At 63.5% G+C, this 55,529-nt stretch carries 57 protein-coding genes (2 of these 57 cut by a window edge); 21 read left to right on the forward strand and 36 right to left on the reverse strand.

The genetic code is table 11. The features are described from left to right. On the reverse strand, positions 1–194 hold the 5' end (the start) of the coding sequence (mreC, locus tag NCS00_RS00800; protein WP_034470331.1) for a rod shape-determining protein MreC. It extends 925 nt beyond the left edge of the window; only the first 194 of its 1,119 coding nucleotides appear in the window; its start codon is at positions 192–194; its stop codon lies off the left edge, out of view. 185 nt (positions 195–379) lie between these two features. Beyond that, a complete protein-coding gene (locus tag NCS00_RS00805) occupies positions 380–1,423 on the reverse strand; it encodes a rod shape-determining protein (RefSeq protein WP_004189550.1) in 1,044 nt (347 codons plus the stop codon). A 376-nt stretch (positions 1,424–1,799) separates the two neighbouring features. Between NCS00_RS00805 and gatC the strand changes: the two genes are divergently transcribed. The 5 genes from gatC to NCS00_RS00830 all read left to right on the forward strand — a co-directional run bounded on the left by gatC (position 1,800) and on the right by NCS00_RS00830 (position 6,857). Beyond that, a complete protein-coding gene (gatC, locus tag NCS00_RS00810; protein ID WP_008352020.1) occupies positions 1,800–2,099 on the forward strand; it encodes an Asp-tRNA(Asn)/Glu-tRNA(Gln) amidotransferase subunit GatC in 300 nt (99 codons plus the stop codon). A 56-nt stretch (positions 2,100–2,155) separates the two neighbouring features. Next, positions 2,156–3,661 carry an Asp-tRNA(Asn)/Glu-tRNA(Gln) amidotransferase subunit GatA gene (gatA, locus tag NCS00_RS00815; RefSeq protein WP_250438801.1) on the forward strand — a complete coding sequence of 502 codons (1,506 nt, stop codon included), beginning with the start codon at positions 2,156–2,158 and terminating at the stop codon, positions 3,659–3,661. Positions 3,662–3,663: 2 nt separating this feature from the next. After that, a complete protein-coding gene (gatB, locus tag NCS00_RS00820; RefSeq protein ID WP_250438803.1) occupies positions 3,664–5,133 on the forward strand; it encodes an Asp-tRNA(Asn)/Glu-tRNA(Gln) amidotransferase subunit GatB in 1,470 nt (489 codons plus the stop codon). A 77-nt stretch (positions 5,134–5,210) separates the two neighbouring features. Beyond that, positions 5,211–6,050 carry a PPK2 family polyphosphate kinase gene (locus NCS00_RS00825; protein ID WP_175979711.1) on the forward strand — a complete coding sequence of 280 codons (840 nt, stop codon included), beginning with the start codon at positions 5,211–5,213 and terminating at the stop codon, positions 6,048–6,050. A gap of 21 nt (positions 6,051–6,071) precedes the next feature. Next, a complete protein-coding gene (locus tag NCS00_RS00830; RefSeq protein ID WP_008352012.1) occupies positions 6,072–6,857 on the forward strand; it encodes an exodeoxyribonuclease III in 786 nt (261 codons plus the stop codon). Position 6,858: 1 nt separating this feature from the next. Here the strand turns inward: NCS00_RS00830 and NCS00_RS00835 are convergent, their stop codons facing one another. Genes NCS00_RS00835 through metX form a run of 4 tightly spaced genes read right to left on the reverse strand, consistent with a single transcriptional unit; the run spans position 6,859 to position 10,852 of the window. Further along, entirely contained in the window at positions 6,859–7,773 is a 915-nt protein-coding gene (locus tag NCS00_RS00835; RefSeq protein ID WP_250435426.1) for a M48 family metallopeptidase, read from the reverse strand. Beyond that, a complete protein-coding gene (locus NCS00_RS00840) occupies positions 7,770–9,056 on the reverse strand; it encodes an AmpG family muropeptide MFS transporter (RefSeq protein WP_008352007.1) in 1,287 nt (428 codons plus the stop codon). Before NCS00_RS00840 ends, NCS00_RS00835 begins: the two co-directional genes overlap by 4 nt. A 45-nt stretch (positions 9,057–9,101) precedes the next feature. Next, positions 9,102–9,710, reverse strand: a complete 609-nt coding sequence (gene metW / locus NCS00_RS00845) for a methionine biosynthesis protein MetW (RefSeq protein WP_008352006.1) — start codon at positions 9,708–9,710, stop codon at positions 9,102–9,104. After that, positions 9,707–10,852, reverse strand: a complete 1,146-nt coding sequence (gene metX, locus NCS00_RS00850; RefSeq protein ID WP_008352005.1) for a homoserine O-succinyltransferase MetX — start codon at positions 10,850–10,852, stop codon at positions 9,707–9,709. Before metX ends, metW begins: the two co-directional genes overlap by 4 nt. A gap of 304 nt (positions 10,853–11,156) precedes the next feature. On the opposite strand from metX, the gene NCS00_RS00855 reads away from it, so the two are divergent. Together NCS00_RS00855 and NCS00_RS00860 are read left to right on the forward strand one after the other, a co-directional pair. Continuing rightward, positions 11,157–11,438 carry a type II toxin-antitoxin system Phd/YefM family antitoxin gene (locus NCS00_RS00855; RefSeq protein WP_034470337.1) on the forward strand — a complete coding sequence of 94 codons (282 nt, stop codon included), beginning with the start codon at positions 11,157–11,159 and terminating at the stop codon, positions 11,436–11,438. Then, positions 11,435–11,755 (forward strand): type II toxin-antitoxin system RelE/ParE family toxin, encoded by a 321-nt coding sequence (locus NCS00_RS00860; protein ID WP_008352003.1) that lies wholly within the window; start codon positions 11,435–11,437, stop codon positions 11,753–11,755. The genes NCS00_RS00855 and NCS00_RS00860 overlap by 4 nt, the downstream gene beginning before the upstream one ends. Here the strand turns inward: NCS00_RS00860 and NCS00_RS00865 are convergent. Both NCS00_RS00865 and argB read right to left on the reverse strand, forming a co-directional pair. Beyond that, positions 11,741–12,493 carry a pyrimidine 5'-nucleotidase gene (locus tag NCS00_RS00865; RefSeq protein WP_250438811.1) on the reverse strand — a complete coding sequence of 251 codons (753 nt, stop codon included), beginning with the start codon at positions 12,491–12,493 and terminating at the stop codon, positions 11,741–11,743. The two genes, NCS00_RS00860 and NCS00_RS00865, sit on opposite strands and share 15 nt — an antisense overlap. A 61-nt stretch (positions 12,494–12,554) precedes the next feature. Beyond that, the gene (gene argB, locus NCS00_RS00870; protein ID WP_008352001.1) at positions 12,555–13,454 is read right to left on the reverse strand and encodes an acetylglutamate kinase; all 900 of its coding nucleotides are present in this window, start codon (positions 13,452–13,454) and stop codon (positions 12,555–12,557) included. A gap of 144 nt (positions 13,455–13,598) precedes the next feature. On the opposite strand from argB, the gene NCS00_RS00875 reads away from it, so the two are divergent. From NCS00_RS00875 to NCS00_RS00895, 5 genes are all read left to right on the forward strand, one after another. Continuing rightward, positions 13,599–13,820: a cysteine-rich CWC family protein gene (locus tag NCS00_RS00875; RefSeq protein WP_008352000.1), complete on the forward strand. Its 222-nt coding sequence runs from the start codon at positions 13,599–13,601 to the stop codon at positions 13,818–13,820. 108 nt (positions 13,821–13,928) lie between these two features. After that, positions 13,929–15,227: an ATP-binding protein gene (locus NCS00_RS00880; protein WP_250438812.1), complete on the forward strand. Its 1,299-nt coding sequence runs from the start codon at positions 13,929–13,931 to the stop codon at positions 15,225–15,227. Between the two features lie 45 nt (positions 15,228–15,272). Continuing rightward, the gene (locus NCS00_RS00885) at positions 15,273–15,815 is read left to right on the forward strand and encodes a response regulator transcription factor (protein ID WP_008351997.1); all 543 of its coding nucleotides are present in this window, start codon (positions 15,273–15,275) and stop codon (positions 15,813–15,815) included. Between the two features lie 441 nt (positions 15,816–16,256). Beyond that, positions 16,257–17,834, forward strand: coding sequence for a methyl-accepting chemotaxis protein (locus NCS00_RS00890; protein ID WP_175979717.1), 1,578 nt, complete (start codon positions 16,257–16,259; stop codon positions 17,832–17,834). A gap of 145 nt (positions 17,835–17,979) precedes the next feature. After that, on the forward strand, positions 17,980–19,281 hold the full coding sequence (locus NCS00_RS00895) for a solute carrier family 23 protein (protein WP_250438814.1): 1,302 nt from the start codon (positions 17,980–17,982) through the stop codon (positions 19,279–19,281). 185 nt (positions 19,282–19,466) lie between these two features. Here NCS00_RS00895 and NCS00_RS00900 read toward each other — a convergent pair whose 3' ends face one another. From NCS00_RS00900 to NCS00_RS00910, 3 genes are all read right to left on the reverse strand, one after another. Next, positions 19,467–20,318, reverse strand: coding sequence for a KPHS_23130 family T6SS system protein (locus NCS00_RS00900; protein ID WP_502801569.1), 852 nt, complete (start codon positions 20,316–20,318; stop codon positions 19,467–19,469). Continuing rightward, positions 20,206–20,805, reverse strand: coding sequence for a contractile injection system protein, VgrG/Pvc8 family (locus tag NCS00_RS00905; protein ID WP_250438818.1), 600 nt, complete (start codon positions 20,803–20,805; stop codon positions 20,206–20,208). Before NCS00_RS00905 ends, NCS00_RS00900 begins: the two co-directional genes overlap by 113 nt. A 481-nt stretch (positions 20,806–21,286) precedes the next feature. Continuing rightward, on the reverse strand, positions 21,287–22,936 hold the full coding sequence (locus NCS00_RS00910) for a Na+/H+ antiporter (protein WP_250433399.1): 1,650 nt from the start codon (positions 22,934–22,936) through the stop codon (positions 21,287–21,289). 344 nt (positions 22,937–23,280) lie between these two features. Between NCS00_RS00910 and NCS00_RS00915 the strand changes: the two genes are divergently transcribed. After that, complete coding sequence (locus tag NCS00_RS00915; protein WP_008351986.1) at positions 23,281–24,597, forward strand: EAL domain-containing protein; 1,317 nt, start codon at positions 23,281–23,283, stop codon at positions 24,595–24,597. Here NCS00_RS00915 and NCS00_RS00920 read toward each other — a convergent pair whose 3' ends face one another. Continuing rightward, positions 24,598–28,164: an indolepyruvate ferredoxin oxidoreductase family protein gene (locus NCS00_RS00920; protein ID WP_250438820.1), complete on the reverse strand. Its 3,567-nt coding sequence runs from the start codon at positions 28,162–28,164 to the stop codon at positions 24,598–24,600. Between the two features lie 234 nt (positions 28,165–28,398). Here NCS00_RS00920 and NCS00_RS00925 point away from each other — a divergent pair, with 234 nt between their 5' ends. Continuing rightward, positions 28,399–29,049, forward strand: coding sequence for a glutathione S-transferase family protein (locus tag NCS00_RS00925; RefSeq protein WP_034470349.1), 651 nt, complete (start codon positions 28,399–28,401; stop codon positions 29,047–29,049). Here NCS00_RS00925 and NCS00_RS00930 read toward each other — a convergent pair. The 9 genes from NCS00_RS00930 to NCS00_RS00970 form a co-directional block, all read right to left on the reverse strand. After that, entirely contained in the window at positions 29,046–29,291 is a 246-nt protein-coding gene (locus NCS00_RS00930; protein ID WP_008351976.1) for a hypothetical protein, read from the reverse strand. The two genes, NCS00_RS00925 and NCS00_RS00930, sit on opposite strands and share 4 nt — an antisense overlap. 30 nt (positions 29,292–29,321) lie before the next feature. Beyond that, positions 29,322–29,543: a hypothetical protein gene (locus tag NCS00_RS00935; protein WP_008351974.1), complete on the reverse strand. Its 222-nt coding sequence runs from the start codon at positions 29,541–29,543 to the stop codon at positions 29,322–29,324. A gap of 65 nt (positions 29,544–29,608) precedes the next feature. Then, positions 29,609–30,520: a carbohydrate kinase family protein gene (locus tag NCS00_RS00940; protein ID WP_008351973.1), complete on the reverse strand. Its 912-nt coding sequence runs from the start codon at positions 30,518–30,520 to the stop codon at positions 29,609–29,611. A gap of 5 nt (positions 30,521–30,525) precedes the next feature. Beyond that, the gene (locus tag NCS00_RS00945) at positions 30,526–31,779 is read right to left on the reverse strand and encodes an AGE family epimerase/isomerase (RefSeq protein ID WP_034470352.1); all 1,254 of its coding nucleotides are present in this window, start codon (positions 31,777–31,779) and stop codon (positions 30,526–30,528) included. Then, positions 31,776–32,795: a LacI family DNA-binding transcriptional regulator gene (locus NCS00_RS00950; protein WP_008351968.1), complete on the reverse strand. Its 1,020-nt coding sequence runs from the start codon at positions 32,793–32,795 to the stop codon at positions 31,776–31,778. The genes NCS00_RS00945 and NCS00_RS00950 overlap by 4 nt, the downstream gene beginning before the upstream one ends. Positions 32,796–32,998: 203 nt before the next feature. Then, positions 32,999–33,610, reverse strand: a complete 612-nt coding sequence (locus tag NCS00_RS00955) for a class I SAM-dependent methyltransferase (protein ID WP_034470354.1) — start codon at positions 33,608–33,610, stop codon at positions 32,999–33,001. Next, a complete protein-coding gene (locus NCS00_RS00960) occupies positions 33,607–34,398 on the reverse strand; it encodes a PIG-L deacetylase family protein (RefSeq protein ID WP_250438822.1) in 792 nt (263 codons plus the stop codon). Before NCS00_RS00960 ends, NCS00_RS00955 begins: the two co-directional genes overlap by 4 nt. Then, a complete protein-coding gene (locus tag NCS00_RS00965; protein WP_034470360.1) occupies positions 34,386–35,423 on the reverse strand; it encodes an acyl-CoA dehydrogenase family protein in 1,038 nt (345 codons plus the stop codon). Before NCS00_RS00965 ends, NCS00_RS00960 begins: the two co-directional genes overlap by 13 nt. Before the next feature lie 320 nt (positions 35,424–35,743). Further along, complete coding sequence (locus tag NCS00_RS00970; protein WP_033536558.1) at positions 35,744–36,763, reverse strand: bile acid:sodium symporter family protein; 1,020 nt, start codon at positions 36,761–36,763, stop codon at positions 35,744–35,746. Between the two features lie 513 nt (positions 36,764–37,276). On the opposite strand from NCS00_RS00970, the gene NCS00_RS00975 reads away from it, so the two are divergent. Together NCS00_RS00975 and NCS00_RS00980 are read left to right on the forward strand one after the other, a co-directional pair. Beyond that, positions 37,277–37,645, forward strand: coding sequence for a hypothetical protein (locus NCS00_RS00975; RefSeq protein ID WP_034470363.1), 369 nt, complete (start codon positions 37,277–37,279; stop codon positions 37,643–37,645). A gap of 508 nt (positions 37,646–38,153) precedes the next feature. Beyond that, the gene (locus NCS00_RS00980; protein WP_034470364.1) at positions 38,154–39,263 is read left to right on the forward strand and encodes a porin; all 1,110 of its coding nucleotides are present in this window, start codon (positions 38,154–38,156) and stop codon (positions 39,261–39,263) included. A 68-nt stretch (positions 39,264–39,331) separates the two neighbouring features. On the opposite strand, the gene NCS00_RS00985 is transcribed toward NCS00_RS00980, so the two are convergent. Next, positions 39,332–40,294 (reverse strand): NAD(P)H-dependent flavin oxidoreductase, encoded by a 963-nt coding sequence (locus NCS00_RS00985; protein WP_008351955.1) that lies wholly within the window; start codon positions 40,292–40,294, stop codon positions 39,332–39,334. A 259-nt stretch (positions 40,295–40,553) separates the two neighbouring features. On the opposite strand from NCS00_RS00985, the gene NCS00_RS00990 reads away from it, so the two are divergent. Further along, positions 40,554–41,444 (forward strand): alpha/beta fold hydrolase, encoded by an 891-nt coding sequence (locus NCS00_RS00990; RefSeq protein ID WP_250438824.1) that lies wholly within the window; start codon positions 40,554–40,556, stop codon positions 41,442–41,444. Positions 41,445–41,621: 177 nt separating this feature from the next. Here NCS00_RS00990 and NCS00_RS00995 read toward each other — a convergent pair whose 3' ends face one another. From NCS00_RS00995 to NCS00_RS01055, 13 genes are all read right to left on the reverse strand, one after another. Further along, positions 41,622–42,533 (reverse strand): MBL fold metallo-hydrolase, encoded by a 912-nt coding sequence (locus tag NCS00_RS00995; RefSeq protein ID WP_034470370.1) that lies wholly within the window; start codon positions 42,531–42,533, stop codon positions 41,622–41,624. Further along, on the reverse strand, positions 42,530–43,087 hold the full coding sequence (locus NCS00_RS01000) for a DUF1289 domain-containing protein (protein ID WP_239294384.1): 558 nt from the start codon (positions 43,085–43,087) through the stop codon (positions 42,530–42,532). Before NCS00_RS01000 ends, NCS00_RS00995 begins: the two co-directional genes overlap by 4 nt. Positions 43,088–43,131: 44 nt before the next feature. Next, the gene (locus NCS00_RS01005; RefSeq protein WP_008351951.1) at positions 43,132–43,629 is read right to left on the reverse strand and encodes a YbaK/EbsC family protein; all 498 of its coding nucleotides are present in this window, start codon (positions 43,627–43,629) and stop codon (positions 43,132–43,134) included. Positions 43,630–43,645: 16 nt separating this feature from the next. Beyond that, on the reverse strand, positions 43,646–44,569 hold the full coding sequence (locus NCS00_RS01010; protein WP_008351950.1) for a hydroxymethylglutaryl-CoA lyase: 924 nt from the start codon (positions 44,567–44,569) through the stop codon (positions 43,646–43,648). A gap of 25 nt (positions 44,570–44,594) precedes the next feature. Next, positions 44,595–45,536: a 2-hydroxyacid dehydrogenase gene (locus NCS00_RS01015; RefSeq protein ID WP_008351949.1), complete on the reverse strand. Its 942-nt coding sequence runs from the start codon at positions 45,534–45,536 to the stop codon at positions 44,595–44,597. Positions 45,537–45,555: 19 nt separating this feature from the next. Next, entirely contained in the window at positions 45,556–46,599 is a 1,044-nt protein-coding gene (gene bioB, locus NCS00_RS01020) for a biotin synthase BioB (RefSeq protein WP_008351947.1), read from the reverse strand. Positions 46,600–46,603: 4 nt separating this feature from the next. Further along, entirely contained in the window at positions 46,604–47,305 is a 702-nt protein-coding gene (gene bioD, locus NCS00_RS01025; RefSeq protein WP_250438826.1) for a dethiobiotin synthase, read from the reverse strand. Then, on the reverse strand, positions 47,302–48,501 hold the full coding sequence (gene bioF / locus NCS00_RS01030) for an 8-amino-7-oxononanoate synthase (RefSeq protein ID WP_250438828.1): 1,200 nt from the start codon (positions 48,499–48,501) through the stop codon (positions 47,302–47,304). The genes bioD and bioF overlap by 4 nt, the downstream gene beginning before the upstream one ends. After that, positions 48,498–49,808 carry an adenosylmethionine--8-amino-7-oxononanoate transaminase gene (locus tag NCS00_RS01035; RefSeq protein WP_250438830.1) on the reverse strand — a complete coding sequence of 437 codons (1,311 nt, stop codon included), beginning with the start codon at positions 49,806–49,808 and terminating at the stop codon, positions 48,498–48,500. Before NCS00_RS01035 ends, bioF begins: the two co-directional genes overlap by 4 nt. Positions 49,809–50,091: 283 nt before the next feature. Beyond that, entirely contained in the window at positions 50,092–51,348 is a 1,257-nt protein-coding gene (locus tag NCS00_RS01040; RefSeq protein ID WP_250438844.1) for a dienelactone hydrolase family protein, read from the reverse strand. Between the two features lie 328 nt (positions 51,349–51,676). Continuing rightward, entirely contained in the window at positions 51,677–52,096 is a 420-nt protein-coding gene (locus tag NCS00_RS01045) for a YchJ family protein (protein WP_250438846.1), read from the reverse strand. After that, positions 52,093–52,701: a glutathione S-transferase family protein gene (locus NCS00_RS33455; RefSeq protein ID WP_008351936.1), complete on the reverse strand. Its 609-nt coding sequence runs from the start codon at positions 52,699–52,701 to the stop codon at positions 52,093–52,095. Before NCS00_RS33455 ends, NCS00_RS01045 begins: the two co-directional genes overlap by 4 nt. Before the next feature lie 13 nt (positions 52,702–52,714). Beyond that, complete coding sequence (locus tag NCS00_RS01055) at positions 52,715–53,392, reverse strand: SDR family oxidoreductase (protein ID WP_008351935.1); 678 nt, start codon at positions 53,390–53,392, stop codon at positions 52,715–52,717. A 118-nt stretch (positions 53,393–53,510) separates the two neighbouring features. On the opposite strand from NCS00_RS01055, the gene ubiM reads away from it, so the two are divergent. From ubiM to NCS00_RS33650, 4 genes are all read left to right on the forward strand, one after another. After that, positions 53,511–54,692 carry a 5-demethoxyubiquinol-8 5-hydroxylase UbiM gene (gene ubiM / locus NCS00_RS01060; protein WP_008351932.1) on the forward strand — a complete coding sequence of 394 codons (1,182 nt, stop codon included), beginning with the start codon at positions 53,511–53,513 and terminating at the stop codon, positions 54,690–54,692. A gap of 91 nt (positions 54,693–54,783) precedes the next feature. Beyond that, on the forward strand, positions 54,784–55,035 hold the full coding sequence (locus NCS00_RS01065) for a hypothetical protein (RefSeq protein WP_250438849.1): 252 nt from the start codon (positions 54,784–54,786) through the stop codon (positions 55,033–55,035). Then, positions 55,022–55,204: a PIN domain-containing protein gene (locus NCS00_RS33645; protein WP_502801566.1), complete on the forward strand. Its 183-nt coding sequence runs from the start codon at positions 55,022–55,024 to the stop codon at positions 55,202–55,204. Before NCS00_RS01065 ends, NCS00_RS33645 begins: the two co-directional genes overlap by 14 nt. A 21-nt stretch (positions 55,205–55,225) precedes the next feature. After that, a complete protein-coding gene (locus NCS00_RS33650; RefSeq protein WP_502801567.1) occupies positions 55,226–55,438 on the forward strand; it encodes a PIN domain-containing protein in 213 nt (70 codons plus the stop codon). Between the two features lie 42 nt (positions 55,439–55,480). Here NCS00_RS33650 and NCS00_RS01075 read toward each other — a convergent pair whose 3' ends face one another. Then, on the reverse strand, positions 55,481–55,529 hold the end of the coding sequence (locus NCS00_RS01075) for an acetyl-CoA C-acetyltransferase (protein ID WP_250438851.1). Its footprint extends 1,145 nt past the window's final position; only the last 49 of its 1,194 coding nucleotides appear in the window; the start codon falls outside the window, past its right edge — the gene reads right to left on this strand; the stop codon is at positions 55,481–55,483.

A 55,529-nucleotide genomic window follows, 5' to 3' on the forward strand; every position in this document is an offset into this window, starting at 1 on the left:
ATGAAGATGTCGCGCGGCACCAGCGCCGCGCGCTGCAATGGATACAGCCCGGCGCCGAGCATCCCGCGAACGATTTCCAGCGTGCTGAAGCGAGCGTCCGAGATGAGCAGCGCGATGGCGAGCACCACGAAGAAGATCAGGCGCGCGAGCGCGGAAGGGCCTTGCTTGAAAAGGGGCGGCGGACTGTATTCCATGGTCGGCGCCGAGGGCGTGAACGGATGGATCGATGCTGCAGGTCACTTCGCCGGCGGCGAAACCTGCCCTACGCTGTTCCGACAACGGCCCGGACAGAGGCCGGGCCGTGCGCGCGTCGCGTTACGCGGGTGCTTGCAAGCGTGCTTCGGCGTTGCGTCGATATCCGGACGCCCGAAGCAGCAGATCACTCGTACGAGAAGATGCTGCCGAGCTTGTCCATGCGCTCGAGCGCCATGCCCGAGCCACGCACCACGCAAGTCAGCGGATCTTCGGCGACGAGCACCGGCAGGCCGGTTTCTTCCGCGAGCAGGCGGTCGAGATCGCGCAGGAGCGCGCCGCCGCCCGTCAGCATCATGCCGCGCTCCGCGATGTCCGCGCCGAGTTCCGGCGGCGTCTGTTCGAGCGCGATCTTCACCGACGACACGATCTGGTTCAGCGGGTCGGTCAGCGCTTCGAGAATTTCATTGCTCGAAATGGTGAAGCTGCGCGGAATGCCTTCCGACAGATTGCGGCCCTTGACTTCCATTTCCTTCACTTCGGAGCCGGGGAACGCCGAGCCGATTTCCTTCTTGATGGCTTCGGCTGTTTGCTCGCCGATCAGCATGCCGTAGTTGCGGCGGATGTAGTTGACGATGGCCTCGTCGAACTTGTCGCCGCCGACGCGCACCGAGCCCTTGTACACGATGCCGCCCAGCGAGATGACGCCGACTTCCGTCGTGCCGCCGCCGATGTCGACGACCATCGAGCCCGTTGCTTCCGAAACCGGCAGGCCCGCGCCGATTGCCGCGGCCATCGGCTCTTCGATCAGATAGACCTGCGAGGCGCCCGCGCCGTGTGCCGCTTCCTTGATCGCGCGGCGCTCGACTTGAGTGGAGCCGCACGGCACGCAGATGATGATGCGCGGCGACGGCGAGAACATGCGGGATTCGTGAGCGGTCTTGATGAACTGCTTGATCATCTGCTCCGTGACGGTGAAGTCGGCGATCACGCCGTCCTTCATCGGGCGGATGGCCTCGATGTTGCCCGGCACTTTACCGAGCATCTGCTTGGCTTCCTTGCCGACCGCCTGAATGGTCTTCTTGCCGTTGGGGCCGCCTTCCTGGCGAATCGAAACGACCGAGGGTTCGTCGAGGACGATGCCCTTGCCGCGCATGTAGATCAGCGTGTTGGCGGTGCCGAGGTCAATCGCCAGGTCGTTGGAGAAATAGCTGCGCAAAAAACCGAACATTCAAAAATCCTGTCTCGCTGGGTGGCCGTTCGTCGCGAGGAGCGCCGGGGACGGCAGCGGAAAAAATAACGGTTTGCCGGGGCGGCGAACGCTCGCCGGGAAGGGCAAATCCGGGAAGAAATCTACTGCAGAACGGAACGCTGGACGCAAACGTTTCTCGGAATCCATCAAATGCGGGAGAAAGCCGCCGACAAGCCGTTCCAGAGGTGAGTCGAACGTGTAATGATACCTTATAATTTGTGGGTATCTATAGGAAAAGGATGGCAGTTTTTGCCATCGCCAGACCTGTTTCCGAGGGCTCCTTTCAAGATCGCAACTGGCTGCTGCAGCGAAAGTTTTCGAGATTGAGGCTGTCCACGCTTTCTCCGGTGAATCCATGTCTTTGACCCTGACCGACGTAAAACGCATCGCGCACCTCGCGCGGCTCGAATTGCCCGACCACGAAGCCGAGCCCACGCTCACGCGGCTCAACGATTTTTTCGGTCTCGTCGAGCAGATGCAGGCCGTCGACACGACCGGCATCGAACCGCTCGCGCACCCGATCGAGCAGATCGAGGAAGTCGCGCTGCGTCTGCGTGACGACGCTGTCTCAGAGCGTGTCGAACGCGAAGAGTTCCAGCGTTGCGCGCCCGCCGTGCAAGACGGACTCTATCTCGTGCCCAAAGTCATCGAATAAGCATCAAACATTCAGCGTCAGCGCGTGATTCACACCGCGCTCATCAGGAAACTGCAATGCATCAGAAAAGCTTGACCGAACTGCGCGCCGCGCTCGACTCGAAGGAAGTATCCGCGGTCGAACTGGCGCAGTCGTATCTGCGGCGCATCGAGGGCGCGAAGGAATTGAACGCGTTCATCGGCGTCGACGCCGCGCTCACGCTCGAACAGGCGAAAGCCGCCGACGCGCTCATCAGCGAAGGCCGCGTGGGCGCGCTCACCGGCTTGCCGATCGCGCACAAGGACGTCTTCGTCACGCGCGGCTGGACATCGACCGCCGGCTCGCACATGCTCGAAAACTATTCGAGTCCGTTCGATGCGACCGTCGTCGATCGCCTCGCGAACGCCGGTATGGTCACGCTCGGCAAGACCAACATGGACGAGTTCGCGATGGGCTCGTCCAACGAGAATTCGTACTTCGGCGCGGTGAAGAATCCGTGGGATATGAAGGCCGTGCCGGGCGGTTCGTCGGGCGGTTCGGCTGCTGCCGTGGCCGCGCGTCTCGCGCCCGCCGCGACCGGCACGGACACCGGCGGCTCCATCCGCCAGCCCGCTTCGTTCACCGGCATCACCGGCATCAAACCGACGTATGGCCGCGTTTCGCGTTATGGAATGATCGCGTTCGCGTCGTCGCTGGATCAGGGCGGCCCGATGGCGCAAACGGCGCACGACTGCGCGCTGCTGCTGAACGCGATGGGCGGCTTCGACGAGCGCGACTCCACGAGCCTTCAACGCGAGAACGAAGACTACACGCGCTATCTCGGCAAGACGTGGAACGGCAGCGATGATGCCGGCAAGCCGCTGAAGGGCTTGCGCATCGGCATGCCGAAGGAGTATTTCGGCGCGGGTCTCGCCGACGACGTGCGCGCGTCCATCGACGCCGCATTGAAGCAATACGAAGCGCTCGGCGCGACGCTCGTCGAAGTGTCGCTGCCGAAGACCGAGCTTTCGATTCCCGTGTACTACATCATCGCGCCGGCGGAGGCATCGTCGAATCTGTCGCGCTTCGATGGCGTGCGCTACGGGCATCGCGCGGCCGAGTACCGCGATCTGCTCGACATGTACAAGAAGTCGCGCGCGGAAGGCTTCGGGCCGGAAGTGAAGCGGCGGATTCTCGTCGGCACGTACGTGCTGTCGCACGGTTATTACGACGCGTACTACCTGCAGGCGCAGAAGATTCGCCGCATCATCGCGCGCGATTTCCAGGAAGCGTTCAAGCAGTGCGACGTCATCATGGGACCGGTCGCGCCGTCGGTCGCGTGGAATCTCGGCGAGAAGGCCGACGATCCCGTGCAGATGTATCTCGCCGATATCTACACGCTTTCCGTGAGCCTCGCGGGCCTGCCCGGCATGAGCGTGCCGTGCGGTTTCGGCGCGGGCGCGAATGCGAATCGGCCGGTCGGTCTGCAGATCATCGGCAACTATTTCAACGAAGCCCGGATGCTCCAGGTCGCCGACGCTTATCAGCGCGCGACCGACTGGCACCGCAAGGCACCTGCATCGGCATTGGCATCGGGAGTGTGAACATGCAGTGGGAAGTCGTCATCGGTCTGGAAACGCACGCGCAGCTTTCCACCGTCTCCAAGATTTTTTCCGGCGCGCCCACGCAGTTCGGCGCGAGCCCGAATTCGCAGGCGAGTCCCGTCGATCTCGCGTTGCCCGGCGTGTTGCCTGTGATGAACCGCGGCGCCGTCGAGCGCGCGATCCGCTTCGGTCTCGCGATCGGTTCGCACATCGCGCCGCGCAGCATCTTCGCGCGCAAGAACTACTTCTATCCGGATCTTCCGAAGGGCTATCAGATCAGCCAGTACGAGATTCCGGTCGTGCAGGGCGGGCAGATCACGATTCAGGTGCCGGCCAACGAGAAGGCGGGCAAGGAAGCGTACGAGAAGACCATCAACCTGACGCGCGCGCACCTCGAAGAGGACGCAGGCAAGTCGCTGCACGAAGACTTCGCGGGCATGACGGGCATCGACCTGAACCGCGCGGGCACGCCGCTGCTCGAAATCGTCACTGAGCCGGAAATGCGCAGCGCCGCGGAAGCGGTCGCGTATGCGAAGGCACTGCACGGTCTCGTCGTTTGGCTCGGCATCTGCGACGGCAACATGCAGGAAGGCTCGTTCCGTTGCGACGCGAACGTCTCGGTGCGCCCGGTCGGCCAGAAGGAATTCGGCACGCGCGCCGAGATCAAGAACTTGAACTCGTTCCGCTTTCTCGAAGAAGCGATCCAGTACGAAGTGCGCCGTCAGATCGAGCTGATCGAAGACGGCGGCACGGTGGTTCAGGAAACGCGTCTTTATGACCCGGACAAGCGCGAAACGCGTTCGATGCGCAGCAAGGAAGACGCGCACGATTACCGCTATTTTCCCGATCCCGATCTGATGCCGCTCGTGATCGATGCATCGTGGATCGATCGCGTGAAGGGCGAGATGCCCGAGCTGCCGGCGGACATGCAGAAGCGTTTCGTCGACACGTACGGTTTGACGCCGTATGACGCGGGCGTGCTGACATCGTCGAAGGCGATGGCGTCCTACTTCGAAGCGCTCGTGCAGAAGGCGGGCGCGTCCCAGGCGAAGATCGCCGCGAACTGGATGATGGGCGACGTCTCCGCGCAACTGAATCGCGAATCGCTCGATATCAGCGAATCGCCGGTATCGGCCGCGCAGCTCGCGCTCATCATTCAGCGCATCGCCGATGGCACCATCTCCAACAAGATCGCGAAGGACATTTTCCAGACGATCTGGGAAGAGAAGGCGACCGACGAGGCCGCCGCGGATCGCATCATCGACGCGAAGGGTTTGAAGCAGATTTCCGACACCGGCGCGCTCGAAGCGATCATCGACGAGGTGCTTGCGGCAAACCAGAAGTCCGTCGAGGAATTCCGCGCGGGCAAGGAGAAGGCGTTCAACGCGCTGATCGGCCAGGCGATGAAGGCGACCAAGGGCAAGGCGAATCCGCAGCAGGTGAACGAGCTTTTGAAGAAGAAGCTCGGCTGATTGTTTCGGTGCGTGAAAGACAGGGCCGTTGCCGGTTAAGCTAGGCGACGGCCTTTCTTTTTGGTGATCACAAAAATATGGCAAAAAAACCCGAACTCGACGACTTCCGTGTGCCTTTCTTCGACGCCGGCAAGAAGCGCAAGCCATTCGACCTGAGCGCGATCGATCCGTCCGCGAAGCCGTTTTCCAGCGGCACGAAGGACATCGACCGCGAGCGTCTCACGGCGATCGGCGTGCAGCTCGACGATCTTCAGGAGAAACTGCACGCGCAGCGCCGCCGGCGCGTGCTGCTCGTGCTGCAGGGCATGGACACGAGCGGCAAAGACGGCACGGTGCGCGCGGTGTTTCACGATGTCGATCCGCTCGGCTTGCGCATCGTGCCGTTTCGCGCGCCGTCCGAGCGCGAGGCCGCGCACGATTTTCTGTGGCGCGTGCACGCGCAGGCGCCGATGGCCGGCGAATTCGCGATCTTCAACCGCAGTCACTACGAAGACGTGCTCGTGCCGCGCGTGCTGAAGTCGATCGATGCCGACGAATGCGAACGGCGTTATCGGCATATTCGCGAATTCGAGGCGCTGCTCGCTGACAGCGGCACCACCATCGTCAAATGCTTCCTGCACATTTCGAAGGACGAGCAGCGCGAGCGACTGCAGGCGCGCATCGACGATCCGACGAAACACTGGAAGTTCGACGTCTCCGATCTCGAAGCGCGCAAGCAATGGGACGACTATCAGGCCGCATACGCCGACGCGCTCGCGGCGACATCGACGGATTACGCGCCTTGGTACATCATTCCGGGCAATTCGAAGACGCATCGCAACGTGATGGTCGCAGAGCTGCTGTTGCGCACGATGCAGGACATGAAGCTCGAATTCCCGCCGGCGAAAGAATCGCTGAAGGGCGTGAAGGTCGAATAATCAAGATCAAAAAGGAAGAACATGTTTCGCGTGATAACCGCCAATCTCAACGGCATCCGTTCGGCCGCCAAGAAAGGTTTCTTCGACTGGTTCGGAGAGCAGAAATCCGACGTCGTGTGCGTTCAGGAAATCAAATGCTCGCAGGACGATCTGACGCCGGAATTTCTCGCGCCGCACGGTTTCCAGGGCTATTTCCAGCACGCGGTGAAGAAGGGCTACAGCGGCGCCGGTCTGTACACGCGCCACGAACCGGATGACGTGATCATCGGCTTCGGTTCGGAAGAGTTCGATCCGGAAGGGCGCTATGTCGAAGCGCGTTTCGGCAAGTTGTCGGTCGTTTCGGTGTATGTGCCGTCGGGTTCGAGCGGCGACGAGCGTCAGCAGGCGAAGTATCGCTTCATGGACGAGTTCATGCCGCATCTGGACGCGCTTTCGAAGGAGCGCGAAGTCATCCTGTGCGGCGATGTGAATATCGTGCACAAGGAAATCGACATCAAGAACTGGAAGAGCAACCAGAAGAATTCCGGTTGTTTGCCCGAAGAACGCGCGTGGCTCACGAAGCTTTTCGACGACGTCGGTTATGTCGATGTATTCCGCACGCTCGATCAGCGTCCCGAGCAATATACGTGGTGGAGCAATCGCGGCCAGGCGTATGCGAAGAACGTCGGGTGGCGTATCGATTATCAGATCGCGACGAAGGAAGTCGCCGCGACCGCGAAGAAGACGTCGATTTTCCGGGATATCAAGTTCAGCGACCACGCGCCGCTGACGATCGATTACGACTGGAAGATCGCGAAGAAGAAGTGAGCTAGCGCCCGCTCTTCTTGAACCGCCCCATCCCGGCGTAATTCGGCAACTGATCGATGGTCTTGCCGACCGCCTTCGCATAGAGCGGCATCATGTCCGGCATGCGTTTGAGCAGATCCTGCCGGCGATCCGGCCCGTACGGATGCAGCCAGATGAAGCCATCGTCCGCGCGGCGCGTGCCCGAATCGATCTTGTTCCACAACGTGACGGCCGCGCGCGGATCGTAGCCCGCGCGCGACGCGATCTCGCTGCCGATCACGTCGGCTTCGGTTTCGTCGGCGGGGGAATAGCGCATCGTCAGCAGTTCATCGCCGATATCGGGCTGCTGCGACGCGTAATTCGAAAAGCCGAAAAGCTGCGGCATGCCGTTCGACGAGAGCTGCGCCGCCTGCTGCCGCCCGAGCCGCTCGCGCGCATGCTCGCGCAACGCGTGCGCGATTTCATGGCCGATCATCATGCCGATCTCGTTGTCGTTCAGATGCAGCTTGTCGATCAGCCCGCTGTACACGACGATCTTCCCGCCCGGCAGGCAGACCATGCGCTCGTCGGCCGACTTGATGACGTTGATCTCCCACTTCCAGCTCTTCGCGCGATCGTTCCACTTGAGCGCGAACGGAATCTCGTGATTCGCGATATCGCGCACGCGTTTGACGAGCGGGTTGGTATCGGGGAGCAGCGTCTTGTTGCGCTCGGCATCGTGGATGACCTGAGCGTATTCGTCGGCGGCCTGCGCTTCGAGCGTCGCGGGCGCAATCAGGTTGCGAAACAGCGCCGTATTGCCGAAACGGATCTGGTTGTTCGGTGCGGAGTACGGCGGCGGCGTCTTTTGTTCGTCCTGGGCATGCGCGGACGAAGGGGCGAGCGACGCCCATGTCCATGCGCAAACCAAGGCGCGAAGCTTGAAAGAAACCGTCATCGTCGAATTCTCCAGGGCGCGATCTTGGGCAACAGTAACATGCCCGGAATGGACAGCGCGACGCAGATCATGAAGTACGGAAACCAGCCGGTTTCATTCACGATGTAGCCGCTGCCCGCCGCCGCGAAGGTGCGCGGCACGGCCGCGAGGCTCGTGAAGAGCGCGAATTGGGTCGCGGTGTAGCGCGGGTCGGTCGTGCTCGCGATATACGCCGTGAAGGTCGCGAGCGTGAGACCCGTCGCGAAGGTTTCGAAGCCGTACAGCACGCCGAGCGCGAACGGCGACGGCCCGATCTTCGCGAGCCATGCGAAGCCGAGCGTCGCGACGATCTGCAGAATGCCGAAGATCCACAAGCCGCGCGCAATGCCGATCTTCACGAGCGCGATGCCGCCGAGCAAGCCGCCCGCGATGCTCGCCCAGAACGCGACCGCTTTCGCGATCACGCCGATCTGCGCGAGCGAGAATCCGACGTCGATGAAGAACTTCGTCGCGAGCGCGGTGGCCATCGTATCGCCGAGCTTGTACAGGAAGATGAAACTGAGCACGAGCAGCGCCGCGCGCCAGCCGTCACGCGTGACGAACTCGTGAAAGGGCTCGACGATCGCCTCGCGCAGATTTTTCGGCGGCGCGCCATGAATCTGCGGCTCCTTCACGACGAGCGTCATGATGAGCCCCGGCAGCATGAACGCGGCGGTGATCAGAAAGACGCTTTTCCACGGCAGGACGGTCGCGAGAATCAGCGACAGCGAACCGGGCACGAGTCCCGCGACCTTATATGCGTTGACGTGCACCGCGTTGCCGAGCCCTTGTTCGGTGTCGGCGAGGAGCTCGCGGCGATAGGCATCGATGACGATATCCTGACTCGCGCTGAAGAACGCGACGAGCGCGGCGATCGCGGCGACGGCCCAGAGATTCTGCTCAGGCGAGAAGAAGCCGAACGAGCCGATCGCGATCATCACGAGCACTTGCGTGACGAACATCCAGCCGCGCCGCCTGCCCGGACTCCAGCCGGGAAAGCGCGGAATGAAACGGTCCATCAGCGGCGACCAGACGAATTTCCACGTGTACGGAAGTCCGATCAGCGCGAAGAGACCGATCTCCTTGACGTTGATGTGCGCGGTCGTGAGCCACGCCTGCAACAGGCTATAAAGCGTGAAGAGCGGCAATCCGGACGTAAAGCCGAGAAAGACGCAAATGAGGATGCGCTTGTTGAGGAACGCGCGCCATCCGGGATGATCTTCGTGAGCAGTTAGAGCGGGCGCCTCGTGTGGCGTATCGGGCATGTCAGATTACGGGCAGTTGTCGATGCGGGAACCCGCCGGTCGATGTTACCGGCGCTTCACGCGATAGACCGCAAGACTACCACGCCAGTTCGCGCCCCAACGGACCGACTGCCCGCCGTGCAGCACCACGCGATCCAGAATCTCGATGCCCACTTCCGGCGCGAGCGCCTCGAAGTCCTTGATCGTGAGCACGCGCACGTTCGGCGTGTTGTGCCATTGATAAGGCAGCGATTTCGACACCGGCATGCGTCCCTGAATCACCGAAAGCCGATGCTGCCAGTAACCGAAATTCGGAAACGACACAATGCATTCGCGTCCGACGCGCACCGTTTCGCGCAGGATCGCGGCGGTCTGATGGATCGTCTGCAGCGTCTGCGAGAGGATCGCGAAGTCGAAGCTGTCGTCTTCGAAGAGACGCAAGCCGTCTTCGAGATTCTGCTGGATCACGTTCACGCCTTTTTGCGCGCACGCGAGCACGCCGGCATCGTTGATTTCGATGCCGTAGCCCTTCACTTCCAGTTCTTCACCGAGCAGCGACAGCAGCGAACCGTCGCCGCAGCCGAGATCGAGCACCGTCGAGCGCGGTTCGACCCAGCGGGCGATCGCGCGAAAGTCCGAGCGCAGCGCGAGGGAATCGAGAGTGTGCTGGTTCATGCGCCGATCTCCGTGGCAATGCGTTCGTAGTAGGCGCGCATCAGATTGTGATAGCGCGCGTCGTCGAGCAGGAAGGCGTCGTGGCCGTGCGGCGCGTCGATTTCCGCGTAGCTCACCGTGCGCTTGTTGTCGAGCAGCGCCTTCACGATCTCGCGCGAGCGCGCCGGCGCGAAACGCCAGTCGGTCGTAAAGCTGGTGATGAGATATTTCGCCGATGTATTGGCAAGCGCTTTCGTTAGATCGCCGTCGAAGGCTTTCGCGGGATCGAAATAATCGAGCGCGCGCGTGATGAGCAGATACGTGTTCGCATCGAAGTATTCGGCGAACTTGTCGGCCTGATAGCGCAGATACGACTCCACTTCGAATTCGACATCGAAATTGAAGTTGTACGCGTCGAGCGCGCCTTCGGCACGGCGCAGCGCGCGGCCGAATTTCACGGCCATGTCGTCGTCCGACAGATACGTGATGTGGCCGATCATCCGCGCGACGCGCAAGCCGCGGCGCGGCTTCACGCCGTGCGCGTAGTAATCGCCGCCGTGGAAATCGGGGTCCGAGAGGATCGCGGAGCGCGCCGTCTCGTTGAACGCGATGTTCTGTGCGGACAGCTTCGGCGTCGACGCCACCACGATGCAATGCGCGAGCCGCTCCGGATACATCATGCTCCACGCGAGCGCCTGCATGCCGCCCAAGCTGCCGCCCATCACGGCCGCGAAGCGCTCGATACCGAAGCGGTCCGCGAGACGCGCCTGCGCGTTCACCCAGTCCTCGACGGTGACGACCGGAAAGCTCGCGCCATACGGTTTTCCGGTTGCGCCGTCGATGCTCATCGGTCCGGTCGAGCCGAAACACGAGCCGAGATTGTTCACGCCGATGACGAAGAAGCGGTTCGTGTCGAGCGGCTTGCCGGGGCCGACCATGTTGTCCCACCAGCCGACGTTCTTCGGGTTATCGGCGTGAATGCCGGCGACGTGATGCGACGCGTTCAGCGCATGGCACACGAGCACGGCGTTCGAGCGCGCGGCGTTCAGTTCGCCATAGGTTTCGACGACGAGTTCGTAGTCGCCGAGCGACGAGCCGTTCTGCATCCGCAGCGGCTCGGTGAAGCGCATTGTTTGGGGAGTGACGATGCCGATCGATTCCATTCATTCCGCCTTTGACCTGGCGGCTAAACGGTGTCGGCGATGCGCTGCCTGAGAAATCGAGCGCGGCTGACGACCTCTTTAGCCGCATTTATAGTGAACCCCGCGAAAGATCACTGAGGTTCGCGCGCCCGCAATCGAGTCAGCAAATCGGCGCACTGTTCATGTTCGAGAAAATCTCGTTAGCGGGGAAGTATAGCGGAAAACGTCATAACGCCGTCAATAATGCCGCCATCTGCCGCGCCTTGGATGCGGCCCGCTTTAGCGTCTATATTGTCTAATCGCCTCGTCGTCCCGAGGAAAGGACATGAAACCGAGCCGGGTCAGACCGCTCAGTCACCTGAAGAGCCGCGCGGCCGAGATGATCCGCAATATCGTCGAGAGCCGCGAGCCGATGCTCATCACGCAGAACGGTGAAGGCAGGGTCGTCGTGCAGGATGTGCAGTCCTATGAAGACCTGCATCAGACGCTTGCCTTGCTGAAGATTCTCGCGATGGGACAGAAGACCATCGAAGCCGGCCACTGCGTGAGCGCCGGCGATGTCTTCGCCGAGATCGAGCGCATGGACCGCGAGGAAGGCTTCAAATGAAGACCGTTTTCCTGGATCCGGTGCGTCGGGATCTGCAGGATTTCCGGCGCTATGTCATCAACAAGTTCGGCGGCACGGCGTGGGCCGCTACGCGCAACAAGTTCGCGGAAACCATTGCCGAGATCGAAGCCGCGCCGCGCAACGGCTCGACGCCGCCCGAGCTCGTCGACTTTCGCATGTCGGGCTATTACGAAGTGCCGAGCGGCACGAACCGCATCATCTACAAGGTCGATGGCGACACGATTTACGTGCATCTCGTCGTCGATGCACGCTCGGACCTCGAAGACATACTCGCGCGCCGCTTATTTCGGATGTAGCGGCAATCGGCGCGATTGCGTCAGCGCGCGCAGCGAGCGCACCGTGCGATCCACATAGTGCGGCCGCCCGGAACCGGGCTTGCGAATCGACAGCCCGCCGTTCGACGTTTTCGCGACCGGCAGATGTCCGACGATCCACACGGTGCGAATCCCGAGCCGCCGATACGACTTCAGATGCCCGCGCGTGTCCTCGACGAGAATCGCGTCCTCGAGACGCACGTGCGCGCGGCGCATCGCGTGGCGGAGCATCGGCGCATCGGGCTTGGCGCGCCAATGGTGGCCGCTGCGCATGTCTTCGATGGCAATCACGCGCTCGAACAGCTTCGCGATGCCCAGTTCCGCGAGCACCGTGCGCGCGTAGAGCGTCGGCGCGTTGGTGAGCACGATCTTGCGTCCGGGCAGCGCGCGCAGCATGCGCGTGAGGCCGCGTTCGGCGCGCAGCATCGACGCAAGATCGGGAAACGTGTGCACCTCGTGCAGGAAGTCGGCGGCATCGACGCCGTGATGTCGCACGAGCCCGAGCAGCGTCGCGCCGTAACGCACGGTATAGCCGACGCGCAGCCGGTTCGCCTCGTCGATGTCGACGTTCAGGCGATCCATGATGTACTGCGTCATGCCGCGATTGATCGCCGGAAACACCGCGTGCGACGCGTGATGCAGCGTGTTGTCGAGATCGAAGAGCCAGACGGGGCCGCGCGTCTTGACGCGGCGTCGGCGGGAAAGGCGTTGCGCGGTCATCGTGCGCCGTTATCGTAAGAACGCCCGCGCGAAGGCGGGCGTCTTTAGCAAGGGAACGAGCTCAATGCGAGCGGATCATCGTGCCGAACGGCTGCTCGGTCAGGATTTCGAGCAGCACCGAATGTTCGATGCGGCCATCGATGATGTGCACCGAGCGCACGCCGCTCTTCGCGGCATCCAGCGCGGACGAAATCTTCGGCAGCATGCCGCCGGAGATGGTGCCGTCGGCGAACAGGGCGTCGATCTCGCGCGCGGAAAGATCGGTGAGCAGATTGCCTTCCTTGTCCATCACGCCGGGGATGTTCGTCATCATGACGAGCTTCTCCGCGTTCAGGACGACGGCGAGCTTGCCCGCGACGAGGTCCGCGTTGATGTTGTACGAGAGGCCGTCTTCGCCGAAGCCGATCGGTGAAATGACCGGGATGAACGCGTCGTCCTGCAGCGCCTTGACGACCGCCGGATTGATCGCCTCGACCTCGCCGACCTGACCGATGTCGATGAACTGGCCCGGATTGTCGCGGTCCGGCATCATCAGCTTGCGCGCGTGGATCAGGCCGCCGTCCTTGCCGGTCAGACCGACCGCGTGGCCGCCGAAGTGATTGATCAGCGTGACGATATCCTGCTGCACTTCGCCGCCGAGCACCCACTCGACGACTTCCATCGTCTCTTCGTCGGTGACGCGCATGCCTTGAATGAAGGTGCCCTGCTTGCCGATCTTCTTCAGCGCCTGATCGATCTGAGGGCCACCGCCATGCACGATCACCGGATTGATGCCGACGAGCTTCAGCAGAATGACGTCGCGCGCGAAGCCCTGCTTCAGGCGCTCTTCGGTCATGGCATTGCCGCCGTATTTGATCACGACCGTCTTGCCGTGATACTGACGGATGTAGGGCAGCGCCTCGGCCAGGATTTCAGCCTTCAGGGTCGGCGCGATTTGCGTGAGGTCGGGTAGCTCGGACATGGCGGCAAATGAGGCGAGGAGCGTTTAAACACGCCGAATTGTACAGGACCGACGCTCCGCGGCAGGACGAATTGCCGCGGTCGCGCCACGTTTTCCGGCGGGCGTTCCGGCGTGCGATCATCGTTTCGGCAGATTGATGACAAGATGATGAACCCATCCACGGAAACGAACGAACGCGAAGCGCCGGGCGCGCAGGTTTGCGAACGCTGCGGCGCGACGTTTCGCTGCGGCGCGCTCGCGGGCGATGCGTCCTGCTGGTGCGCGTCGCTGCCCGCGTTGCCGCTGGATCGATTGCGGCCCGGCATTCGTTGTCTGTGTCCCGCGTGTCTCACAACGGAAGCCGGGCGCGGCACGACTTCCAGTTAGCAGAGCGCGTGCCGAGGTGCGACAAATCGCGCCAGATGTCGCAGCAGGCGGGATGCAAACGGGATAATGTCGCACGGAGCGCGCACGCGCTAACACGCACTCAATCAGATGCATCGCATAACCAACACCGGACGGGTCAATCTCGGTCATCTTTTCTGGCTTCGCTCGCTCGCGATCATCGGCCAGCTGACGACCATCGCCGTCGTCCAGATATTCTTCGGCGCGAAGCTTCCGCTGCCCGCGATGCTGCTCGTCATCGCGCTCGAAATGGTCTTCAACGGCCTCACGTGGATGCGCGTCGCGCGGGCGCGTCCGGAAACCAATCTCGAACTGTTCGGGCAGATGCTCGTCGACCTCGGCGCGCTGTCGGCGCTGCTGTTCCTGTCCGGCGGCGCGACCAATCCGTTCGTCACGCTTTATCTGCCGTCGCTCGCGATCGCCGCCGCCGTCCTGCCGTGGACGATGATGACCTGCCTCGCGCTCTTCGCCGTCACCTGTTACGCGCTGCTTAGTTACAACTATGTGCCGCTCAACATCGAGAATCCGGCCAATCTGTTTGATTATTTCCGCACGGGCCTGTGGGTCAACTTCATGGTGAGCGTCGTGCTGATCGGCTGGTTCGTCGCGCGCATGTCGCGGGCGCTGCGCGTGCGCGACGCCGCGCTTGCCGACGCGCAGCAGCGTCATCTTCGCGATGAGCGGGCCGTCGCGCTCGGCGTGCAGGCGGCGACCGTCGCGCACGAAATGGGCACGCCGCTTTCGACCATCGCGATGCTGTCGGAGGAATTGCGCGATTCCGCCGCGCACGACAAGAACCTCGCACCCTACGCGGCCGATTTCGAATTGCTCGAACAGCAGATGGCTTTGTGCACGTCCGCGCTCGCGCGCCTGCGCAGCCGCGCGACCGGGCCGTCGAGCCGCCAGGCGCTCGACGAGTGGCTGTCGAGTTTCATCGAGCAATGGCGTCTGCGGCATCCGCAGGTGAAATTCGCGCAAATCGACCGGACGCCCGCGGATGCATCGATCGACGATGCCGTCGCCGTCGGACAGATTTTGACGATCCTGCTCGACAACGCCGCGCGCGCGAGCAGCGAATCGGTGACGCTGCAGGCGTCGGCGGAAACCGTCGACGAACTGGATTACGTGCGCTTCGACGTGTGCGACCGCGGTCCGGGCATTCCCGCCGCGCTGCGCGGCACGCTGGGCGCCGGACCGGTCGACAGCACGCAGGGCGGACACGGCGTCGGGTTATATCTGGCGTTCGCGGCGGCGGCGCGGCTCGCAGGTTCGATCGAACTGATCGACGGCAATCCGCGCGGCACGTGCGCCGTGTTGCGCCTGCCGAATCGCGGCGCGGTGGCGGCGCCCGCGCAGACGGCAAGAACTGAACGAAGCGGCGCGGCCTGAACTCGAACTCAGGCGCACGCGAGCGGCATTTTGGAGAAGAAACACATGAGCGATACCAACTTCCTGATCATCGACGACGATGAAGTCTTTGCCGGCATTCTCGCCCGCGGCCTGACACGGCGCGGTTTCACGCCGCATCAGGCACACAATGCGGACGAAGCGCTGAAGCTCGCCAACCAGCACAAATTCGGCATGATCACCGTCGATCTTCACTTGGGCAACGATTCCGGCCTGCGCCTCGTTGCGCCGCTGCGCGACCTGCAACCGGACGCGCGCATTCTCGTGCTGACCGGCTACGCGAGCATCGCGACGGCCGTGCAGGCGGTGAAGGACGGCGCGGACAACTATCTCGCGAAACCGGCGAACGTCGAATCGATTCTTTCCGCGCTGCACGAGCAGGCGAGCGAGCAGACGGCCGAAGAGGCGATCGAGAACCCGACGCTGCTTTCGGTCGCGCGGCTCGAATGGGAGCACATCCAGCGCGCGCTGGCGGAGAACAACGGCAATATTTCCGCGACGGCGCGCGCGCTCAACATGCATCGGCGCACGCTGCAGCGCAAATTGGCGAAGAAACCGGTGCGGCAGTAAGGCGGATGACGCCCGAGGAACTCGGGCGTCGGTTCGATATCGATGCGTTCGAAAATCGCATCGACGAAAACGGGCGCCCAAAAAAAGAACCGCCCAAGCCGGGTGCCAAGGGCGGAAATCGGAGAGTTGCAACGACATGCGCGTACATGGAACACGCATGGACAAAGCATACGTTGCAGCGTTGGGCGCCCAAATCAGAAAATTCCCAATTAGGAATTTGCTTAGGTTGTCTGCTACTTAGCAGCAATTTGCGGATTTCTTTCGGACGAGCTTTCGCGGTTCTTTCGTCCTTGTTTCAGCGTCCATTTCGCCGGCGTTATCTCCTTCATACGCGCTCAAGAATTTTGCAGCGAGCGCCGTAAAGCCACTCTGTGCGCGAACCGAAGTTTGCGCCGCGCCGTCCGCGGGCGTCGTCCGCGGGGCGTGAAAGAGGAGACTTCGATGAAATGGTTTGACCGCCTGTCCGTGCTCAGCAAGCTTTTGCTGTCTTTCGCGGTCGTGATTCTGTTCACTGCGTGCGTGGGCGCCACCGGCGTGGTTTCGCTCGCGAAGATGAACTTCCTGATCGAGGAAATCGGCGACCGTCACATGGACGGCCTCTATTGGGTCGAGGAAATCAACAAGCACAAGCTCAACACGGACCTCGCCGCCGCCAACCTCACTTTCGCCGACGATGCCGGCAAGGAAAAGCTGAAGGAAGGCATGGCCGGATCGCTCGACAGCATGCACCGCGCGTTCGAGCGCATGCGCCCGACGATGCGCTCGGCAGAAAGCCTCGCGCTCTACGATGCGGCCAGCAAGTCCGTCGCCGCGTGGGAAGACATCGTGCTGATGCAGATGGGTAAGAAAGCGATGCCCGTCGACGTCGATCAGATGGGCCTCATCGCGCGCGCGATCGCCGCGAGCGAGAAGGCGCGCGAATCGCTTGAGCGTCTCGCCGACTTCAAGCGCAAGCGCGCGACCGAGGCGCGCAGCAGCGCGGCATCGGAGTATGAAACGATGCGCGTCGTGATGCTCGCGCTCGTGTTCGGCGCGATGGTCGCGGGCGCGTTGCTCGCGGTGCTGATCGGGCGGCGTCTGTCGGCGCAACTCGGCGGCGAGCCGGCGTACGCGGCGGATATCGCCGACCGCATCGCGCGCGGCGATCTGGCGACGCGCGTCGCCACGCGTCCCGGCGACGACAGCAGCATGCTCGCGAGCCTCGGCAACATGAGCGCGAAGCTCGCGGACATCGTCGGCGGGATTCGGCATTCGAGCGATTCGATCCTGTACGCATCGCGCGAAATCGCGCAGGGCAACACCGATCTGTCGCAGCGCACGGAAGAGCAGGCGGCATCGCTGGAAGAGACGGCGTCGAGCATGGAGCAGCTCACGCAGACCGTGAAACAGAATGCGAGCAATGCGGACGAGGCGAGCGGACTCGCGCGCGGCGCGTCGGATGTATCGGCGCGCGGCAGCGAGCTCGTGGGCGAGGTCGTCGACAACATGCGCGAACTGGCGTCGGGCTCGAAGCGCATGACGGACATCATCGCGGTGATCGAAGGCATCGCGTTCCAGACGAACATACTCGCGCTGAACGCGGCCGTGGAAGCGGCGCGCGCCGGCGAGGAAGGGCGCGGCTTCGCGGTGGTCGCGGGCGAAGTGCGCTCGCTCGCGCAGCGGAGCGCGACGTCGGCGAAGGAAATCAAGGAGCTGATCGAAGCGTCGACGGCGCGCGTGGACAGCGGCGCGGCGCTCGCCGAGCGTGCCGGCGCGACGATGGCCGAAGTCACGCAGGCCGTGCAGCGCGTGACGGACATCATGGCGCAGATTTCGTCGGCATCGCATGAGCAGAGCGCGGGCATCGAGCAGGTGAATCGCGCGGTCGCGCAGATGGACGAGGTGACGCAGCAGAACGCGGCGCTCGTTGAACAGGCCGCCGCCGCGGCGGGCGCGATGGCCGATCAGGCCGAGCAATTGAAGAGCGCGGTCGCGGTTTTCGAGCTGGAGCGCGACGTCTCCGGCGCGGGAAAAGTGTGACGCGTCGCGGGCATGCGACGGCCAAACGGTCGTAATATCGGCTCGCTTGCCACCCGAGAGCCCGCTCCGTACACTCGCGCCTGATTTTTTCAGATCGAGCGCGCCGCACGGAGCGGCGCCTCACCGCCGCCAAGGAGCCCCGCCGATGTCCGATTCCTATTTCCCGCGCTGGCCGGTCCAGCCGGACGCCCAGGAGGGTCGCGTCGTCGGGCCCGACCAGCGCCTCGCCTGGCCGCAGATGATCGCGATGGGCGTTCAGCACGTCGTCGCGATGTTCGGCTCGACCGTGCTCGCGCCGCTCTTGATGGGCTTCGATCCCAATCTGTGCATCTTCATGTCGGGCATCGGCACGTTGCTGTTTTTCGTGCTGGTCGGCGGGCGCGTGCCGAGTTATCTCGGTTCGAGCTTCGCGTTCATCGGTCTCGTGATCGCGGTGACGGGATACAGCGGTCACGGCCCGAACCTGAACATATCGGTGGCGCTCGGCGGGATCATTGCGTGCGGCGTGGCTTACACGATCATCGGATTGATCGTTGCGGCGGTCGGCACGAAGTGGATCGAAGCGCTGATGCCGCCGGTCGTGACGGGCGCGATCGTCTGCGTGATCGGGCTGAATCTCGCGCCGATCGCGGTGAAAGGCGTGATGGGCAGCAGCTTCGAATCGTGGATGGCGCTCGTCACCGTGCTGTGCGTGGGGGGCGTCGCGGTGTTCGCGCGCGGGATGGCGCAGCGGCTGCTGATCCTGATCGGTCTCGCGATCGCGTACATCATTTATGCGGCGCTCACGAACGGGATGGGCATGGGCAAGCCGATCGACTTTTCGATCGTCGCGAACGCTGCGTGGTTCGGCATGCCGCACTTCACCGCGCCTGTCTTCGAAGGCCCGGCGATGACGCTGATCGCGCCGGTCGCGATCATTCTGGTTGCGGAGAATCTCGGGCACATCAAGGCTGTCGGCGCGATGACGGGCAAGAGCCTCGATAAGTACATCGGGCGCGCGTTCATCGGCGACGGGCTGGCGACGATTGCATCGGGCTTTGCCGGGGGCACCGGTGTGACGACGTATGCCGAGAACATCGGCGTGATGGCCGTCACGAAGATCTATTCGACGCTCGTGTTCGTGATCGCGGCGCTGTTCGCGATCGTGCTCGGGTTTTCGCCGAAGTTCGGCGCGCTGATTCAGACGATTCCGGGGCCGGTGCTCGGCGGTGTGTCGATCGTCGTGTTCGGGCTTATCGCGGTGACGGGCGCGCGCATTTGGGTCGTCAACAAGGTGAATTTTTCGGATAACCGGAATCTGATCGTTGCGGCGGTGACGCTCGTGCTCGGGACCGGGGATTTCACGCTGAAGCTCGGTGGGTTCGCTCTCGGTGGCATCGGGACGGCTACGTTCGGCGCTATCATCTTTTATGCGCTGTTGCGGCGGCGGGGGGCGGGGGTGGTTTGAGGGTTTTTGCCGCTCGGTTTCAATTTCTTGGGTTTGAGGACATTGCGCTCGTACGGGGCGGCATCGGTGGATGACGTCCCTCAAACCGCGCAAGCGCGTCCGTCGCAGACGCGCTGGCTCAGCGATCGACGCGCCACAGCGCGCGTCGCCACCTCAGCCGATCCATCCGCTCTTCCTGATCGATTTCATCCCCCCGAACGCGCTCGCTCGTAGAACTCCTGAGTCACTGCGCGCCGCTTGAAGATCTGCGCAGCGGGCTGAATTATCAACAGAAAGACTAGCCCCGCGACCGCGATACTCCAAAACCAGCCAGGGCCGAACTCGCCCGCTTCGCCCAGGATCAGCAGCAACACGGTCAGGCAAACGAAGCCGTATGAAGTCGACATTTGAATCAGGCTCAGGTTCGGCTCGACGGCGCGCGCGATCGGTGCATAGTCCTTGCCGATCAAATTCAGCCGGACACCCTCGGCGGCAGGCGTGACTACGACCTGCGGACCCTGCCCGTACTGCATCAATTCAGCCGCGAGTGCTTGCATCAGCAGCGGGCTGGCCGGTCCCGGAAGGCCGATTGCATGATCGAGGTCGAGCAAGGTCAATTCCGGCTCGCTGTCCTTCACCGCTGCGCGCATCACGTGGCCGTCGGGTTTGGACAGACCGCTCATCCACATGTGCTTCAGGCGCTTGACCGGTGTCGGCTCGGCAGTGACAAGCGTCTTGATGGCGTCAGGTATGTCGTCTGTTGTCGTGGGCATCGAGCGAAAGAGCCGCGCCTTGGGCTTGAGCTTCTTCTCGCGAAGCAGATTCCATGAAGCGAACAGCAGCGCGACGGCCGCTTCCGTGCAAGGTGCCGCGCCTTCCTCCTGAAGCTGACACGCGAGCAGAAGGCACAGGTCCGGCGTTCTCTTGCGCCGGTCATGGTCGTAGTCATAGCGGACGGACTTCCTCGCAGACGAACCAGATGCCGGTGCGTTCGCACAAGCGCTTGAGAAACGCCAGATCAGACTCTTGCCACTGCGTGACGATGCGCCGCTTTCGATACGTCCGATACAGCTTCATGTCCACGCGCGCCCAAATCTTGTTGAAGCCGTGGTCCTGCAAGAGTTGATGAATGATCTCAGGCTCGCTCTTGTCGAAGAAGAAGCGAACTTTCGGCGTGTTTCGCAGAAGCGCGAGCCGCGATTCCAATACGACTTCGTAGACGCTTTGGTTCTTCGAGGTCGAAAGTTTGGAGAAGCCCGTCACGACGCCGTATTTGTGACGTGGCGGTTCGGGTCTGAGTCGTCGCGGCGGCTGAATAAGCAACGAGCCGCGCTTGCCAAGATATTCACGCTGAGACAAATCGTGCGAGGTATGCGTGAACTGGATTGTGTAGCGGCTCTCGCGTCCGATCGCTTCTTCGCCCTCGATACTGAAAACATCGGCAGTGGCCGAACTCGGTACACTGCGCATCTCCAGAAAATAAGGCTGATGCTGTCCTTGAAAGGCATGGTCACGCCTTTCAAAGTATTCGTCGCTTCGATTCAAGTATTCCTCCTTCGTGGCTGAACGCACGTAACCGGCATAAAAAAAACCGCCGTTGGCGAGTCAGAAGCAGTGCTTAACTTCGGAGCGTCGTTGATCCAGACGATGACGTACGCGAGAAGCCGCGCTTTCCTAGTCCGAAGTTGCCATTGTTTCCGATCAGACTCGTTAGCCCTACGAAGGGTAGCGCAAGCCGCTTGATATGTGTGTCAATTCTTGACGCACCGCCCTTGTGAAGATCAATCTCCCGCGCCGGACGAGAGAATCAGATTGTTCTTGCGCGCTCAGGCGAGGCGAGACAGTCGCAAAGGGAAAGCGTAACTCGCTTTAGCGTCTCGCGCGTTGCGAACTTTTTACTCAGCGTTAGTCGTATCTATTCGGGAATTCGCATGGCCCATGTAAGGAAGATAAAAAAATTCCTGCTTTGCGCCGCACAGAAACGAGGCCAATAAAAATCAAGATCGCGACAAGAAGCCCCAAACCCCTACGCCCCCGCCCCCCGCTTCCGATTCACAATAGCAGTCTCCGAAAGATCCACCTCCCGCATCAGCTTATTGAGCGTTTCATCGTTGATATGCTGCAACGAGCGCAGCTTCAGCAATTCCGCTCGCTCGGCCCGCAACGCCGCCATCTTCAACCGCGTCTCCACCATTTCGCTCTTCTTCGCGGCCTTGCGCGACGCTTCTTCATCGCCGAGCGATTCCAGCCGTCTGCGATACATGCTCATCACGCGCGCGGTCGAATCGGCGCAACGCGCGGACGCGGCTTCGTCCATCTGTTCGATGAGCTCATCATGCGTATCGTCGATCGCGCGAATCGCGGCCTGCGCCGCGCGACGACGCGCCATGCGCTCCTCCACCGCATGCGGATTCTTCTCGCGCTCGATGCCGCGCAGCATCAGCGGCAAGCCGACGACGGCGATCAGGAGCGACGCCAGAATCACCGCCGACGCGATGAAAATCGCCAGATCGCGCCCGGCGAGCGTCACGGGCAGCGACAGCACGCCCGCCAGCGTCACGGCACCGCGCACGCCGCCGATCGTCGTCAGCGCCAGCGTGCGAAAACCGGGCGCGGCGCTGTCGAGGCCCTGCTTCGCCGTACGGCGCGCGGCGACCCAGCGCAGCGAATACACCCACACGAAACGCAACGCATAAAGCGCGATCAGCGTCGCGAACACATAGCCGATCAACAGCCCCACCTGCGCGTTGCCGTCGTGATGCGCCTCGATCAGCGCCTGCCCGATGATGTGCGGAAACTGCAGCCCGAGCAGGATGAACACCATGCCGTTGAAGACGAATTCGATCATCGTCCAGGTGCTCGTCATGCGCACGCGCACCGCGCTCGGAATGCCTTCGCGCAAGCTCTGAATGTTCATCATCATGCCCGCCGACACCGCCGCCAGAATGCCCGAGCAGCCAACGTGCTCGGCCATCACGTACGACGCGAACGGAATCAGGATCGTGAGGATGACGCCCGCGGCGGGATCGTCGTCGTCGGAGAATTTCAGCAGGCGCGACGGAATCTCGGTGACGGCCCAACTGATCGCCGCGCCGATCGCCAACCCGCCCGCCGCGATGATGAAAAAGCTGACCGTCGCGTCGCGCAGCGAGAACACGCCCGTCAGCGCGGCCGCGATCGCGAACTTGAGCGCGACGAGGCCCGACGCATCGTTCATCAGCGCCTCGCCTTCGAGAACGTGCATCAGGTTCGCGGGAATCCGGTTGCGCCCGGCGATGCCCGTCAGCGCGACGGCATCGGTCGGCGAAAGCACGGCGGCGAGCGCGAACGCGATGGGCAGCGGCATCGACGGAATCATCGCGTGCAGGAAATAGCCGAGCACGCCGACGGTGATGAACACGAGCCCGAGCGCAAGCATCAGGATCGCGCGGCGCTGCATGTACAGCTCGCGCTTCGGTATGCGCCAGCCGTCCGCGAACAGCAGCGGCGGAATGAAGAGCAGCATGAAAAGTTCAGGATCGAACGTGACGTGCAGCGCGAATCCCGGCCACGCGAGGCACGCGCCGATCGCGATCTGGATGAGCGGCAGCGGCAGCTTGATCGGAAGCAGGCTCAGTCCGAATCCCGAAAGCGCGACAGCCAGCAGAAGAATGAGAACGGTAAAAACGATTTCCATGTGTGCGCTACTGCACCAGACGCACGAACGGCTGTGCGCGCGGCGTCTAGCATTGTTTCGATGAGCGCAAAGTTTAGCGTTTGCTCGCGATGCGGGCAGCGGACGCGCCGCCGGCTTCCGCACCGCGACGGTGCGCGTGCACCTGAAATCGCCTGCTGACGGTGCACGCGGGACGCAAAACACCGGCTGCGCGCAGCGCGCTCTGCGCATGGAGCTTGCTTTACCGAAAGCCACGGGACAGAGAGACTCCCGGCGAGATCACCGAGGGCAGTTCTTATGACAATGGTATGGGGCATCACGCAGCCGAGTGCGTTTCGCCACGGCGTTCAGGCGAGGGCATCCGCATGATGATCGCAAATCCCGAGAAGACGACGGTTTCCGCGCGCAGCTTCGAGCTAGGCGTGACATCGGGCTTCGATCGCTATTCGGTCGAACACGGCGAGTTGACGTTATCGAGCGTCTTTCAGCCGGTGTTCAGTCTGTCGCACATGCGCGCCGTCGGATACGAGGGCTTGCTGCGCGCGCACGATGCGCTCGATCGCCCGGTGTCGCCGCTCGATGTGTTCGGGCAGGCATCGCGCGTCGGCGAGGCGTTGCAGATCGACCGGCTCGCGCAGGCGCTGCATCTGGAAAACTTCAGGATGCTCGGCGCGAAGGACGAATGGCTCTTTCTCAACGTGCATCCGGGCGCGCTGACCGAGCCGTATCACGCCGCCGCGCTGCTCGCGAATCTGAAGCGCCTGAATCTGGAGCCACGCCGCGTCGTGCTGGAAGTGCTCGAGCAAAGCGCCGAGGATATCGAGCGGCTCGCGCTCGCGGTGCAGCAGTTCCGCGACCACGGCTTTCTCATCGCGCTCGACGATTTCGGCGCGGGGCATACGAACATCGAACGGATCTGGCAGCTCGATCCGGACATCGTCAAACTCGATCGCGTCATGCTTTCGCACGCCGGCCACAACGTTCACGCGCCGCTGTCCGCTCGCTCGCTCAAGCAGCGGCAGAACATGGAGGCGGTGCTGTCGGGCATCGTGTCGTTGCTGCATCAGGCGGGCAAGCTCGTGCTGATCGAAGGCGTCGAGACCGAGCACGAGGCGCAACTCGCGCTCGCGAGCGGCGCGGATTTCGTGCAGGGCTTTTTCTTCGCGCGGCCGCATCCGGGTCTCGCGGACAGCGCGCACGCGCAAAACGTGATCGGCGAGCTGACCGAGCGTTACCGACTGCAGACCGAAGCGCGCGAACGGCGCGTCGCGACGAGGCTTCAGCCGTATATCCGCGCGTTCGAGCGCGCGGCCGAGCGGCTCGCGGCGGGGGAGCCGCTCGAAGAAGTGTGCTGGAATTTCCTCGCGCTCGATAACGCCGCGCGCTGTTTTCTGCTCGATCAGAACGGCAAGCAGGCCGGCCGCAACGTCGTGCTGCGCGCCGACCGCGCCGCGCACGAAGCGCGCTTTCTGCCGCTCATCGATGCGCAGGGCGCGAACTGGCTGCGCCGTCCGTACTTCCGCGCGGCCCTCGGCGATCCCGAGCGCGTGCACGTGACGAAGCCGTATCTGTCGATCAACGAAGCGATGCCCTGCGTCACGCTCTCCGTGGAGACGCGCGCGCAGGGCAAGCGCTGCGTGCTGTGCGGCGATATCGACTGGCTGCCCGACGATATCGACTGATTACTTCGCCACGACGACCGGAATCCCCTTCAGCGATGCCGCGCCCTTCACCGAATCGATGGAGGCGCGCACCGCGTCGCCCGTCGCCGCTTCGATGCCGATGCGCGCCGCGATGTCGCGTTCGCTGCGCTTGACCATCGCGACGTTCGCGAGCTTGACGTGTCCGTAGCCGCGCACTTTCTCGAACAGCGCGGCGAGCGCTTGCACGTCCTTCGCGTTGTCGGCGTTCAGGCGGGACAAGGCGCGCGTCATGGTGATCTCGAAGTCGTCGGCGAGCTGACGCTCCATGCGGCGTTCGAGCGTCCGTCCGAAGACGTCGAGCGCGGTGCCTCGCAGCGCGCGAAACTTCGCGAGACCGCCGAGCACCGGCCACATCCACTGGCCGAACACTTTCTTCTTCGGCGCGCCGTGTGACAGAACCGGCGGCGCGAAGTTGAACTTCACCGCGTAATCCGAGCCTGCCGTGCCTTCGAACTGCGCGCCGAGCGCGGTGCGGAACGCCGGGTCCGCGTGCAGGCGCGCGACTTCGTATTCGTCCTTCACGGCGAGCAGCTTGTAGAACGAAATCGCGATGGCGCGCTTCACGTCCTCATTCGCCGATGCCTTCGCGAGCAGCGACCGATAGCGCCCGACGAACTTCTTGCCGCCATACGCGAGCAAGCGCGCTTCGCGATCGCCGATGAGTTCCGCGAGCGGCATATCCGCCATGACGATGCGCTTCGGCTGGGTCGATGCGGTCAGCGATTCGAGCGCTTCCATGTCGTGCGCGGCGAGACGGCCGATCGAAAACGCCAGCTTGTTCGCCGCGACCGCGACGTTGTTCAGTTCGAGCGCGCGCATCAACGCTGCGAGCGACAGCGGCACGAGGCCGAGCTGCCACGCGAAGCCGAGCATCAGAATGTTCGCGCCGATGGTGTCGCCGAGAAAACGCTGGGCGAGCGCTTGCGCGTCGCAACTGCGCATCGCGTCGTGCGCGGCGGGGCCGGCGGCGTGACGCATCTTGTCGAGCAGCGCATCCGCGTGAAGATTCGCTTCGGGGTTCTGCACGAAGCTCGCGTTCGGAATCGCGTGCGTGTTCACGACGATCTTCGTGCGATCGTGCCGCACCGTCTGCAGCGCTTCCGGGCTCGCGCCGACGACCATGTCGCACGCGAGCAGCAAGTCGGCCTGTTGCGTGTCGATGCGTACCTGATTGAGCAGCGCATCGGTCGCGGCGAAGCGCACGAACGACAGCACCGAGCCGCCTTTCTGCGCGAAGCCCATGAAATCGAGCACCGACGCGCTCTTGCCTTCGAGATGCGCCGCCATGCTGATGAGCGCGCCGACCGTCACGACGCCCGTGCCGCCGACGCCCGTCACGAGGATGTCGTACGGCGCGTTATCGAGCTGGCCTTGCGGCAGCGGCAAGGCATCGACGCGGCGCGCGAGTTCGGCGGGATCGAACGCGTGGCCTTCGGCCTTCTTGAGCTTCGCGCCTTCGACCGTGACAAAGCTCGGGCAGAAGCCGTTCACGCACGAATAATCCTTGTTGCACGACGACTGATCGATGCGGCGCTTGCGTCCCAGTTCTGTTTCCACAGGCTCGACCGACAGGCAATTCGATTGCACGCCGCAATCGCCGCAGCCTTCGCAGACGGCTTCGTTGATGAAAAGCCGCTTGTCCGGATCGGGAAACTCGCCTTTCTTGCGGCGGCGGCGCTTTTCGGCGGCGCACGTCTGATCGTAGATGAGCACGGTGACGCCCGGCGTGTCGCGCAGACGGCGCTGCACGTCGTCGAGCTCGCCGCGATGATGAAACGTCGTGCCGCGCGGAAACTGATCTTCGTGACCAATGTATTTCTCCGGCTCGTCGCTGACGACGACGAGCAGCGCGATGCCTTCGGCTTCGACCTGACGCGCGATCTGCGGCACGGAAATGCTGCCGTCGACGGGCTGGCCGCCCGTCATCGCGACGGCGTCGTTATACAGAATCTTGTACGTGATGTTCGCCTTCGCCGCCACGGCCTGACGAATCGCGAGAATGCCGGAATGAAAGTACGTGCCGTCGCCGAGATTCTGAAAGACGTGCGGCGTTTTCGTGAACATCGAGTGCGACGCCCAGTCGACGCCTTCGCCGCCCATCTGGATGAGACCGGTCGTGTCGCGCTCCATCCACGACGCCATGAAGTGACAGCCGATGCCCGCCTGCGCGACCGAGCCTTCCGGCACTTTCGTCGAGGTGTTGTGCGGGCAGCCCGAGCAGAAATAGGGCGTGCGCTTCACGGCATCGGCGACATTCGACAGGATTTGCGGCGCGACCAGATCGACCACTTTGTCGCGGCGATCGAGCGCCGGCTTGTGACGCGCGAGCCAGTCGGCGAACACCGGCAACACGCGCGACGGACGCAATTCGCCGAGCGCGGAAAGCAGTTGCGCGCCGTCGCGAGCGTTCTTGCCGATGACGATCGGCCGCGCGCCGTCGACGCGGTTATACAGATGATCCTTGATCTGCTGCTCGATGACCGGGCCCTTCTCCTCGATGACGAGCACTTCGCTCAGACCTTCGACGAAGGTCTCGAGCCGCGTCGTTTCGAGCGGATATGACAGCCCGACCTTGTAGATCCGCACGCCCGCGCGGTCGAGATCGTCGACGGTGAGATCGAGGCGGCGCAGCGCTTCCATCAGATCGAGATGCGCCTTGCCGCACGTCACGATGCCGACGTTCGCACGCGGGCTCGGCGCGATCCACTTGTCGATGCTGTTCGTGCGCGCGAAGTGGCGCACGGCCTCGATCTTCGCCGCGAGACGCGCTTCGATCGTGAGGCTCGGCAGATCGGGCCAGCGGTTGTGCAGGCCGCCCGCCGGCGGCGTGAAATCTTGCGGCGCTTGCCAGTCGAGCCTGAGCGCATCGAGATCGACGGTCGAGCCGGATTCGACCGTCTCCGAAATCGCCTTGAAGCCGATCCACGCGCCCGAAAAGCGCGACAGCGCCCAGCCGTAGATGCCGAACTCCAGCATGTCAGCGACGTTCGACGGATTCACCACCGGCATGTGCCAGGAGATCATCGTCTGATCGCTCTGATGCGGCATCGACGACGACACGCAGCCGTGGTCATCGCCCGCGACGACGAGCACGCCGCCGTGCGGCGACGAGCCGTACGCGTTGCCGTGCTTGAGCGCATCGCCTGCTCGATCGACGCCCGGGCCTTTGCCGTACCACATCGCGAACACGCCATCGACGGTGCGTTCCGCGTCCGATTCCACGCGCTGCGTGCCGAGCACGGCCGTGCCGCCGAGTTCCTCGTTGATCGCGGGCAAGAAGCGCACATCGTGCGACGCGAGCAGTTTCTTCGCTTTCCACAATTGCTGATCGACCATGCCGAGCGGCGAGCCGCGATATCCGCTGATGAAGCCAGCGGTGTTCAGGCCGGCGGCGCGGTCGAGTTCGCGCTGCATCAAAACCAGACGCACGAGCGCCTGCGTGCCGGTGAGGAAGATCCGGCCTTTCGTGGCGGAGAGGTTGTCGCCGAGTTGATAGTCCGACAGCGCGGGAGGAAAAAAGGCATCGGCGGGGACGCGCGCGTTCATGAGATCTCCGTGTCTTGTAGGTATGCGAGGCAATGCGACATTCTTTGCCGACAAAGGCGGAATGTTTTTGCTTACTCGCAGCGAATACCGTCGCGCCGAGAAACATCGGGCTGATTTTCGAGATACGCGAGAGAAATTTCCTCGATCTGTCCGTGCTTCGCGTAAACCCGGATCGGGCGTCGGCGCGCGAAAGGGCTAACCTGAATGCCTCGACAGCCAACCCGATTGCAGCCGATGAAGCTCTTTTACTGGCCGAAGACGCGCGCCTTTCGCGCGCTGTGGATGCTCGAAGAAATGCGCGTGCCGTATCAACTGGAGTTCGTGAACATCCGAGCCGGCGCGCAGAACGATCCGAACTTCTGCCGCGTCAATCCGATGTCGAAGCTGCCCGCGCTGGAAGACGGCAGCGTGCGCGTGGCCGAATCGGGCGCGGTGCTGCTGTATCTGGCGGATCGCTATCCGGAAACGACGCTCGGCGTGCCGCTGCACGATCCGTCGCGCGGGCGCTTTCTGCAGTGGATGTTTTTCACCGGTTCGTGTCTCGAACCCGCGATGGCCGAACGCGTGACCGGCGCGCAAGGCAACACGGTGAGTTTCGGATGGGGCGATCTCGCGCGCGTCGAGCACGCGATCGAAAACGCGCTGGAAGAGGGGCCGTGGCTGCTCGGCGAGCAATTCACCGCCGCGGACATTCTCGCGGCGAGCACGCTGCAGATCGCGTTCAGGGCGAAGCTGATCGAGCCGCAGGGCGTGCTTTTCGATTACGTCGAACGCGCGCTCGGGCGCGAGGGCTACGAGCGCGCGTCAGCGATCGATCATCGCGAGGCCGAGCGGCTGGCGCTGAACAGCCACGCGGGCGTCGTGCATTCGTCGAGCGAGAGTTAGGGAAACGCGCGCGGCTTGGGAATGCCCGCGCCGGCTTCGATATCCGACACCGCGCGCCGATGCGCCAGCTCGACGGCTTCGGCGCGATCGGCGAGACCGTCGTCGCCGCCGACGGTCGTCCACGTCTGCACCGCCTTGTCGTGATGACGGATCTCGTACTCCGCGTCCCAGCGCGAGCCCTGCAGCTCGACCGGCCTCACGTGGATGGCGTAGACGCCATAAAGGAAGATCTGCTCCGGCATGTTGTCCTCCGATGCGGCCATGCAGCGTGGCTACAACTCGATTTCCCCGAGGATGCGGTGCGCGAGCGCGCGCGCTTCGTTGAGCGCTTCTTCTTCGTTGCCCGACGCGGCTTCCACTTCGTAGAGCGTCGCTTCGGTATCTTCGCCGTCGTCGCGTGCGAGCGAGACGAGGCCCTGGTACTGACCGCCGTCGATGGCGCGCACGCCGATCGTCGCGGTGTAGATGCCTTTCGTGTAGGTGGTGTCTTCCATGATGGATTCGCCTCCAGGCAAGGACGAATCCATGCTAGCACGCTGATATGTAACGCGTGCGACGCTTATTTCAGCAACGCCTCGACCTCATCCAGCGACGGCGAATGCGCGCCCGAATGACGGCACGCCGCCGCGCCCGCCGCGAGCGCGAACTTCAGATGTTCGGGCCATTCGCCGTGACGCGCCATCAAGCTATAGAGCAATCCGCCGATGGACGCATCGCCCGCGCCGACCGTATCGGCCACTTCGACGCTCGGCGGACGCGCGCTGTACTGCTCGTCGCCGGCATAGAGCGTGGCTTCCGACGAGCCGCGCGTGACGAGCACGGTGGCTTGGCGGTTCATCGCGCGGATTTTCGCGAGCGCGTCGGCTTCGGGCATGCCTTTGAACAGCATGTGCAGATCTTCGTCGGACACCTTGATGAGATCGGCGAGGCCCGCCATGTTGCGCAGGATCGGCTCGTAGCCGTGCTCCATCAAATTGCGATAGTTCGGATCGAAGCTGATCTTCACGCCGTGTTCGCGCAACTGACGGGCGAGCGCGGCAAGCGTCGCGCCGAGCGGCTGACGCACGAGGCTGATGCAGCCGAAATGCGCCCACTTCACGCGCTCCATCCAGCCTTGCGGCAGCCGCGACGGATCGAACGCGAGATCAGCGCCGTTCTCGCCCATGAAGTAGTACGTGGGCGGCTGCGTCTTGTGGACGATCGCGAGCAAGGGCGGACGCTCGACGCGCTGCATGAAGCGCATGTCGAGGCCCGAAGCGACGCTCGCGTCCCACAGATCGTCGGAGAAATTGTCCGTGCCGAGCGAGCCGGCGCAGGCCGTCGGCAGGCCGAGCCGCGCGACCGCGCGCGCGACGTTCCAGCCCGCGCCGCCCGGACGCGAAAGCCAGCTCGACACGTCCGTGCGGATCATGTCGGTGAGGATGTCGCCCGCGGAAACGAATTGCGGAAAAGTGGTTTGCTCGCTTGCCATGCTTGTCACCGTTGAGTCGAAGTCGGGGCCAGCGCGTTCAGCACTTCGTAGCACGCGCCCATCGTGTGATAGTCGGTCTTGCCGGCGGGACTTTTCTCGTCGCCGTACTTGCGGTTGTCGCACGTCAGAATGCGATACCACGCGCCGTATTCGTGATCGACGAAGTGCTCCCAGCTATAGCGCCAGAGTTCGTCATAGCAATCCCAGAAACGCTCGCGTCCCGTGCGCGCGCCGAGCAGCGCCGCCGCCGCGAAGCCTTCGGCCTGCACCCAGAAATACTTGTCGTGGTCGCAGATGGTGTCGTCCGGGCCGAAGCCGTAGTAGAGGCCGCCGTGACGGCTGTCCCACGCGCGGTTGAAGCCGGCGTCGAACAGTTCGACGGCGCGCGCCGAGAGCCACGGCAGCGCGCGATGCCGCTCCAGAATCAGCAGCAGCTTCGCCCATTCGATCTGATGACCCGGCTGAAAACCCCACGGACGGAAGATGTTCGAACTGTCCGATTCGTTGTAATGCCAGTCGACCGACCAGTCGCGATGAAAATGCTCCCACACCATGCCGTGCGACAGCTTCGCCTGCCGCAGCGTGATGTTGCCCGCGATCTTTTCCGCGCGATCCAGATAGATGACGTGACCCGTCGCCTCGTAAGCCGCGAGCAGCGCCTCGGTCGCGTGCATGTTCGCGTTCTGCCCGCGATAGTCCGAAAGCCGCCAGTCGGGCGTGGCTTCGTCGGCGTAGAGGCCGGCGTCGGCGTCCCAGAAACGCTTTTCCATCAGCGCGAAGGTTTCGTCGATCATCGGCCTGGCTTCGTCGATGCCCGCCATCGCCGCGTGCGCGCATGCGAGCAGCACGAACGCCGTGCCGTAGCAGTGGCGCGTGCCGTCGAGCGTGCGCTTCTGGCCGTCGTGCCACTCGATTTCCCAGTCGTAACCTTCGTTCGCGGCGTCCCAGTGGGCGTCGCGCAGGAATCTGAACGCGTGATGCGCGTCGTCCCGATAGCGCGCGTCGCCGAAGTGGCGGAAGGCCATCGCGTAGTTGAAGACGAAGCGCGTGCTGCTGACGAGATGGCGCGTCGTGCGGTTATAGACGCTGCCGTCGTCCTTGAAGAAATGAAAGAAACCGCCGGACGGATCGCGCGCGTTCGGCGCGTAGAACGCGAGCGTGTCGCGTACGTGGGAGAGCAGGAAGTCGCGGCTGCGGAAATCGATCGCGCGTTCTGCTGGCGCCGGTTCCGCGAGGGCAGGTGAGGCGGTCATGTTCATGGCGTGCTGATGTCCTGTTTCGTGCCCGAGCTCGCGCGAGGAACGAAATTGACGGCGACGAGCGTGTCGGCCTGGCTCGGCGGGCTCGATTGATCTTCCAACAGCAATTCGACACCGCGGCGCCCGAGCGCTTCCTTGTCGACGGTCACGGTCGAGAGCGGCGGCGTGCTTTGGGCGGCGGCCGGAATGTCGTCGAAACCGACGAACGCGATGTCGTCCGGCACGCGCAAGCCGTGCGCGAGACAGACGCGCATCGCGGCGAGGGCCGCTGCATCGTTATAGGCGAAAACGGCGTCGGGCAGGGGACCGGATTGCGCGCGGGCTTCCGCGATGAGGCGTTCCATCGCGTCGGCGGCGGCCTGATCGGCGGTCAGGCCCGGCTGCGTCATGACCTCGAGCGTCGGATCGAAAAGCTGGCCGGCATCGAAATATGCTTTCCGATAGCCGAGCGCGCGTTGCGCGATGCTGTAATGCGCGAGCGATCCGCCGATGAACGCGATGCGCCGCCGCCCTTGCGCGAACAGATGCTGCATCGCGAGCGACGCGCCGGTCACATTGTCGATGTTGACGGAGCGGAATCCCGGCGCGCGCAGGTCGATCAGCACGGTGGGCCGCGCGAGCGAATGCAGATGCGCGAGCAGTTCCGGCTCGACGAAACCCGCGACCGCGATAGCGTCCGGCGCGTGCAGGCGCATCTGCTGCGCGAGATCGTGCGTCGGACCGGCCGTGAGCACGGATGGCACGAGCCGCCGCTCGCGGCACGCTTCCTCGAAACCGTTCAGCACATGGGAAAAGAAAGGGCTGACGGCGAAATTGTTGTGCTGCCGATGCAGCAGAAAGGTCACGCGACGAATGCGCGTGCGCAACTGAGCCGAATCGTAGCCGAGTTGCTGCGCCACTTCGACGACGCGCACGCGCGTCGCCTCGGACAAGCCTGGTTGATTCTTGAGCGCGCGCGAAACCGTCCCGATCGAGACGCTTGCCGCGCGCGCGACATCGCGAATGGTGGTGGCCATCGTGGTGTTCTCTGTCTCCGCTTTTCTCGGCTGTTTTCCGCTCAGGCGCGATGTTGCGCGCGCTCGGCCGGTTCACTTGTTCGAGGCGATTGTATAGTAAAAAGTCTCGAACCTACCGTATGCGAAGATTGGAGAAAACCAGTAGGCCGTTGTTATATATGCGATTCCTTGCGAGTTATTTGTTTAGTAAAAATACGGAAACATTACGCCGCGGCTTCGCGGTCGTGAACCGAGCGCTTGTCGGGCGTCCATACGTCGAGGATCAGATCGTCGTCCCAATAGTGGCTTAGCAGCGGCAGACTCATGCGGCCGCGCAGCTTTGCGTGGACTTCGTCGCCGTTCTGAAGCCAGCCTTCGATCGGCCGACGCCAGTGACACGCGACGACCGCGCCGTCATGCGACAAGCTTTGGTGTATATGCTCGACGATGTGCCATAGCTGCGGCTCGTCGAGGTAATAGCCGATCTCGCTGATCACGACGAGATCGAACTTGCCGGTGGGCCAGCAGTCGGGCAGCAGCATCTGCCGGACATCGACGTTCCGATATTCCGCGACGCGTTGCCGCGTGAGCGCGACGGCGTCCTCGGCGATGTCGGTTGCGATCAGCTCGTCGCAGCGTGGCGCGAGCAGCGCCGTCAGTTCGCCGTTGCCGCAGCCTGGCTCGAATGCGCGCGCATAGCGTTCGTGCGGAAGCGAGGCGAGCAGGAGCGCGCGTTTGCGCCGTTCATACCATCGATGCCTGATTTTCCAGGGATCGTCGTTATCTCGATAAAGAGTATCGAAGTACTGCTTAGTATTGTTGTTGGTGTTGTTCATATGAGTACGACTTCGAAAGGCCGTGTAAGCCTTGCCAGCACATGCTCGGGCAGCACTGGCACTTGTCCGGTGGTGGCGTCGGGGTCGAGCTGGCTCCGAAAAGCCTGCACGGCCCGGAGCTTCCGGGCATGCGTGGCGCCGTCGAGCACGATGCGGCGAGCACGGCTCCATGGCACGCGCGTATCGTCCGGCGACGCCCAGTGCCAGGTCCAGAGCGGCACCTCCACACAAGGCAGATCGAGCGCTTGTGCCGCGGACTGAACGGCGCGCCCGGCCGCCTCGTGGTCGGGGTGACCATCATAGCGCCATGTCGTGAAAACTATGTCGCCCGGTTGAAGGTACTCCGACAGGCATCCTGACAAACTCGATTCGATCTGGTCAGGATCGCCGTCCTGGAGCCCGAGCCGGACTACCTGGACCTGACGCAGATGCAGCCGTTGCAGCGCAGCCCTCGTTTCCTGCGGACGTACGCGTGCAAGACGTTCCGGCGGCCATTCGGATGACTTCGGGTGACTTGCCGTGCCGTCCGTTGCGGCGATGATGAGAATGTGCCGGCTGATCTCCGACAGTCGAGCGAGCAGGCCGCCGGTGCCGAGGATTTCATCGTCGGGGTGTGGCGCAACGACGACGGCCCGGCTGCCGAGCGGCACCAGTTCCGCCGGATCGACTTCGGGCAGCGCATTCAGACGCGCCCATCCCTGCCATGCGGCTTCGGGCGTGCCTTCGCCGCGTATGGCGCGGTCAGTGGCCGTTTCGTCGGTAGGCGCTTGCGTGGTCACACTTGCCATGAAATCCCTTCCTCCTCTATGACGTGCTCCGCGAGCGATGCTTCGTCACGCTCGGCGTGGCTTTGTCGAACGAAAACCGGCAGATCGGCCATCAACTGCGCGAAGTGCGCGTCGCGGCACAGCGGGCCGGCGCCCAGCGCGCGGCCCGCGCGCTCCACGACCAGCGTTGCCACATGTTCGGCCGCGAGGCGCGCACGCATCGTCGGCACCATGGCGTCGGCCTGCGGCTCGCGGTCGATGAACGCCGCCGTCTCGCGCAGCAACGCGGCCGTCGCGGATAGCGCCGTATCGATCGCACCGAGATGCGCGAGCTTGTGCGGCCCCGCGCGATGCTTTGTATCGCGCGCGACGAACGCTGCAATGCCCGATGCCGCGCCGAACCAGCACGCGGCAATGCCCGCGCCGCCCTGCCAGAAACCAGGGCGCTCGAGATAACCACGCGGCGGACCGACCAACTGCGCGCGTACTCGCTCGAAGCGCACGTCGACGCTCGCGCTCGCCTCCATGCCGACCGCTTGCCAGCCGGAACCGGTGACTTTCACGCCGTTCTGCCGCAGATCGACGGCGGCGAGAACCGGTTCGTCGCGCTCGTTCCACGCGGTTACGAGCGCATGCGTGACCGATGCCGCTCCGGAGCACCATGCCTTCGTGCCGTCCAGCGCGACGATCTGTGAGCCGGCGTCACCCAGCGCCAACAAGCGCGCACTCGGCGGTTCGGCTGCCCAGACGGCCCACGCGCTGCCGTCGTCGGGTGGCGGGCCGCCCAGTTCGGCGAGGATGGCGAGCGCGTCCGTGTGGCCTTCGTAGAGCTTGACCAAAGAGAGGTCGAAGGCTGCGACCGCGCCCAACGCGCGCCAGCGCTCAGCCGTGTTTCCCCGGCCCGGCAAGGGAAGGCGATCGAGACCCGCGCCGGTCAGCGCATGAAGCGCGCGGCCTGTTTCTTCGGCGTTGCCGCGTTGAAACGGCAACTTGCCGAGAAAGTCGCGCAAGGCGGAGGCCGTCGCATGCTGTTCGACGCAGTTCATCGGTCCATCCGCTGTTTAAGTTTGATGCGTTGTGTCCACATGGCGCGCCGTGTCCGTTTCTGCCCGGTTTGAACAAGAGTGTGGCAAGGGACATGCCCGAGCACCATTCAGCCGAAAGACGTAGGCCAAAGTGCCGGACGCGCGGCAACGCGTTCCGACGAATCGATGTGAAAAGTCAGGCTTTCTGGCTTATGCCGCTTGGCTGAATGGTCGCTTGAGCGTGGCCGGGTTCAAATGACGCAAAAGGCCGCACGCGGCGGCCTTCTGGAAGGGGATCGAATATGGCGAACCAGCGGGCGCCGTTCGCGGACGGGCGTGAATCAGCGGCGGGCGGGCGCTCCGACGGCCTTGTTCTCGCGCGCGGCTTCGGGCGCAGTTTTGCGTGCGCCCCAGCGCTGCGCGAGCACCGCGCACACCATCAATTGAATCTGGTGGAAAAGCATGAGCGGAAGCACGACCGCACCGACCGCGTGCGACGCGAAAATCACCTTCGCCATCGGAATGCCGGAGGCGAGACTCTTCTTCGAACCGCAGAAGATGATCGTGATCTGGTCGGCGCGCGAGAAGCCGAGGCGCTTGGCCGTGAACGCCGTGATGAACAGCGCCGCCGCCAGCAACAGGATATTGACCGCGAGCAGCCCCGCGAGCGTCCCGAGCGAAATCGAATGCCAGATGCCTTCGTTCACGGCTTCGCTGAACGCGACGTACACGACGAGCAGAATCGAGCCCTGATCGACGAACTTGAGCATCGCGCGATGCCTGTCGATCCACTTGCCGATGGCCGGCCGCAGCAATTGCCCGGCAATGAACGGCACGAGCAGTTGCAGCGTGATGTTGCCGACGGTGTGCCACGGCGAGCCGGTCGTCGCGCCGTGATTGCTCACGACGATCCCGACGAGCGCCGGCGTGATGAAAATGCCGAGCAGGCTCGACGCGGACGCGCTGCACACGGCGGCCGGCACGTTGCCCTTTGCCATCGACGTGAACGCAATCGACGACTGCACCGTGGACGGCAGCGTGCACAGAAACAGGATGCCGGTGTAGAGCGCCGGCGTCACGAGCGGCGTCAGCACCGGTTTGAGCGCGAGCCCGAGTAGTGGAAAGAGCGCGAAGGTGCTGAGCAGCACGACGAGATGCAGCCGCCAGTGCGTCGCGCCGGCGATGATCGCCTCGCGGGAAAGCTTCGCGCCATGCAGGAAGAACAAGAGGCCGATGGCGATATCGGTGATCCAGTTGAATGCGACCGCCGCGCCGCCGCGGCAGGGCAGAAAGCTCGCGACGATGACGGTGCCGACGAGCGCCAGCGTGAAGTTGTCGGGAAGAAGTTTGGGCCGTGCCATCAAAGAGTCTCGTACTTGGACACGCCGGCCGCTGGGCGGGGCGTTTTTTGCGTCAAGTCAGGAAAAACCATGATTTTCGCTCGCACCCGATTAAATTGGCAAATTCATTTACTGGATCGATTGATGACACGTCCACATGAAACGACCTGTGCACGAGGCAGGCCGAATGACCGCTACAGCAAAACTCGGGCCGCGCGCGAGCCAATTTCGCGGCTTTCAGATTCTTTTGTCCAGCACATTTGTTCTTCATATGTTTGGTCGTCCGAAATGCTAGGCGGCAGCGAAAAACTCTGACGTAACATGGTGTTACAACCATCGAGCGGGCCTAACACTTTTTGGCTCGACTGCTTTCGCGGCGCGAAATAAATTGTTGAATACACCGGTTGGCGGGTTTATGCATCGCTCGATGCAAGGCCCCGAATGTTCCGACTGCCGCCGGTTGTCCGCCTGAAGCGAAAGTCTCCGCTTTCCATTCACGGACGGAAATATCGGTCGGACGCAGGCTGTTTCGACATGGCGCTCACAGGCATTCGCAACACTACCCGGCTTTTCGCATCCGCAGCGCTTGGCGCGCTCGCGGTGGCGGGTTCGCTCGCGCTTGCCGGGCCGCGCGTCGAGTGGCTGCCGTCGACAGTCCTCACCGATTCCGGCGCCAGCAGGCAATCGCTGCATTACACGCCGGTCGCCGCCAAAGACGGCTTGACGCCCGTTAGCGCCGAAGTGCGTCCGGGCCCGCGGGGCGATCAAACGGTGCCGCTGCGTGGCGCGGGCTCGATTCGCGCCGACATCACGCGCTACAACGAAGAGCGCAGCCTGCCGCGCCCCCCCGGCCGTCCGGCCGACGACGGTCGCGCGCCGACGAACGCGAACTACCGCAACTGAACGCTCCGCAGTCTTCCTGAGCTGACCTCCGTTTCGCCGCGTTCACCGCGCGGAGCGCAAAACTGTTTGCGCGTCTAGCTTCGCTGTCACGATGACGTAATCTCGCCACAGTTGCGCATCGAATTTCCCCCAGACGTTCCGCTCTTTTTTCCGCGCAAGGACAATGCGGCCTGCGCGGGAAAATGTCCGAAATTCTTTATTTCAAACGCCTTTCGACGCTTGGAGAGGCGCGCCGGTACTCGCTGCGCATCTCGCCGGTTGTCGATCCGGCCATCGCGAGCCTGAGGCAAAGCGTCCCTTCCTGCGCGCAGGCGGGGCGGGAAGTATTCGAACCGCTATACCCGCAATAACCAAAAACATTTTTGACCGGAAAAATGGTCCGTAAAGATGGTGCCGCTCCACACGCGATGCCTCTTCGCCCACTAAACCGTTATGCCGGTCAGACGAGGCGAGCGCAACGCAACTCGCCCGCAAAGATTTCAATTTTCGACAAAGAACAGGAGAGTTCATGAAGTCAACCGTCAACCGTGCAATGACTACGGTGAAAACAACGGTCAAGGCCACCGCGGTCGCCGCAGCGATGTTCGGCCTCTTCGCCGCGGGCACGGCGCACGCGCAATCGAGCGTTTCGCTATATGGACAAGTCGACGAATGGGTCGGCGCGCAGAAATTTCCCGGCGGCGATCGCGCCTGGAACGTGAGCGGCGGCGGCATGTCGACGTCGTACTGGGGCTTGAAGGGCGCCGAGGATCTCGGCGGCGGCTACAAGGCCATCTTCACGTTGGAAAGCTTCTTCCGCGCGCAGAACGGTCAGTACGGACGCTTCCAGGGCGACACCTTCTTCGCGCGCAACTCATACGTCGGCATTCAAGGTCCGATCGGCACGTTCACCGCGGGCCGCCTGACGACGCAACTCTTCGTCTCGACGATCCTGTTCAACCCGTTCGTCGATTCGTACGTCTTCTCGCCGATGGTCTATCACGTGTTCCTCGGCGCGGGCACATTCCCGACGTACCGCACGGATCAGGGCGCGATCGGCGATTCGGGCTGGAACAACTCGGTCCAGTACACGTCGCCTGACTTCAACGGTCTGTCGGGCAGCGTGATGTACAGCTTCGGCAACACCGCCGGCGACGGCCGCTCGAAGAAGTACAGCGCGCAGTTCCTGTACTTCCACGGTCCGTTCGCGGCGACGGGCGTCTATCAGTACGTGAACTTCAACAACACCCCGGGCGATCTGACGTCGGTGGACGGCTTCGCTTCGCCGGGCTACAAGAGCCAGAGCGTCGGCCAGTTGGGCGCGTCGTACGACATGAAGTACGTCAAGTTCTTCGCGCAGTACATGTACACGAAGAACGACTACGAAGGCCCCGGCACGTTCCACGTCAACACCGGACAAGGCGGTGTGACGGTTCCGCTCGGCCCGGGCACGGTGATGGCGTCGTATGCGTACTCGCGCAGCAACGGCGGTCTCGATCAGACGCACAAGAGCTGGGCGCTCGGCTACGACTATCCGCTGTCGAAGCGCACCGACGTCTACGCCGCGTACCTGAACGACAAGTACACGGGTATGTCGACGGGCGATACCTTCGGCGTCGGTCTCCGCGCGAAGTTCTAAAGCGTTTCGCATCGAACGAAAACACCGCGCTCAAGGGCGCGGTGTTTTGCTTTCTACGGCACAAAAAATCAGCCGATCGCGAGGCGCGCCTTCGCGTCGTCGTATTCGCGCTTCAGACGCTCGACCAGTTCCGCGACGCTCGGCACGTCCTCCATCAGCCCGACGCCCTGGCCCGCGCCCCAGATTTCCTTCCACGCCTTCGCCTTGCTCGTGCCTTCGGCGAAGTTCATCGCGTTCTTGTCGGAGACGGGCAGCGCATCGGGATCGAGTCCCGCATTGACGATGCTCTCGCGGATGTAGTTGCCATGCACGCCCGTGAAGAGATTCGTGTAGATGATGTCGGCGGCGGTTGCATCGACGATCGCGCGCTTGTATTCCTCGAGCGCGTGCGCTTCCTTCGTCGCGATGAAGCGCGTGCCCATGTAGGCGAGGTCCGCGCCCATCGCTTGCGCCGCGAGGATCGAGCCGCCATTGGCGATCGCGCCCGACAGCACGATCGGGCCGTCGAACATGCGCCGCACTTCGCCGACGAGCGCGAACGGCGACGTCGTCCCCGCGTGACCGCCCGCGCCCGCCGCGACGAGAATGAGGCCGTCGACGCCCGCTTCGAGCGCTTTCTGCGCGTGCCGCAAGTTGATGACGTCGTGCAGCACGATGCCGCCGTACGAATGCACGGCGTCGATCATCTCCTTGACCGGCGCGCGCAGGCTCGTGATGAAGATCGGCACCTCATGCTCGACGCACACGCGCACGTCCTGTTCGAGCCGCGCATTCGACTGATGAACGATCTGATTGACCGCGATCGGCCCGATCACGGCATCGGGATTCGCGGCCTTGTGCGCGGCGAGCTCGCTTTGAATCTGCGTGAGCCATTCGTCGAGCAGTTCGGCGGGACGCGCGTTCAACGCCGGAAAAGAGCCGACGATGCCCGCCTTGCATTGCGCAAGCACGAGCTCGGGATAACTGACGATGAACATCGGCGAGCCGACGACGGGCAAGCTGAGGTGCTGCAAGATGGCGGGCAGAGCCATGGCACGAATCTCCTGAGTGTGTCCGAGCAGCGTTAAACCATTCTAGAGAACTGGCGCGCGATCCGGCACGCACGATCATTTTCCGGAAGGCACGCGTGGCCAGCGAACGATCGTTCGATTATATGCACGACATCGCCGCCGAAACATCCGCCATTTCCCGAAGAAGTATTCGATTTCGGCGTTTCCACGCTCGCCACGGCATCGGCGACTGCGCGAGCGCGCCTACAATGGTCCGCAACGCCACGAACAAGAAAACACAATGTCGTTCAAAGACTACGAGCCGTTTCGCGTCGATGCGGGCGGCGTCGAGATCGCCGGGATGAAAGGCGGCGACGGGCCGCCGCTCTTGCTCCTGCACGGACATCCGCAAACGCACGAGATCTGGCACAAGTGCGCCGGCGAGCTTGCGAAGCACTTCACGGTGATCGCCACCGATCTGCGCGGCTACGGCGCGTCGGGAAAGCCGGAAAGCGACACGCATCACACGCCGTATTCGAAGCGCGCGATGGCCGGCGATCAGGTCGCGGTCATGCGTCACTTCGGCTTCGAACAGTTTCTCGTCTGCGCGCACGATCGCGGCGCGCGGGTCGCGCATCGCATGGCGATGGATTTCCCCGACGCCGTCGATCGTCTGATGCTGCTCGACATCGCGCCGACGCTCGCGATGTACGACGCTACCGACCGCGAATTCGCGACTGCAAACTTCCACTGGTTCATGCTGATCCAGCCGTCGCCGCTGCCGGAATTGCTGATCGGCGGCAACCCGGACGCATATATCGATCGGCTATTGGGCAGTGGCCAAGCGGGATTTGCGCCCTTCGCGCCGCATGCGTTGCGGGCGTATCGCGACGCGTTTGCCGCGCCGGGTGCGATCTTCGCGACGTGCGAGGACTATCGCGCGTCGGCGGGCATCGACCTCGAACACGAACGCGCCGATCTCGAACGCGGCATGAAGATCGCCTGTCCGCTACGCGTGCTGTGGGGCGAGCAAGGCGTCATCGGACGGCGCTTCGACGCGCTCGACGAATGGCGGCGCGTCGCACGCGACGTGAGCGGCCGCGCGCTGCCGTGCGGGCACTACATTCCCGAGGAACAGCCCGACATGCTGCTCGCGGAAATGCTCGCGTTCTTCGAGGCAGATGCGCCCTGAAACCCGCGCCGGCATTGGGCTTTACGTGAATTCAGGTGTCGTTACAATTTTGTAGGGAAAGCACCGATGCACGTGAAATAGTGTCGCGATACGATACTTGGGACGTTGATCACGTCCATATGATTCTGCCGCTTGCCGTAGCTGACAAGCGGCTTTCTTTTTGTGCACTCGGGCGGTTCAGGCCACCGACACGGTTTCGCCGCTCACGTTCACCGAGCCGCCGCGCGCCAGTTCCCCGACGATTTTCTCGACGAGCGTATGACATTCGCCCGATGGCGCGAGCGCATCGGCGGCGGCGCGCATCGCGCGGGCGTCTTGCGTCATCGTGACGAGCGCATCGAGCGTCATCGTGCGCACTTCCATCAACTTGAAGACGATCAGCACCTTGAGCGCGTTCTTCGCGTTGCGCGCGGGATCGGCCTGCAAGTAATCGAGTCGCGACGAAGCGACCTCGAGCGCGCGCGCAACGTCCGTGAACGGCGCGCCGTGGCCGGGAATCACGATATCGACGTCGAGCGTCGATATGAGTTCGAGCACCGCGCGTTCTTCCGCGAAACCGCTGTCGCCTTCGAGTTCGGGAAAGATCACGCCGAAGCCGTTTTCCCACAACGCGTCCGCGCTGATGAGCACGCGCGTCTCGGGGCAATGGAGCATCAGCGAATGCGGATCGTGGCCCGGCGCGCCGAGCACGTTCCAGTCGAAGCCGCCGAGCGCGAGCGTCCCGCCGTGCGCGATCGTGCCCGTGAAATCGAAGCGATCGCAGCGCTGGCCGGTCGCGCGAAACGTGAGCGCGTCTTCGTCCCATGCGCGCACGGCGTGCGCTTCGCTTGCGGGAATCAGCGTGTCGCAGGCGTACGTGCGCTGGAGCAGCGCGTTGCCGCCGCAATGATCCGAATGCAGATGCGTGTTGACGATCAGATCGAGCTTGCGCGCGCCGAGCTTTTGTTTGACCAGCGCGAGCGTTTGCGGCGCGTGGGATACATAGCCCGTGTCGACGATCGCGGTGCCTTCGGCGCTTCTGAACAGCACGTTGTTCGACGAGAGCCAGCCGCGCTCGATGACCGTCATCGACTCCGGCAGCGTTCTCACGCGCGTGTCTCCAGCGGCATCACGACGATGGTCGCCGTCGCCTTCATCACCGTTTCGCCGAGCTGATTGCGCGCGTCGCCTTCCAGCTTCACGAGATCCCCGTTCAGACTCGCTTTCCACTTCGCTTCGGTCACGCGCCAGGACATCGCGAGCACGTCGTTCGCCTTCACCGCGCGCGTCAGCCTGATGCCGAATTCGAGTCCGAGCGGCTGCGCGTATTGCGAGAAGTGCGTGGCGAGCATCGCCATCAGATGCGCGGTCGGCTGCGTGCCCGATGCGATCAGCGCACCGAAACGGCTTGCGCGCGCGTAGGCGTCGTCGTGATGCAGCGGGTTGAGATCGTTGACGACCGTCGCGAAGTGCTTGATCGAATCGGGCGGCAGCGCGAGCGTCGCGTCGAACGATTCGCCGAGCGTCACCACGCGCGCGCCCTGACGACGGCTCTCGACGCGCGCGAGCACCGCGCGTTTCGCCTCATCGTCATGGGACGACCACGCGGCGATTTCGTCGATGTTGCGAAAGCAGCCGTCGCAGAAACCGGTCTCCGGATTCATGCGGCATACATCGACGCACGGCGACGCAACGTCCGTCACATTCGTCACGATTCCGCCGTCTCGCGCAACGCGACGTCCGCGACCGGCGCGCCCGTCAGCTCGATCAATTCCTGCGGCGACAGATTGAACACCGCGTGCGGATGCCCGGCCGCCGCCCACAGGCTGTCGAGCGCGAGCAGGTCTTCGTCGATGAGCGTGACCGGCGTGACCGCATGGCCGATCGGGCACACGCCGCCGATCGCGTAGCCGGTCTTCTCGCGCACGAACTTCGCGTCCGCGCGCGCCAGAGCGCCGACGCGCGCCGCGACCTTCGCTTCATCGACGCGATTCGCGCCGCTCGCGATCACGAGCACGGGCGCGTCGTCTTCCTTGCGGCGAAACAGAATCGACTTGGCGATCTGCGCGACCTCGCAGCCGAGGCCGGCCGCCGCTTCCGCCGATGTCTTGCCGGTTTCCGGCAGCATCACGACGTCATGCGGATGGCCGCGTTCCTTCAACAAAAGCGCGACGCGGCGCGCGGAATCGGGCAATTGATCGATCATCTTTGTCCTTTGTTGTTCAGACGCAGGCGGCGGCGCCGTCGCGTTTCTTCGTGAAGATCGCCTTTCCTGCACGCGACGAACTCGGCTTGCCGATCGCGCGCGAAATGAAATCGCCGATATCGACGAGCTGATCCAGATCGACGCCGGTCTCGATGCCGAGCCCGTTCATCAGATACACGACGTCTTCGGTCGCGACATTCCCGGTCGCGCCCTTCGCATATGGACAGCCGCCGAGCCCCGCCACCGACGCGTGGAAGATCTCGATGCCTTCGAGCAGCGCCGCATAAATGTTGCCGATGGCTTGCCCGTACGTGTCGTGGAAATGTCCGGAAAGGCGCTCGCGCGGAAACGCTTTCTGCGCTGCCGCGAGCACTTCGCGCGTGCGTTTGGGCGTGCCGACGCCGATGGTATCGGCGATATCGATCTCGTCGCAGCCGAGCGCTTTCATGCGTTCGACGACATCCACGACCGATTCGATGCTCACTTCGCCCTGATACGGACAGCCGAGCGCGCACGAGATGGATCCGCGCAGCCGCATGCCGGCGTCCTTCGCGGCTTTCGCGACCGGCTCGAAGCGCGCGATGCTCTCCGCGATGCTGCAATTGATGTTCTTCTGCGAGAACGCCTCGCTCGCCGCGCCGAAGATCACGATTTCATCGGCTTTGGCTTCGAGCGCGCCTTCGAAGCCGCGCATGTTCGGCGTGAGCACGGAGTAGATCGTGCCCGGACGGCGCTCGATGCCGGCCATGAGTGCGGCGGCGTCGGACATTTGCGGCACCCATTTCGGCGACACGAACGATGTCGATTCCACGTTCACGATGCCCGCCCGCGCGAGCCGGTTCACGAGCTCGATCTTGGTTTCGGTGGGCACGAATTCCTTTTCGTTCTGCAGGCCGTCGCGCGGCCCGACTTCGACGATTTTCACTTTTGACGGAATCATGTCTCTGTCTCCTTTCGATGTGGTCTCAGTACCCGCGCTTGAAATCGACGATGCCGCTGATCGGCTCGCCGCGCGCGAGCGCTTTGATCTTGCCGGCGATCTGCACGATGCTTTCCTCGCGCAGCGTTTCCGCCGAAATATGCGGCGTCACCGACACGCGCGGATGCGTCCAGAACGGATGTTCCTGCGGCAGCGGCTCGGTGTGGAAGACATCGAGCGTCGCGGCGGCGATCTGGCCGCTGTCGAGCGCGGCGATGAGATCGGCATCGACGAGATGCGGGCCGCGCGCCACGTTCACCAGATACGCGCCGCGCGCGAGCTTGCCGAACGTGCGCGCGTTCAGAATGCCTTCGGTGTCCGGCGTGTGCGGCAACAGATTGATGAGCACTTTTACGCCGTCGAGAAACGCGTCGAATTCGTCCGCGCCCGCGTGAACGTGGACGCCTTCGATCGTCTTCGGCGTGCGGCTGTATCCGCGCACGGGCACGCCGAGTTTCAGCAAACCCTTCGCGACTTCCGCGCCGAGCACGCCGAGCCCGAGCACGCCGACAGTGAACGATTCGCGCGCGTGCTGCGGCAGTTTTTCCCAGCGGCCTTCGCGTTGCAGCGCGTCGTATTCGTCGAAGCGGCGCAGGTAGCGCAGCACGCAGTACGTCGCGTATTCGACCATCTGCTGCGCCATGCCGGTGTCTTCGAGACGCACGAGCTTCGCGTTCGGCGGCAGCGTGCCGGGTTCGCGGCGCTCGACATCGAGAATCGCATCGACGCCCGCGCCGAGATTGAACACGGCCTGAAGATCGGGACGATTCGCGAAGAGCTCGCGCGGCGCGCGCCACACGATCGCGTAGTCGGCGCTCGCGGTGTCGCCCGGCTCCCATACGCGCAGGTCCGCATCGGGCAACTCGCGTTTCAGGCCGCCGAGCCACGCGTCGATATCGGCGCCCTTCTCGTAGAAGATGATTTTCATGGCCGCGTCCGTTTTCCGTTTAGTTCGCGTGCTTGTGTCCGCAACCGCGTTCGGCTTCCTGCGCGCCGGCGTTCTGCGCGGCTTCCGCGCGCATGCCGAGGCGCTCGATCAGCTTGCGGTCGGCTTCGGCTTGCGGGTTGCTCGTCGTCAGAAGCTGATCGCCGTAGAAGATCGAGTTTGCGCCCGCCGCGAAGCACAGCGCCTGCAACGCTTCATCCATCTGCTCGCGTCCGGCGGACAGACGCACCATCGCCTTCGGCATCGTGATGCGCGCGACCGCGATCGTCCTCACGAACTCGAACGGATCGAGCGCGTCGACGCCGGTGAGCGGCGTGCCCGCGACCTGCACGAGATTGTTGATCGGCACCGATTCCGGATACGGCTCCATGTTCGCGAGCTGCGAGATCAGTCCCGCGCGTTCGCGTCGCGATTCGCCCATGCCGACGATCCCGCCACAGCACACGTTGATGCCCGCGTCGCGAACGTGTTCGAGCGTATCGAGGCGATCCTGATACGTGCGCGTCGAAATGATCTGGCCGTAGAACTCCGGCGACGTGTCGAGATTGTGGTTGTAGTAATCGAGGCCGGCGTCGCGCAAGCCTTGCGCCTGATGCGCTTCGAGCATGCCGAGCGTCACGCAGGTTTCGAGGCCCATCGCCTTCACGCCGCGAATCATGTCCTTGATCGGCTCGAGATGGCGATCCTTCGGATTGCGCCACGCCGCGCCCATGCAAAAGCGCGTCGCACCGTTCGACTTCGCGACTTCGGCTGCCTTCAGGACTTCATCGACGTCCATCAGCTTTTCGGCCTTGAGGCCGGTGTCGTGATGCACCGACTGCGGACAGTACGCGCAATCTTCCTCGCAGCCGCCCGTCTTGATCGACAGCAGCGTGGACAACTGCACCGCGTTCGGATCGAAGTGTTCGCGATGCACGGTCTGCGCGCGGAAGAGCAGATCGTTGAACGGCAGTTCGTACAGCGCGACGACATCGGCGACGCGCCAGCGCTGCATCGGTTGCGGCGTGGTTTTCGAGGTGGTCTCAGTGGCGATTTGCTGTGTCATGTATTCAATCCTTTTGATGAAGCGAGTCGGTCAGAGCGCCGATATCGAGCGAATCGGCGGCGCGCGTTGCATCGGGTGCCGCGAGATGCGGAATCACGCCGATGAGCGGCGCCTTGATGCGTTGTTTCAGTGTTGCGATGTTTTCGTCGGGATACAGCATATTCGGATCGACGCGATTCGCCACCCAGCCGGCGAGCTTCGGGCCGCGCGACGCGATGGCTTCGACCGTCAGCAACGCATGGCTGATGCAGCCGAGCCGCATGCCGACGACGAGCACGACCGGCAGATTCAGCGCGACGGCGAGATCGGCGGTGTCGTGCGTGTCGGTGAGCGGCACGCGAAAACCACCGACGCCTTCCACGACGACGATATCCGCTTTCGTCATCGCGAACTGATGCGCTCGCACAATGCGCCCGATGTCGAGCGCCACGCCTTCGCGCGCCGCAGCGATATGCGGCGCGATCGGCTCGCGCATCATGAACGGCGTGCGGATGTCGTTCGGCAACGCGACGTTCGCGGCGGCGTCGAGCTGATCGGCGTCTTCGTTGTGCAGCACGCCGTCGCGCTCGACCGCGCCCGACGCGATCGGCTTCATCGCGGCGGCGGAAAGGCCCGCGCGCGCGAAGCCGTGCAGCAGCGCGCAAGAGACGAGCGTCTTGCCGATTTCCGTATCGGTTCCGGCGACGAACAGGGATAAAGCGGTCATAGCGTATTCAAAGCGTTTAACGCGTGATCGAGCCGCGCGAGATCGTCCTCACTGTGCGCGGCGGAAAGGGAAATGCGCAGGCGCGACGTGCCCGCCGGAACCGTCGGCGGACGAATCGCCGGAACCCAGAGGCCTTGCTTGTCGAGCGCGGCGGCGATTTCCAGCGTTTCGTCGTTGCCGCCGATCACGAGCGGCTGAACGGCGGTATGCGAATCGACCGGCATCCAGCGCGTGCGTTTCAGCATCGCGCGCGTGGTGTCGATCAGCAACGCGAGGTGCGCGCGGCGCGCGTCGCCTTCATCGCCCGCGATGATTTCGATGCTCTTCGACACCGCATGCGCGACCGCCGGCGCGGACGCCGTCGTGAAGATATACGGACGCGCGCGCTGAATGAGCCATTCGATGACGGTTTCATCCGCCGCGACGAACGCGCCCGACACGCCCGCCGCCTTGCCGAGCGTGCCGACATAGACGAGATGCGGCGAGCGCAGTGCGTAATGCGCCAGCGCGCCGCGTCCTTGCGGGCCGAGCACGCCGAAGCCGTGCGCGTCGTCGACGACGAGCCACGCGCCGTACTTCTCCGCAAGCTCGACGAGACGCGCGAGCGGCGCGATATCGCCGTCCATGCTGAACACCGTGTCGGTGACGATGAGCTTCGTCGCTGTTTCGTCGCGGGAGGCGTCGAGCATCGCGTCGAGCGCGTCGATGTCGGCGTGCGGATAAATCTGCGTTTGCGCGCGCGACAGGCGCACGCCGTCGATCAGCGATGCGTGATTGAGCGCGTCCGAAAACACGAGCGTGCCGCGTCCGGCGAGCGCCGTGACGACCGCGAGGTTCGCCATGTAGCCGGTGCTGAAGTAAAGCGCGCGCGGGTTATCGACGAAACAGCCCGAGAACGCGGCGAGATCGTCTTCGAGTTGCGCGTGCGCGCGTGAATGGCCGCCCAGCAGATGCGAGCCGCCGCTGCCCGCACCGAAAAGCGACGCGCCTTCGGCGAGCGCCGCGCGAATCGCATCGTGCGCGGCGAGGCCGAGATAATCGTTGCTCGCGAAGCCGACGATCGCGCGGCCATCGACGGTCATGTGCGCGGAACAGGCGCCGTCGATCGTCTTGCGGCGACGCCGCAGGCCGCGCGCATCGATATCGTTCAAGCCCTGTTCGAGCGTTTCGTACAGCGCTCTCGCTGTCGTGCTCATGCTGCGCCTCCCGCGAGCGTGGCGTCGAGCGTTTCGCGCGTGCGTTGCGCGAGGAGCAGCAGTTCGTCGTCGGAGAGGATGTACGGCGGCATCATGTAGACCGTCGCGCCGATGGGGCGCATCAGCAGTTCGCGCTGCAACGCGTTTGCGAAGAAGCGGCGCGAGAACGTCTTGTCGTCGATATCGACATCGAACGCGAAGATCGTGCCGCGATTGCGCAGATTCTTCACGCGTTCGTGCTCGCCGACGCGCGCGCGAAACGCCTCGCCCAGCAACGCCGATTTGCGTTTGTTTTCCGCGAGCACGTTCGCGCTGTCGAACAGATCGAGCGTCGCCAGCGCGGCGCGGCACGCGAGCGGATTGCCCGTGTACGAATGCGAATGCAGAAAGCCGCGCGTGACGTCGTCGTCGTAGAACGCGGCGTAGATGTCGTCGCGCGTGAGCACGATCGAAAGCGGCAAGTATCCGCCGCTGATGCCCTTCGACAAGCAGATGAAATCAGGCCAGATGCCCGCCTGCTCGCACGCGAAAAAAGTGCCGGTGCGCCCGCAGCCGACCGCGATTTCATCGGCGATCAGATGCACGCCGAATTCGTCGCACAGCGCGCGCAAACGCGTGAGATACGACGCGTCGTACATCGACATGCCGGCCGCGCACTGCACGAGCGGCTCGACGATCACGGCCGCAAGCTGCGACGCGCGCTGCCCGAAGAGCGCGCGCATCGCGGCGATGGCTTCGTCGACGCCGACCGCCGCCGGCGACGCGACCACATGCGCGTGACGGATCAGCGGATCGTAAGCGTCCTTGAAAATGGCGACGTCCGTCACGCCGAGCGCGCCGATCGTTTCGCCGTGATAGCTGTTCGCGAGACACGCGAATTCGCGCTTCTCGCTTGCGCCGCGATTGCGCCAGAAGTGAAAGCTCATCTTCAGCGCGATCTCGACCGCCGACGCGCCATCGGACGCGAAAAACGCATGGCCGAGCGTGCGATCGGTGAGCGCGCAAAGACGCTCGGCCAGTTCGACGGCCGGCGCGTGCGTGCAGCCCGCGAGCATCGCGTGTTCGAGCGTGTCGAGTTGATCCTTGAGCGCGCGGTTGATGTCGTCGTTAGCGTGGCCGAAGAGATTGACCCACCACGAACTGATCGCATCGAGATAGCGGTGGCCTTCGTGGTCGTAGAGCCACGCGCCCTTGCCGCGCGCGATCGGCACGAGCGGCACGCGCTCGTGATGTTTCATCTGGGTGCACGGATGCCACACGGCCGCAAGCGAGCGGGCAACCCAGTCCTGATTGGCTTCTGTGTTCAAAAACGGCTCCCAGGCCCGCGCGCGCGATGCGGGCCGGATACATCGGGCAAGCGCCAGGCGCCTGCGTTACGGGGAAACTGCGTGAAAACTGCGCGAGTCAATTATCCCTAAAACATGGCCGACCTTCCGTATTCGGAAGGTTTTTTGGACATGCGTGCGCGCGCAATGGAAATGCGAAAACGCGCTATCGCGTGCAACGTCGGCCAAATGGGTCGCTTAACGTGCGATCGACGCAAAAACGCCGGCGCGAAGGCCGGCGTTCCCGACAGGCGGAAAAGGTGTTCTAGCGTGACGCCGTCTGCGTCTCGGCGGCCTGATCGTTCCAGACGACGCGATTATTCACCGCGTACAGCCGGCACGGATCGGCGCTCTGCTTCTGGCAGCTCGCGATGGCGACGGCCATCGGATCGTCGCCGCCTTCGGCCCACGACCACGCGCCCGAATCGGACACGGCGAACGCGCGGCTCGAATACTGCGAAAGGAAGTTGCGATAACCGGCGCGGCCGTTTTCATCGACGAACGGCACGGCCTGCACGGAATCGAGGTCCGCGAAGTGCGTCGCGTTCGGCATGCGCGGCTCGGCCACCTGATATTGCACGGCGGTCGGCATGCCGATCTGCGCGAGGAAGGCCTTCACGCGCGGCCACCAGATCTGCACGCCGTCGCGGTCGCCGACGAGCCGATGCGCGTCGTTCTTGTAGCTGCCGAAATCGACCATGTTGGCGCGCGCGCCGTGCGCGGTGAACGCGGTGTACATCTGCGCGGACAAGTCGCCGTCCCAGACCGAATCGTTGTCGCCGTAGAGCCACAGCGACGGCAGGCGCACGTTCTGCCCGTAATCGCCGAACGCGTTGACGAGATTCTTCCGCCAGTCGCCGCATTCGTCCTGACGCAGCCCGCCCGAGAAATTGATGAGACCGCGCACGCCGGGCGCCGCGACGGCATCGCGCGCGCCGTAGGCGATGGTCGTCAAACCGCCGTGCGACGTGCCCGCGACGACGATATGCGTCTTGTCGACATACGCTTGCTGGCTCATATAGGCGATGGTCGCGGCGACGTCCTGCGCTTGCGCGAACCCGTTCGCCTCGACGTCGCAGCCGTGGCCGGTGTAATCGCCGCCCGAGCCCGCGAAGCCGCGCCGGTTCGGCACGACGACGACATAGCCGTGGCGCACGAATTCACGCGCGAGCGCGACCGGGCGATTGCGCGGTTGCGCGTGCGAATCGCCGGGGAGCTTGCCGTGATTGAAGACGATCATCGGGAACGGGCCGGCGCCGTCCGGCTTGAACACGGTGGTTTCGAGCGAGATGTCGGCTTCGGGAATCTCGATGACGCTTTCGTTCAGTCCGATCGCGACGACGGGCAGGCCAGCATCGAGCGAATCGGGAATCTGCGAGAGCGTCTGGCCGAATGCGGGAGACTGCAGACCTTCGGATTGACGCACGCCGCCGACCGGTTCGGCACGCACGGCGGACGTGACGAGCGATGCCGCGAGCGCGCACACCATGCTGCATCCGACCAACCAGGTTCTGATCGCCATCCGTGAACTCCGACTGCGCTTCCAAAGGACGTTGATACGGCGAGCCCCGAACGTCTTTTTGAAGTCACAAACCTATCGCGCTGCTCGATGAGAGCAGTATCGGCTGCGGGTTCCGGGAGTCATGCCCTGAAAAGGCATGACAATTGGCTTCAAAACGGGGCTTCGCTGCGAGTGTCCGGGCTCGGGAATGACAGCGCCCTGACGTGAACACAGATTAACCGTTCAAAATTGCACTGCACAATAAGAGAAACCCCGTAACTGTTTAATCTGTAAGGAAATTCTTAGGAAATTAATACCGCGTGCCACAGCATATTTCTTAAAGGAATATTTAGTTTTCTTTAATCTGACCATCGACATAGATCCAGTTTCCGGCGCTGTCTCGCGTGAAGCGGCTCGCTTCGTGCAAACGATGCGCGCGCCCGCCGACCTTGTAGCGCGCGACGAACTCGACTTCCTCGTGATTCGCGTCGGTCGGCGTGTGGCGTTTGATCTGCAAGCCGAGCCAGCGGGTGCCGGCGTCGGAGGCGTCGAGATCGGGCGGGCAGGTCGCTTCCGCCCAGGTCGCGCGCAGATACGCGGTGTCGCCGAGCACGTAGGCGGTGTAGCGCGAGCGCATCAGTTCCATTGCGTTCGCGGGCTTTTCGCCGCCTTCGATGAATCGTCCGCAACACGCGTCGTAACGCGGCGCGCGCGCGTCAGGCCGCTGGCCGGGCGCGGCGCCGCCGCACGGACATTCCACGAGTTTCATTGATCGACACCCGGCATGACGACATGGCGCGGCTGGCTGCGCACGCGTTCGAGCCACGCGCGGATCGCCGGATAGCGCGACAGATCGAGATTCGCCTGATCCGCGACATGCGTGTACGCATACAGCGCGATATCGGCGACGGTGTAGCGCTCGCCGACTAAAAACGTGCGCGTCGACAAATGCCGTTCCATCACGTCGAGCGCGCGATACGAACCGGCGATCTTCTCCGGCAGTCGCGCGTCGCCGGGATTCTTCTGAAACTGCAGGATGAAGCGCGCCACCGCGACATACGGCTCGTGGCTGTACTGCTCGAAGAACATCCACTGCAGCACTTGCGCGCGTTCGAGCCGGTCGTCGGGCATGAGCGGCGTGCCGTCGGCGAGATAGCAGAGAATCGCGTCGGATTCGGAGAGCGTCGTGTTCTCGTCGATGACGAGCACCGGCACCTTGCCGTTCGGATTCAGCTTTTTGAATTCGTCGGTGCGCGTTGCGCCGTTCATCATGTCGACTTCGTGCCAGACATAAGGCTGGCCGAGCTGTTCGAGGACGAGGCGAACCTTGTGACAGTTGCCCGATGCCGAAACGCCGTGTACCTGATAGGTCACATTCACTCCTTGTTCACCATTCGATCTTCGTGCCGTCGTACTGCACGAAAGTCCCGTTGAATTCCTCGCGCAGCGCGCCCGCTTCGGCGATCACCGCGCGCATGCCGGCGACGCTGCGCGCGACGTCGATCGCCGCCGATGGCCCGCCCATTTCCGTGCGAACCCAGCCCGGATGCAGCGCGATGCACGCCGAATGCCGCGATTCCAGCGACGCCACCTTCAGCGCAGAATTGAGCGCCGCCTTGCTCGCGCGATACAGCCAGCCGGTCGTGCCGCTCGTCTCGGCGATGCTGCCCATCTTGCTCGACACGACCGCGAGCACGCCGTTCGCGGCGTCGGTTAGCGGCAGGAGCACGGGAATCAGTTGCATCGGACCACGCACGTTGGTGTGCATGACCTGATCGAAGTCCTCCGCGCCGATCGTCTCGACGCCTTCGGTGCGCGGTCCATACACGCCCGACACGACGATCGCGACATTCAGCTTTTCCTCGTCCAGTTGCCAGGCGAGCGCGGCGATCTGCTCGGGCTGCGTGACGTCGAGCGGGAAGGTTTGCGCACCCATCGCGTCGAGCGCGGAGAGCGAGGTTTTATCGCGGGCCGTGGCGAGCACGCGCCAGCCGTCGCGACAATATTCGCGTGCGAATTCGTGGCCGAGGCCGCGCGACGCGCCGACGATCAGAACCGTTTTCATGAGCGACATGTTCCTTGTGTGAACAGACTTCGTGAATATAACGCGCGACCCGCTGTCGCGGATCGCCGTTCGGCCTTTCGGCTATCGTTGTGCGCTTTCAAACAGCAGGACCGGAAAGATGATGCAAACCGATGTCGTGATCGTCGGCGCGGGGCCGGCGGGCTTGTGTCTCGCGAACGCGCTGAGCGGCGCGGGTTTGTCGATCGTGTTCGTCGAGCAGCAAAGCCACGACGCGCTGCGCGAGCCCGCCTTCGACGGCCGCGAGATCGCGTTGACGCAGAAATCCGTCGCGTTTCTCAAGACGCTCGGCGTGTGGGAGCGCATCGACGCGCACGCGAAATCGCAGTTGGCCGATGCGCGCGTTTTCAACGGATCGTCGCCGTTCGCGATGAAAATCGGTCATGCGCTTTCCGGTCACGACGAGCTCGGTTGGCTCGTGTCGAATCATCTGATCCGGCGCGCCGCGTTCGAAGCAGTGAGCGCGGACGTCCGCATCATGACGTCCGAACGCGTGACCGACCTCGATACCGACGCATGTGGCGCGCGCGTGCGGCTCGAAAGCGGCGAGACGATCGCGGCGCGGCTCGTCGTCGCGGCGGACAGCCGGTTCTCCGCGACGCGCCGCATGATGGGCATCGCCGCCGACATGCACGATTTCGGCAAGTCGATGTTGGTCTGCTGCATGACGCACGACGTGCCCCACGATCACGCGGCGTGGGAATGGTTCGGCCACCGGCAGACGCTCGCGCTCTTGCCGATGAATCCCGATCCGGAGACGGGCGCGCATCGGTCGTCGGTCGTGGTGACGCTCGAGGCGCGCGACATCGAGCGCCTGAGCAAGCTCGACGAGGATGCGTTCAACCGCGAGATCGAACGCCGCTTCGAGCGCAGACTCGGAACGATGGCGCTGCGCACGACGCGGCATGTTTATCCGCTGGTGTCGGTTTATCCGAAGCGCTTCGTGGCGAAGCGTTTTGCGACGGTCGGCGATGCGGCGGTCGGCATGCATCCGGTCACGGCGCACGGGTTCAACTTCGGGCTGGCCGGCATCGAGACGCTCACGCGCGCGATTCGCGACGCGCAGGCGGCGGGGCTCGACATCGCCGGCGATGGGCTGCTCGCGCGATATGAAGCGAAGCATCGGCAGGAAACGCGTCCGCTTTATCTGATCACGCGATTCATCACGGAGGTTTATACGCGCGACTCGCTGCCGGCGCGGATCGCGCGCGATGCGATGCTGCGGATCGGAGAGAAGCTGACGCCGTTCAAGCGGGCCGTGGCGATGTCGCTGGCGGGGTGAGTGAGATTTCGCTTATTTCGTTTGGATGACTAGTCGTGCTTATTGAATTCGATAGAGTGACGACTGTCGCAACATCGATAAGGAGCCGAGCATGTTCAAGATCATCAAGGCCGAGTTACCTTGGAATATAACCGCCGAGGAGATTCGCGAATACGCGGAACAGGCTGCCATCCGTCGCAAGCTCGAGATCGAAAGCCGCAAAGGGACGGCCGAGGAATACATCGACAGTCCCGAGTACAACAGCCGTTTCATCGATCATCTGCTGAACTTTCCGAAACTCGACGTGGAGGACGACTTCTTCGATCGTCATCCGAAACGAGGAGCCTCCGATGTATCTGGCTGATACGAACGTGATCAGTGAAACGAGACTCGAAGAACGCGCCAATGAAGGCGTTCGCGTGTTCTTCCGGCAAGCCAAGCTCGATAAGAGATGCGTTCATCTCTCCGTCGTGACTGTCGCGGAACTTCGACAGGGCGTCGAGCGGGTGCGCCGAAGAGGCGATAAACGGTAGGCCGAAAAGCTCGAATCGTGGGTGAACAACGTCCTGCGAGAATACGACACGAGAATCCTGCCGGCGGGCAAGGAGATCGGCAGGCTATGGGGAAACCTGCGCGCGCCGCACCCTGAACCCGCTTTGGACAAGCTCATAAGCGCAACGGCCATTTTCCACGGATTGACGGTGGTCACGCGCAACGTCAGAGACTTCGAGCGAATGGGCGTCGAGATGCTGAATCCCTTCGAATAGGAATGAATGCGGCCCGGCTCGCGCCGGACCGGCCCGGAACACTCAAACCAACTCCACCCCCATCGCCGTCGCCTCCCCACCGCCGATACAT

The sequence above is a fragment of the Caballeronia sp. AZ1_KS37 genome (assembly GCF_023631165.1).
In the GTDB taxonomy this organism is placed as follows: Bacteria; Pseudomonadota; Gammaproteobacteria; order Burkholderiales; family Burkholderiaceae; genus Caballeronia; species Caballeronia zhejiangensis.

What these genes read in the sequence shown, in the direction of transcription:
- NCS00_RS00805 (WP_004189550.1), bottom strand. Translation starts at nt 1,423, where the DNA reads ATGTTCGGTTTTTTGCGCAGCTATTTCTCCAACGACCTGGCGATTGAC.
- gatC (WP_008352020.1), top strand. Translation starts at nt 1,800, where the DNA reads ATGTCTTTGACCCTGACCGACGTAAAACGCATCGCGCACCTCGCGCGG.
- gatA (WP_250438801.1), top strand. Translation starts at nt 2,156, where the DNA reads ATGCATCAGAAAAGCTTGACCGAACTGCGCGCCGCGCTCGACTCGAAG.
- gatB (WP_250438803.1), top strand. Translation starts at nt 3,664, where the DNA reads ATGCAGTGGGAAGTCGTCATCGGTCTGGAAACGCACGCGCAGCTTTCC.
- NCS00_RS00825 (WP_175979711.1), top strand. Translation starts at nt 5,211, where the DNA reads ATGGCAAAAAAACCCGAACTCGACGACTTCCGTGTGCCTTTCTTCGAC.
- NCS00_RS00830 (WP_008352012.1), top strand. Translation starts at nt 6,072, where the DNA reads ATGTTTCGCGTGATAACCGCCAATCTCAACGGCATCCGTTCGGCCGCC.
- NCS00_RS00835 (WP_250435426.1), bottom strand. Translation starts at nt 7,773, where the DNA reads ATGACGGTTTCTTTCAAGCTTCGCGCCTTGGTTTGCGCATGGACATGG.
- NCS00_RS00840 (WP_008352007.1), bottom strand. Translation starts at nt 9,056, where the DNA reads ATGCCCGATACGCCACACGAGGCGCCCGCTCTAACTGCTCACGAAGAT.
- metW (WP_008352006.1), bottom strand. Translation starts at nt 9,710, where the DNA reads ATGAACCAGCACACTCTCGATTCCCTCGCGCTGCGCTCGGACTTTCGC.
- metX (WP_008352005.1), bottom strand. Translation starts at nt 10,852, where the DNA reads ATGGAATCGATCGGCATCGTCACTCCCCAAACAATGCGCTTCACCGAG.
- NCS00_RS00855 (WP_034470337.1), top strand. Translation starts at nt 11,157, where the DNA reads ATGAAACCGAGCCGGGTCAGACCGCTCAGTCACCTGAAGAGCCGCGCG.
- NCS00_RS00860 (WP_008352003.1), top strand. Translation starts at nt 11,435, where the DNA reads ATGAAGACCGTTTTCCTGGATCCGGTGCGTCGGGATCTGCAGGATTTC.
- NCS00_RS00865 (WP_250438811.1), bottom strand. Translation starts at nt 12,493, where the DNA reads ATGACCGCGCAACGCCTTTCCCGCCGACGCCGCGTCAAGACGCGCGGC.
- argB (WP_008352001.1), bottom strand. Translation starts at nt 13,454, where the DNA reads ATGTCCGAGCTACCCGACCTCACGCAAATCGCGCCGACCCTGAAGGCT.
- NCS00_RS00875 (WP_008352000.1), top strand. Translation starts at nt 13,599, where the DNA reads ATGATGAACCCATCCACGGAAACGAACGAACGCGAAGCGCCGGGCGCG.
- NCS00_RS00880 (WP_250438812.1), top strand. Translation starts at nt 13,929, where the DNA reads ATGCATCGCATAACCAACACCGGACGGGTCAATCTCGGTCATCTTTTC.
- NCS00_RS00885 (WP_008351997.1), top strand. Translation starts at nt 15,273, where the DNA reads ATGAGCGATACCAACTTCCTGATCATCGACGACGATGAAGTCTTTGCC.
- NCS00_RS00890 (WP_175979717.1), top strand. Translation starts at nt 16,257, where the DNA reads ATGAAATGGTTTGACCGCCTGTCCGTGCTCAGCAAGCTTTTGCTGTCT.
- NCS00_RS00895 (WP_250438814.1), top strand. Translation starts at nt 17,980, where the DNA reads ATGTCCGATTCCTATTTCCCGCGCTGGCCGGTCCAGCCGGACGCCCAG.
- NCS00_RS00910 (WP_250433399.1), bottom strand. Translation starts at nt 22,936, where the DNA reads ATGGAAATCGTTTTTACCGTTCTCATTCTTCTGCTGGCTGTCGCGCTT.
- NCS00_RS00915 (WP_008351986.1), top strand. Translation starts at nt 23,281, where the DNA reads ATGATGATCGCAAATCCCGAGAAGACGACGGTTTCCGCGCGCAGCTTC.
- NCS00_RS00920 (WP_250438820.1), bottom strand. Translation starts at nt 28,164, where the DNA reads ATGAACGCGCGCGTCCCCGCCGATGCCTTTTTTCCTCCCGCGCTGTCG.
- NCS00_RS00925 (WP_034470349.1), top strand. Translation starts at nt 28,399, where the DNA reads ATGAAGCTCTTTTACTGGCCGAAGACGCGCGCCTTTCGCGCGCTGTGG.
- NCS00_RS00930 (WP_008351976.1), bottom strand. Translation starts at nt 29,291, where the DNA reads ATGCCGGAGCAGATCTTCCTTTATGGCGTCTACGCCATCCACGTGAGG.
- NCS00_RS00935 (WP_008351974.1), bottom strand. Translation starts at nt 29,543, where the DNA reads ATGGAAGACACCACCTACACGAAAGGCATCTACACCGCGACGATCGGC.
- NCS00_RS00940 (WP_008351973.1), bottom strand. Translation starts at nt 30,520, where the DNA reads ATGGCAAGCGAGCAAACCACTTTTCCGCAATTCGTTTCCGCGGGCGAC.
- NCS00_RS00945 (WP_034470352.1), bottom strand. Translation starts at nt 31,779, where the DNA reads ATGAACATGACCGCCTCACCTGCCCTCGCGGAACCGGCGCCAGCAGAA.
- NCS00_RS00950 (WP_008351968.1), bottom strand. Translation starts at nt 32,795, where the DNA reads ATGGCCACCACCATTCGCGATGTCGCGCGCGCGGCAAGCGTCTCGATC.
- NCS00_RS00955 (WP_034470354.1), bottom strand. Translation starts at nt 33,610, where the DNA reads ATGAACAACACCAACAACAATACTAAGCAGTACTTCGATACTCTTTAT.
- NCS00_RS00960 (WP_250438822.1), bottom strand. Translation starts at nt 34,398, where the DNA reads ATGGCAAGTGTGACCACGCAAGCGCCTACCGACGAAACGGCCACTGAC.
- NCS00_RS00965 (WP_034470360.1), bottom strand. Translation starts at nt 35,423, where the DNA reads ATGAACTGCGTCGAACAGCATGCGACGGCCTCCGCCTTGCGCGACTTT.
- NCS00_RS00970 (WP_033536558.1), bottom strand. Translation starts at nt 36,763, where the DNA reads ATGGCACGGCCCAAACTTCTTCCCGACAACTTCACGCTGGCGCTCGTC.
- NCS00_RS00975 (WP_034470363.1), top strand. Translation starts at nt 37,277, where the DNA reads ATGGCGCTCACAGGCATTCGCAACACTACCCGGCTTTTCGCATCCGCA.
- NCS00_RS00980 (WP_034470364.1), top strand. Translation starts at nt 38,154, where the DNA reads ATGAAGTCAACCGTCAACCGTGCAATGACTACGGTGAAAACAACGGTC.
- NCS00_RS00985 (WP_008351955.1), bottom strand. Translation starts at nt 40,294, where the DNA reads ATGGCTCTGCCCGCCATCTTGCAGCACCTCAGCTTGCCCGTCGTCGGC.
- NCS00_RS00990 (WP_250438824.1), top strand. Translation starts at nt 40,554, where the DNA reads ATGTCGTTCAAAGACTACGAGCCGTTTCGCGTCGATGCGGGCGGCGTC.
- NCS00_RS01000 (WP_239294384.1), bottom strand. Translation starts at nt 43,087, where the DNA reads ATGAATCCGGAGACCGGTTTCTGCGACGGCTGCTTTCGCAACATCGAC.
- NCS00_RS01005 (WP_008351951.1), bottom strand. Translation starts at nt 43,629, where the DNA reads ATGATCGATCAATTGCCCGATTCCGCGCGCCGCGTCGCGCTTTTGTTG.
- NCS00_RS01010 (WP_008351950.1), bottom strand. Translation starts at nt 44,569, where the DNA reads ATGATTCCGTCAAAAGTGAAAATCGTCGAAGTCGGGCCGCGCGACGGC.
- NCS00_RS01015 (WP_008351949.1), bottom strand. Translation starts at nt 45,536, where the DNA reads ATGAAAATCATCTTCTACGAGAAGGGCGCCGATATCGACGCGTGGCTC.
- bioB (WP_008351947.1), bottom strand. Translation starts at nt 46,599, where the DNA reads ATGACACAGCAAATCGCCACTGAGACCACCTCGAAAACCACGCCGCAA.
- bioD (WP_250438826.1), bottom strand. Translation starts at nt 47,305, where the DNA reads ATGACCGCTTTATCCCTGTTCGTCGCCGGAACCGATACGGAAATCGGC.
- bioF (WP_250438828.1), bottom strand. Translation starts at nt 48,501, where the DNA reads ATGAGCACGACAGCGAGAGCGCTGTACGAAACGCTCGAACAGGGCTTG.
- NCS00_RS01040 (WP_250438844.1), bottom strand. Translation starts at nt 51,348, where the DNA reads ATGGCGATCAGAACCTGGTTGGTCGGATGCAGCATGGTGTGCGCGCTC.
- NCS00_RS01045 (WP_250438846.1), bottom strand. Translation starts at nt 52,096, where the DNA reads ATGAAACTCGTGGAATGTCCGTGCGGCGGCGCCGCGCCCGGCCAGCGG.
- NCS00_RS01055 (WP_008351935.1), bottom strand. Translation starts at nt 53,392, where the DNA reads ATGAAAACGGTTCTGATCGTCGGCGCGTCGCGCGGCCTCGGCCACGAA.
- ubiM (WP_008351932.1), top strand. Translation starts at nt 53,511, where the DNA reads ATGATGCAAACCGATGTCGTGATCGTCGGCGCGGGGCCGGCGGGCTTG.
- NCS00_RS01065 (WP_250438849.1), top strand. Translation starts at nt 54,784, where the DNA reads ATGTTCAAGATCATCAAGGCCGAGTTACCTTGGAATATAACCGCCGAG.
- NCS00_RS33645 (WP_502801566.1), top strand. Translation starts at nt 55,022, where the DNA reads ATGTATCTGGCTGATACGAACGTGATCAGTGAAACGAGACTCGAAGAA.